Source organism: Pseudarthrobacter humi (assembly GCF_024294965.1).
GTDB lineage: Bacteria > Actinomycetota > Actinomycetes > Actinomycetales > Micrococcaceae > Arthrobacter > Arthrobacter humi.
Genome location: NZ_JANCLV010000003.1, coordinates 1 through 56,461, shown reverse-complemented (window position 1 = coordinate 56,461; position 56,461 = coordinate 1). Strand labels below are relative to the sequence as shown.

Below are 56,461 nucleotides of genomic sequence, written 5' to 3'. Positions count from 1 at the left end.
ACATCACCGTTGAAGTGCACCGGACAGAAAAAATCCCGGCCGACGCAGACATCGCCGGCTGGGACGTCCTGGCGTCGAAGGAATCGTTGAATATGTTCAGCGACTGGCTGCCGCAGTCCCAGCTGAGCGGTCCCGGTGACGAGGTACTGGGCATCATTCCAGGCGTGGTCGAAGGCAAGAACCCGCACGAGGCCGCCATGGCCATCTTCGAGTGGATGCGCGGCGAGATGACCTACATGTCCGGTTCCACCGCGGTCACCACCAACGCCGAGGAAGCGTGGGGCCAGCGGCAGGGCGTCTGCCAGGACCTCGCGCACCTTGCCATCGGCGCGCTGCGCAGCTGCGGCATTCCCGCCCGGTACGTCTCCGGATATCTGCACCCGCGGTCGACGGCGGCCATCGGCGAGACAGTCGCCGGCCAGTCACATGCGTGGCTGGAGTTCTGGGACGGCGAGTGGCGCAGCTGGGATCCCACGAACCACAAACCGGCAGGGGACTACCACGTCACAGTTGCCAGAGGCCGGGACTACCGGGACGTACCACCGCTGAAGGGCATCCTGTCCGGCGGTGGAGGCTCGGCGCTCAGCGTGAGCGTGGAAATCACCCGCCTCGCGTAGGCGCTCGGGGCGTTTCCACGTCCTGCCCAGGGTCCGGCCCAGGACTACTCCGGGGCTGCCTTGGCCGCTCCGCTGAGCTGGGTCCACCAGGTCATGGGTGCGGTGACTTTGAACCGGCGCCCGGTCACGGTTCCCGGGCTCACCCGGACAAATGTGTCTTTCTTCCCGGCCTGCCATGGGAAGAGGTAAAGGGCTGCGGAGTCCAGGATGCCTTCGGTTCCTGTGATGACCTTTGCCGGTCCCTTGACCACAACGCTCCAGGCCACGCCACTGACGGCATCCACGCCGTCAGCCTCCAACGCCACAGCGGCACCTCCCAAGGCGGCGGCCAGCTTGGTTCCGGCGCCGGTGCGGAACACTAATGTTCCGCCGTCCACCGTGTAGTTGATCGGGAAGATATCAGGCTGGCCGTCCACCACGACGGCCAGCCGGCCTACCGAAACCGTCCGCAACAGGGCCCAGCATTCGTGGTGTTCCAGGTTCTGAACCTGGGACGTTGACTCGCCGGAGTTGGACGCTCGGGACGTTGACGTGTTGGACGTTGACTCGTTGGACGCTGGGTCACCGGACCGTAGTTCACCGGACATTGGCTCGCTGCTCATGCCGCCGAGCCTACGCCCAACACCCTGTTCAGGACAGTGTCCGGCCTACCAGGGGCTGGGCTTGTAGTCCTTGAGGAAGACCCCGTACTGGTCCTCGCCGTTTTCGCCCATCACGATCGGATCGTAGACGCGGGCGGCGCCGTCCACCAGGTCCAGGGGCGCGTGGAAGCCCTCCTCCATGAGGCGGACCTTGGTGAAGTGCGGCCGTTCGTCAGTGATCCAGCCGGTGTCCACCGCGGTCATCAGGATCCCGTCGGCGTCCAGCATTTCCTGGGCGCTGGTGCGGGTCATCATGTTCAGGGCTGCCTTGGCCATGTTGGTGTGCGGATGCCCGGGGCCCTTGTAGGCGCGGGAGAACTGGCCTTCCATGGCGGAGACGTTGACGATGTACTTCCGGTGCGCCGTGGAGCGTTTCATGGCGTCCCGGAGCCTGCTGACCAGCAGGAACGGGGCCGTGACGTTGCAGAGCTGGACTTCCAGCATTTCCAGGGGGTCAACCTCGTCCACCACCTGGGTCCAGCTGTTGATGTCAGCCAGGTCCGGGACGAGCCCGCCGGCGTCGATCGCTGTTCCGGAGGCGATCCGCTCCAGCGAGGCCGAGCCGGTGGAGAGCGCCAGCGAAGTGATGGCGTCGCCGGCCAGCACCGGGTGATCCGTGACACTGCTCGCCAGGGCGAGGGGGTGTTTGTCGTGGGCGTGGCCGAAGGTCACCAGTTCCGGTCCGCCGTTGGCGGGCTCCAGCGCGGCCGGCAGCGGCTCGTCCTCGGCGTCCACCAGGGGTTTGTAGGCGTTGCCGGATCGGCGCACCGTTTGGGCGGCGTTGTTGATGATGATGTCCAGGGGGCCCGCGGCGTTGAGCGAATCTGTCAGGGCCATCACCTGTGACGGGTCGCGCAGGTCGATGCCCACGATCCGGAGCCGGTGCAGCCACTCGCTGCTGTCTTCCATGGCCGCAAAACGGCGTGCGGCGTCTTTGGGGAACCTGGTGGTGATCGTGGTGTGTGCGCCATCCCGAAGCAGGCGCAGCGCGATATACATGCCGATTTTGGCCCGCCCACCCGTGAGCAGCGCACGACGGCCTGTCAGATCGGCGCGGGCATCCCGCTTGCTGTGGCTGAAGGCGGCGCATTCCGGGCAAAGCTGATGATAAAAGGCGTCCACCTGCGTGTAGTGCTTCTTACAGATATAGCAGGGGCGGGAGCGGATCAGGTGCCCGGCCACCTTGCCCGTCGCCGAGGTCTCCAGCTTGTTGCCGCGGGTCTCGTCGTCGATCCGGTCCGGTGCCGCCGTGGCGGTCTGGGCGATGACGGCCCGGTCGGCTTCGGAGATCAGGTCCCGCTTGGTCACGCGGCGGTGACGCTTCACGGCCTTGAACATCTTCCCGGTGGCACGGCGCACCGAGACATAGTCAGGGTGTTCCTCGTCGTAGACGTGGATGGTGTTCAAAACCTTGAGGCAGGCCTGGATTTCCTCAGGCGTCAGATCGGGGGAGCTCATTGTACCGATTTTACAGCCTGGGGAAGATCCGGCCTGACCGTGCCGCGGAGTCCGCGGTCCGGCCAGGCCTTCCTGTCCTTCGCTTAGGCGCGGTGGCCGCCCTGGGCGGCCTGGGCTGCTGTTTCCGCGTGGACCGCAGCAACCTGTTCGACTGATTCGCGGAGTTCGGGGTAGTTGGCCGTGGCCGCCTTGACGGCATCCGGCACCAGGTGGAGGTTCTTGGCGGCCAGCGCACGTTCAGCGTCCCCGGGCTCCGGCACCTGCTGGCCCTTGGCGAGGACGGTGATGCCGGAGTCGGTTACCTTGAAACCGCGGGCACGGTCCAGGTCGTGGTCCAGGCCGATCGCGGCGCCGGCCGGAACCTTCACGTTTTTGTCCAGGATGGCCCGGTTAACCACGGCGCCTTCGCCGATGTTCACCTTGTCCATCAGGACCGAATCGATGACCCTGCTGCCGTTCCCCACAAAGACGTCGTTGGACAGGACGGATCCCTCCACCACGCCGCCGGAGATGACCACGCCGCTGGACACGATGGAGTCCAGGGCGGTGCCCACGGTGTCGTTTTGTCCGCGGACGAACTTGGCCGGCGGGGAGATGCTCTGGCGCGTGTAAATGGGCCATTCAGAGTTGTAGAGGTTGAACACTGGCAACGGCGAGATGAGGTCGATGTGGGCATCGTAGAACGAATCAATGGTGCCGACGTCGCGCCAGTACGTCCGGTCGCGTTCGGTGGAACCGGGGATGTCGTTGAGGGTGAAGTCGTAGACTCCGGCCTCACCCTGGCTGACGAAGTAGGGGATGATGTCCCCGCCCATGTCGTGCTTGGTGTCGAGCCGTTCGGCGTCCACGTGAAGGGCATCGACCAGCGCGTCGGCGTCGAAAACGTAGTTGCCCATGGAAGCCAGGAACTGGGTGGGATCAGCGGCCAGGCCGGGAGTTGTGGCGGGCTTTTCCACAAATGCGGCGATCTTCTGCGGGTCCTCCTGGTCCACCTCGATCACACCGAACTGGTTGGCCATGCTCAACGGCTGGCGCACGGCGGCCACAGTGGCCTTGGCGCCGCTCCGCACATGCTGCTCCACCATCTGGGCGAAGTCCATGCGGTACACGTGGTCCGCACCAACCACAACGACGATGTCCGGGTTGGCGTCATGGATCAGGTTCAGGGACTGGTAGATGGCGTTGGCGCTGCCGAGGAACCAGCTCTTGCCGACGCGCTGCTGCGCCGGCACGGACGCCACATAATTGCCCAGCTGCGTGGACATCCGCCAGGTCTCGGAAATGTGGCGGTCCAGGCTGTGGGACTTGTACTGGGTCAGGACCACGATCTGCAGGTAGCGTGAATTCACCAGGTTGGACAGCGCAAAGTCGATCAGCCGGTAACTGCCGGCAAACGGCACTGCAGGTTTCGCCCGGTCTGCCGTCAGTGGCATTAGCCTGTTTCCCTCGCCGCCCGCGAGGACAATGGCCAGGACTCTTTTATTCAACGGCATGGTAGTAGCTCCTGTACGCCTTCGTAACTCCCCAAACAGTCCGGCATGCCCGGACTCCTTCACACTAGAACAGATAGTGCGGAAGGACTACCTTGGGTAACGTGCGAATAGACATTGTGACTAAAGAGTTCCCGCCCGAGATCTACGGAGGCGCCGGAGTCCACGTGGCCGAATTGAGCAGGGTGCTTAGTAAGCATGTTGACCTGCAGGTTCGTGCCTTCGGTGCACCCCGCGACGCCGATTACCACGGTGCAGGGGTGACCTCCTATTCCGTTCCCGAAGACCTGGGCTCGGCCAACGCCGCCGTCCAGACGCTCGGGGTGGACCTGCGGATCGTGCCGGACGTGGCAGGTGCCGACCTGGTCCATTCGCACACCTGGTATGCGAACATGGCCGGCCATCTGGCGTCCCTGCTCCACGGCATCCCGCACGTACTAAGCGCCCACAGCCTGGAGCCCCTGAGGCCGTGGAAGGCCGAGCAGCTTGGCGGCGGCTACGCGTTGTCCTCCTGGGTCGAGAAAACTGCCTACGAGGCGGCGGCAGCGATCATCGCCGTTTCGGAAGGCATGCGCCAGGACATCCTCCGCAGCTACCCAAACGTTGACCCTGACAAAGTCAGGGTGGTCCACAACGGCATCGACGTCGAACTGTGGCAGCGCGACGAAAACCAGGACGCCGTCCGCGCCCTGGGCATTGATCCGGATAAGCCGAGCGTGGTGTTTGTCGGCCGCAACACGCGCCAGAAGGGCGTGCCGTACCTCCTGCGTGCCGCCGCGAAGCTTCCGGCCGATGTGCAGCTCGTGCTGTGCCTTGGGGCGGCGGATACCCCCGAGCTCGCCGCAGAAACTGCACGCCTGATCGAGGAGCTGCAGAGCCAGCGGACCGGCGTCGTCCTGATCGAACGGATGCTGCCGCGGAACGAACTCATCCAGGTCCTCAGCCACGCCACAGCGTTCGCCTGCCCGTCCATCTATGAACCGCTGGGCATCGTCAACCTCGAGGCGATGGCCTGCGGTGCTGCCGTGGTAGCCAGCGCTACGGGCGGCATTCCCGAGGTCGTCCAGCATGGCGAGACGGGCCTGTTGGTGGACCTGGAGCAGGTCACCGACGGTACCGGAACGCCCCTTGATCCCGAGAAGTTCGTGACGGAATTTGCCGCCGCCCTGACCGAGGTGGTGTCCGATCCCGACCGGGCACGTGCCATGGGCCAGGCCGGCCGCCGCCGCGCGGAGGAGCACTTCTCCTGGGACTCCATCACCGAGACCACCCTCGAGGTCTACCGCTCAGTGCTTCCTGACGGACGGCAGGAACAGCAGCACCAGTGACTAAACAGCGGACGACGGCGCCGCCCCCACCGAGGGGACCGGCGCCGTCGTTCGGCCATAACGCCTGATCCAACGCGGGGTCACAAAGTGCCCGTTCCGGGGCCTCGGAGTGACTTGAAGTGACCTCGCGTTGCTTTATCGGGAGGTAGCCGGGCGCGCCAGCAGCACTTTTTCGTCGACAGGTGAGTTGCCGCTGGCCCGCTGCGTCCTGACGTACGCACGGGCCTCGTCCTGCCGGGTCTTCTCGGCACCGGTGGCGATCGCTGCGCGCACGTGCTCGTCGCCGTACCCGAAGGCGTCCACCAGGTCCAGGGCATGGGGCCTGATCTTGACCAGGAGCCGGTTGATGTAATCACCCACCGTGCGTGCCCGCTGCATGGAGAGCCTGCCGTTCATCAGGTACCACGACAGGTTCTTTTCGATCAGCGACAGGCCGAACAGGTCGCGCAGCCACGTCAGGACCCGCTTGGTGCCGGGGTCCGTGACATCTTCCAGGGCCGCCGTGAACGCCTCCCATTGCAGGAGCTCCGCGTGGGCCTGCGCAGCATCGATCAGCTCGTTCTGGTGCTGGTTGAAGAGGGCCGCGCCCTTTTCGACGGGCAGTTTGTTGGCGCCCTTCAGGGCCGACCCGACGTCGGCCACCATGGTCTGTACCCGGTCCGTCAGGAGGGCGCGCTGGCCTTCCTCGTCCCGGAGCGCAATGGCAGCCTTCTGGACTGATCCGGTATCGGCGACAATCTGTGCCACCTGCCGCAGTCCGGTGCGATGGATCGCCACGCCCGTTGCCTGGGCCACCACGTAGCGGGCCAGGACGCCAAAATCGACATTCCTGAACTCCTTGGCGTAGTCGGCCAGGAGGCGCTTGGCCACAAGCTGGAGCAGCACCGTGTTATCGCCCTCAAACGTGGCATAGACGTCCAGGTCCGCACGGAGGGAGGCGAAGCGGTTTTCGATCAGGAAGCCGGCGCCGCCGCACGCCTCGCGGCATTCCTGCAGCGTGTCAAGGGCATGCCAGGTGCTCAGCGGCTTCAGGGCTGCGGCGAGGGTTTCCAAGTCCTGCCTGTCCTCGTCGGTATCATGGGCGCCGGAAAAGACGTCGTCGAATTTCTGCAGGAGCTGCTCGTGCGCGAAGCCCGCGGCATACGTCGTGGCCAGCCGGGTAAACAGGCGCCGCTGGTGGCGCTGGTAGTCCAGGAGGACCTCTTCGTCAGTGTGCGACGACGCGTTGAACTGGCGCCGTTCGGTGGCGTAGCGGATGGCTGCCGTCAGGGCGATCTTCGACGCCGCCACGGCCGCGCCGTCCAATGACACGCGGCCCTGGACGAGGGTTCCCAGCATGGTGAAAAAGCGGCGGCCGGGGCTGGCAATGGACGACGTGTAGGTCCCGTCAGGTGCCACATCGCCATAGCGGTTCAGCAGGTTCGTGCGGGGGATGCGGACGTTGTCGAAGTGAAGCCGGCCGTTGTCGATTCCGTTGAGGCCACCCTTGACTCCGTCGTCCTCCCCACCGATCCCGGGCATGAACTCCTTGGTCTGGGGGTCCCGGAGGTCAACGTAGAAGGCATGCACGCCATGGTTGACCCCATTTGTCACGAGCTGGGCGAAAACAACGGCGCCGAGGCCGTCGATGGCTGCATTGCCGATATAGTCCTTCCACGCAGCGCGGAACGGTGTGTGGACCACAAATTCCTGGGTTTTTACGTCGTAGGTCGCGGTGGTGGCGATGCTGGCCACATCGGAACCGTGACCGGTCTCCGTCATGGCGAAGCAGCCGGGGATCTCCAGGCTCATGATGCCTGGCAGCCAGTTCGTGTGGTGCTGCTGCGTACCCAGGTGCATCACGGCCGAGCCGAAGAGGCCCCACTGGACACCAGCCTTAATCTGCAGGGACGGGTCGGCGGTGACCAGTTCCTCGAACGCCGCGATGTTGCCGCCGTGGTCATCGGACCCGCCCAGCGCCGACGGGAAGGCCCGGTGTACGGCGCTGTTGTCCACGAGGTACTTCAACTGGCCGAAGGTTCGCGTCCGGTGTTCGGTGTGCGTCAGTCCTTCAATTTTGTGCAGCGCAGGGTCACTGGCCAGCGCGCGGGATTGGCGACGGGAGTCCGCCCACTTGCCCAGGAGTTGCTCGCCGAGGGCGGCAACGTCGACGGCGGGCTGCACAGCCGAGCTGAAGTTGGCGCTGGGGCTGGTGAGCGCTGGGCCCGCGGCAGCTGTATTTGTTACGGCCGCGTCCGGGCCGGTGGGACGGTCCACTACTTCGGTCATGTCAATGTCCTTCGTTGGTTCTGACAGGAGGGTACGAGGTTCTTAGGCGGAATCATGCAGCGCTGGCGGGGCCAAGCTCGGGGGCGATCCCCACGCATAACCAGGCCGTGATCTGGCGGGCCATTGCTTCCTGGTCCGGCTTCGCCGCCGACGCCGGCGTGCTGAGCCATTGCTCACCGGCATTTCGGACCAGGCCGATGGCCGCCGTGGGCCAATAGCCGATCACAGCTTCCTTGCCTTCGCCGAGGTGGGTCCGCATTGGCGCGGCGATCATCTCCGCGATGGAATCGAAGAAGTGGCCAAGGGCTCCCGAAATGGCCGCCGCTCCCTGGTGGCTGTCCGCATCCAGGGGCGCATAGCGCGTGACGAAACTGTAGACATTGGGGCTGGTTTCCGCCATCTGGAGATAGGCAGAAATCATGGCCAGCAGCCCTTCCCGAGGAGTCTGGGCACCCTGCGCCGCTTCGCGGATCTTGCGCTGCATCTGGCCCAGGACAACTTCCCCGACGGCGTGCTGAAGTCCTGCCTTATCGCCGAAATAGCGGTAGAAGACCGACTTTGAGGTGCCAGCGGCGGCTGCAATCTCCTCCATGGAGGCATCGCTGCCCAACGCGTGGACCGCGCGGCGTGCGGACTTGATGAGTTCCCGGCGCCGTTCCTCCCGGTGGGTCTGCCAGCGGGCCGAACGGCCGTCGGCAATTGCGCCGGCAGCCGGCGTCGGGACTTCTGTGTGGAGGTTGTTCACGATACTCAGCGTATCAGGTACGCTGGGTATCGGTAACCGTCGCAGATCAGAGGAGTCACCCATGTCCGTCAATGGACCGTCCGGCACCGGACCCCACGAATTCGCCAACCCCACGACTTCCGGCGCCGCGCGTCCAGTCCGCCGGGCCGTAATTGTGGGTGGTAACCGGATCCCGTTTGCCCGGTCCGGCGGGGCCTACACGAAGTCATCCAACCAGGACATGCTCACTGCCGCACTGGACGGTCTTATCGCCAGGTTTGGCCTCCAGGATGAGCGGATCGGCGAGGTTGCGGCAGGGGCCGTACTCAAGCACTCCCGCGACTTCAACCTCACCCGCGAGGCAGTCCTGGGTTCGGCGTTGTCGGCGGAAACCCCCGCCTACGACCTGCAGCAGGCATGCGCCACCGGCCTCGAAACGGTTCTGGGCCTGGCTAACAAGATCAAACTGGGGCAGATCGATTCCGCTATCGCCGGTGGTGTCGACTCGGCGTCGGATGCCCCCATTGCTGTCAGTGAAGGCCTCCGGGAGATACTCCTGGACCTCAACCGCGCCAAGACCCTGCCCCAGCGCCTGCAGGTACTCAGCCGCCTGCGGCCCAAGGACCTGGCCCCCGATGCCCCGAGTACGGGGGAGCCACGCACCGGCCTGTCCATGGGCGAGCACCAGGCGCTGACCACCGCGCAATGGAACATCTCGCGCGAGGCGCAGGATGAGTTGGCTTTCCACAGCCACCGCAACCTTTCCGCCGCGTATGACGCAGGATTCTTCGATGACCTCCTGACGCCATACCGAGGCCTCGCCAAGGACTCCAACCTGAGGGCGGACACCACATTGGAGAAGCTGGCTACACTCAAGCCCGTCTTCGGGAAGAGCCTCGGCGCCGAGGCCACCATGACGGCAGGAAACTCTACACCGCTGACCGACGGGGCCTCCACGGTCCTGCTCGCATCCGAAGACTGGGCTGATGCCCATGACCTGCCGAAGCTCGCCACCGTCGTGGATGGTGAAGCTGCTGCCGTGGACTTCGTCCACGGCAGGGACGGACTGCTTATGGCTCCCGCATTTGCGGTGCCCAGGCTGCTGGCCCGAAACGGACTGACGCTTGAGGACTTCGACTTCTTTGAGATCCACGAAGCCTTCGCCGGGACTGTCCTGAGCACCCTGGCCGCCTGGGAAGATGATGAGTTCTGCCGCACCCGGCTGGGACTTGAGGGTGCCTTCGGCAGCATCGACCGCACCAAGCTGAACGTCAACGGCTCCTCCCTGGCCGCGGGCCACCCGTTCGCAGCCACCGGCGGACGCATCGTGGCCTCGCTGGCCAAGATGCTGCAGGCCAAAGGCACCGTCGAGGGAAGGCCTGCGCGTGGACTTATTTCCATCTGCGCCGCCGGCGGCCAGGGCGTCGTCGCAATACTCGAAGCACTCTAGGGGCACCGGATGACGGATAAATACACCACGCTCGTCAACCAGGGCGTAGGCAAGACCATAGCCAAGCGGCTGGGCCTGCCCCAGCCTGCCGTGCTGCGCCGCTTCAAGCCGGGCCAGCCCCTGGTCACCGGCCCCGTCCTCGTCCAGGGCAACACCGCCGGTGCCGACGAACTGGCCGCCAAGCTGCTCTCCTGGGACCTGGACGTCCGGCGCCACGCGGTGCCGCGCGAAAAACTTGGCGCAATCATTCTGGTCCTGGATGAGCTGACCCGGCCCGAGGATCTTGAAAAGCCTGTGCTGTCCGCCGCGGCCTCACTACGTGATCTCGGCCCCAGCGCCCGCGTCATCACCATCTCCCGGCCGGCCGCCGAAACCGCGTCGCCTGCGCAGTCGGCTGCCCGGCAAGGCGTGGATGGCTTCCTGCGGTCGCTTGCCAAGGAACTCCGGGCCGGCGCAACAGCGAACGGCATCGTCCTGGCAGAAGGCGTCCAGAGCACCAGCCCCAGCGCCCTGGCCGCCCTGCGGTTCTTTCTGTCCGGCCGGTCGGCATTCGTGGATGGCCAGTTCCTGACTGTGGCAACTGAGCGGGGCCACCTGCCCCCGGACTTCGAGAAGCCGCTCGCCGGCAAGGTTGCCGTGGTCACCGGCGCCGCCCGCGGCATCGGTGCGGCAATTGCCCGGACCCTCCACCGGGACGGGGCCACCCTGGTCCTCGTCGACATCCCGGCAGCTGGGGACCATTTGGCCGCCGTCGCCAACGAAGTCCGCGGCACGGCCCTTCAACTGGACATCAGCAGCCCAGATGCCGGCCAGCGGATCATCGACCACGCCGTACAGCGTCACGGCCGCCTGGACATCGTCATCCACAACGCAGGAATTACCCGCGACAAGCTGCTCGCCAATATGGACCACGGCCGCTGGGCCTCCGTCCTGAACATCAACATCGCCGCCCAGCTCAGAATCAACGAAGCGCTCCTTGCTTCCGAACACTTCCGCAATTCACCACGGATTGTCTCGGTGGCATCCACCAGCGGCATCGCGGGCAACCGCGGCCAGACCAACTACGCGGCGTCCAAGGGCGGTGTCATGGGTATGGTGCGCGCTTCTGCCCCTCTTCTGGCGGTGAACGGCGGGACCATTAACGCGGTGGCGCCCGGATTCATCGAAACAGACATGACAGCACGGATCCCGTTTGCCGTCCGCGAAGTGGGACGCCGGCTGAACTCGCTGCAACAAGGTGGCCAACCGTCCGACGTCGCGGAGGCCATCGCCTTCCTGGCGAGCGACGCCGCCGGGGGCATTAACGGCGACGTGCTGCGGATCTGCGGACAGAACCTGGTGGGGGCATGAGCACTGTCCAGCCGGTCATCCTGGGGGAGATGCCGTCGCTGTCCAAGCTCTACGTCAATGCCGCTGCCCAGACCGCGAGGCGGCGCATCTTGGGCACGCACAACGGATCAAACCTTCCGGTTACTGGCCACGAAGTGCGTGGGGTAAGGGCCGACGTCGGCAACCTCACCGCCTACCAGCACCTCATCGGGCTGACTGCCCGGGACACCCTTCCGGCCGGATACCTCCACGCACTGGCATTCCCGCTGGCCATGAGTGTGATGAACCGCGACGATTTCCCGCTGCCGCTCCTGGGCATGGTCCATCTCAGTAACCATGTGGAGCAGAGGTCGCCGGTGCTCTTCACGGAATCCCTGGACATCCAGGCCAGGGTTGAGAACCTCCGGGGCCACCGGTCCGGCACGCAACTTGACGTTGTGGCAGAGATCCGTGGCGCGGCTACGCCGGACATCAAGTGGACCGGGCGCTCCTCCTACCTGGCCAAGGGTGTGTTCCTCCCCGGCATCGACAAGCCTACGCCCCACAACGGCCAGGCCGATTTCACGCCTCCGGACCCCACCGCGATTTGGCATTTGGGGGTCGACACGGGAAGGGCGTATGCCGCCGTTTCAGGAGACTTCAACCCCATCCACCTGAGCGTGCTTTCTGCCAAGGCCCTGGGCATGCGCCGCTCCATCGCACACGGGATGTACCTTGCCTCAAGGGCCCTCGCGGATGTCGGGCCGGCCAAGGGCGAAACGTTCACCTGGGACGTAACGTTCGAGGCTCCGGTGTTCCTTCCTGCCCGCGTTGCGTTGGCTATCACCGCCCTGGATATCACCACGGCACAGACGCCTGGCGAAGGCTGGCAGCGGGCCGAATTCGTGGCGTGGAACCCGCGCACCGGCCGCCGCCACTTCAGCGGCTCCGTGGCACCGCTCTAGGACGCCGGCCGCACAGCCCTGAGGATACGGTGCAGGCTCAGGAGGATGGACTCGGACGCTGTCACGGCCGAATCCTCCTGGGCCCGCTCCGCAACCGTTGCCATGCCGGCCTCCACCGCCGACTTTGCGGCAGCGAACAGCCGCCGCTGGTCTGCTTCATCCTCACCGTCGAATGAGGCGAGGAGTTCGCCGGTGGCGGTCATGGCCGCGGCCAGGGGCGCACTGTCGTTGAAAGGCACCGTAAAAGGTGCGTCGTCTGTCCAGATGACATCGGACAGGACTTCTGTCATGTCCTGGATGTGGAACGTCACCCGCTCAAGGTCGCGAAGGTTGCGGTAGTCGAGATCCATATCGCGGGGATGGAGCCGCCGGCGCGGATTGGCGCGCCGGCTCGCATCAGCCTCCTGCACGAGATGGCGGACCGTGCTGGCTGCTTCGGCCAGCTCGGTTGACCGGCGGGACCAGTCCTCATGCTCGGGAGGCCATTTTTCAGTCAGGGCCGTTCCCATGTCAGTCAGTTGCCGCCCGAGGGCCAGCCGGAGTTTGCTGAGGCTGGTGGCCGCCGCGTTGAAGTGCAGGGGAGGAAAGACCAGGAAGTTGACGGCAATGCCCACGGCGACGCCGACGCCCATCTGGATGAGGTAGCCGAAGGAAAAGTCGTCCCGGTTGCTTCCCCCCACCAGCAGGACCAGCAGCGCCGCCGTCGGAATCCAATCGCTGCCGGAACCGATGCGGGGGAGACCGCCGAGCAGCACCCCGATGCCCATAAAGACCGCGACCGTCAGCGGCGACGGATCACCGATGCTTACCAATGCGAAGGCCAGCCCGATCCCCAGGGCGAGGCCCACAAACGCCTGGAGGCCCTGCCGCACGGATCCGGCCACGTTGTGGTACATCGACACCAGCGCCCCGAGCGGCGCGTAGTACGGATACTCGGCAGCGGATCCCGGCATCAGGGGAGCAATGGCAAAAGCGAGGCCGGCGGCTATAGCTGCCTTCGCAGCAAGCTGCAGGCGCTGAACCGTGAATGCCGACGAGAGGCCGGCCACTGAATTCCTCAGGAGGCGGGTTCCAGCGGAGGGCCGGCCCTGCGGCTGCGTTTGAGTGTCACCCATCAGCCCCACACTAGGTGCACCTGTGTACTAGGACAAGGCCGACGCCGCCCGCCGGACCTCCGCAGCCAGCCGATGAGCTTTGCCCTGGGTGCGTCCGTCCTCGGCCCGCTGCGGGATATACCCGAAGCCCAGCCCGTACGCGGGATCGGCAAACCCCAGGGCAGCGTTCGCACCCTCGTGGCCGAAGGCGCGGTGGCTGCCGAAATTCCGCGACACGTGTGGCTTCATAAAGACCACGGCAAAGGCGTTGTCCAGTCCGGACAGGCGGTCCAGGCCCCACACCTGCTCCTGGGACATGGCGCTGACGGTCTCAGGGGTCAACAAGGGGTCCCCGCCGTCCACCCCGGTGATGGCCGCGGCGTAGAGCCTGGCCAGGCCCTCCGCCGTACCCACACCGCCGGCGGCACTCATCCCTGCGGCGCGGACGGCCCGTTGATTGGGAAGTTCCATGATTGTGCTGACTGCCGCGTTGCTGTTGAGCCCATCCAGGCTCAGCGGATCCAGCCATGGTTGACGGGGATCGACGTCGTAGAGGACGTCACGGTAGCGCGGTTCCAGCTCTTCGGGCAGTCCCAGGAAGAAGTCGATGCCGTAGGCCGTGCGGATGCGCTGGTCATAGAGGCTCTGCAGGCTGGTTCCCGTGACCCGCCGGCAGAGTTCCTCCATAATGATTCCGATGGTGAGGGCGTGGTATCCGAAGCAACTGCCGGGACGCCATGAGGGGCTCGCCGCTGCCAACCTTCCCGCGGCCAGGGAGGTGGTGAATTCGTCCAGGGCGATGCCTCCTTCGACTCCCATCAGGCCGGCCTGATGGGACAGGGCTTCACGCACCAGCAAGCGGTCCTTGCCATGGCTACCAAACTCGGGCCAGTAGTGCGCCACTTTCCGGTCAAGGTCCAGCAGCCCGTCCTGGACGAGCAGCGAAATCACCAGCGCCGCCACGCCCTTGGAAACTGAATACGCCCCCGTGACGGAATCGGCGGTGATGTGGGGCCCGCCGGACAGCTCCACGATCTTCACGCCGTCCCGGTAGGCCGCCAGTTGGGCGCTGTACTGCGGATCCGCGGCGAGAAGGGCGTCAAACAGATCCAAAACACCTTCATAACCGGGTGCTGCAAAACCAAGAGATTTTTGCATGGGGCTAGCCTAACCGGTTAGGAAGCGCTTTCCCGATCCTAAGCCGCTCCATGGCCGGGGGAAACATCTTCGCCGGGGCGCACCGGCCCGGCGGAGTGCCGTCGCCGAACGGCCGGCCGCCCAATGTTGCTTGATCTGGACAAAATCGATCGTGTCTCCGAAACCGGAGCCTGGAAAAGATCCCGCTTGTAGCCCCACAGGGCCGGCAGTTCGGTCAGCTTCTGCCGGTTGCACTTGAAAATCCCGTGGTAGACGGCATCGAACCTGGCCAAGGTGGTGAAGAGGCGGTGAGGCGTTCCTCGAACCAGTCGAGCGCGGCCCACAGCCTGGTGTAGGCCGCGTCGTAGGCCTCCTGGGAGCCCGCAAAGCCGCTGCGGTAGACGCCCCGTGATGCCGCTCAGGCAATCCGGGAAGCGCCGGAAACAGGCGCTCTGGATGCGCTCGATGCCAAGCACAGGGTCCACCCCGCCCGGATCGAGATCAAGAGTCCACGACCGGGCATCGTGGTGATCCGGGGCTCAATGTAATTCGTGTCCCGGTTGAACTCGGCACCGCCGGTCACATATGCGCCCAGGGTGCTGTGTTCGGTGCTGTCGGCAGCGGTGGCGTTCGTGGCCTGTGGCCTGCTCGGAGATTCCTGGCTCATGCGGACCAGACTAGGCTCCGGCGGCCAGGATTGCCGAGATGGGCTGCCAGGCGACCAGCCAGGAGCCGGCAATAACGGCGACAAAGAGCGCGATCCAGATGCCGGAGGGTATGGACGTGGCGCGGTACAGGATATATGCGTCGGAACTGGCCAGCCTGTCACGGCGCCGCAGGTGCACATTGGTGAGCTTCGCGAGATCCCGGACGGCGGCCACAAGCAGCGCCACGCCAAGCACGACTGCGACATGGCCGGTGAAGCTGCTGGGCACAACGAGGACCAGCACGCCGCCACCTGCGACGGCAAGGCCTGTGATCAGCAGCCCCGCGAAGTTCCGGATGAACACGAGCGAAACGAGGAGGATAAGGGTGCCTGTGGCCAAGGCGGCCGGACCCCAGCCGGCAAAACCGGAGGTGACCAGGGCAGCGCCCGTCAGGGCCGGAACAGGATAGCCCCAGAATCCGGACCAGACGGCGGCGGCCTTGCCCCGGCTGTAACTGGTGGTTGTGCCGGAGTGGTCCAACCGGAGCCGGATCCCGCTCAGCCTTTGGCCGCTCATGACGGCGGCGAAGGCATGGCCGAGTTCGTGCGTGGCGGTGGCCAGGAGCCCAAAGTACTTCCAGGTGGCACGGGGGATGGACAATGCAGTTGCCAGTGCCAGCACCACAGCCAGTTCGGCCACCGTGACTTGGGGGATGGCGGCACGGCTGAAGGCTTCAACGATCCGTTGCCACAATTGATCGGGAATCAAGGTCGTTTCCCGCCGGGCCGGGAGTAGTGATTGGCAGCCATAGCCCTCTACGGTACTAGAGGGATGGTTCACCACTGTCCTGCCGCCCTGCCGCCTTGGGGCGCTCAACGAATCGAGGAATGCCGTGACCACTCTGAAGGAACGCCTGCACGCTGATGTTGTGGTGCACATGAAGGAGCGGAACAAAACCGCCCTGACAACGGTGCGCAATGTCCTGGGCGAGATCGAAACACGGGAGAAGTCGGGAAAGACGCCCATTGTCCTGGACGACGCCCAGGTGACCTCCTTGTTGCAGAAAGAGGCTGCAAAGCGACGTGACACCGCAAGGATCTATATGGAAGCCGGAGAATCCAAGCGGGCCGCGGCCGAGATCGCCGAGGCCGAAATCATAGAAGCGTATTTGCCTCAGCCGCTTACAACAGCCGAAGTCGAGGCAATTGTTGACGAGACCATTGCCGGGCTGCGGAACGAAGGCGTGGAGCCTGGTATGCGTCAGCTGGGCGCCGTGATGAAGCCTGTCACGGCCAAAGTCGCCGGACGCTTCGACGGCAAGGCGGTCAGCGAGATCGTCCGCAGCCGTCTCGCCTGAGCCGTCAGCTCGAGCCTGTTAACCGGAAAGGCACGCCTACTAAACGTGGGCGTGCCTTAACTTCCTGTTGGCGGAACTCGGCCGCCACGGAAGAATATCCGGGTTTCTTGAATCAGCCTTCGCAGTCAGTGCAGTAGCTGTGTCCGTCTTTCTGCCGCGCAATCTGGGAGCGGTGCCGGACCAGGAAGCAGGAGTAGCATGTGAACTCGTCCTCAGCCTGCGGGATAACCTGCACGACCAGTTCCTCGGCCACGAATTCGCCTCCCGGAACGCCGGCGCCATCCAGCCCGTCGGCCTCATCGAGCTCGAGGACGACGCTGCGGGCGTCCGGAGCATTGGCGGACTGCAGTGCCTCAAGTGAGTTGTCCTGCGACTCCTTGACGTCGGAGCGAAGTTCGTCGTAATCGGTTGCCACTTAGGTGTATCTCTTTTCTTTGGTTCGTCTGTCGCGTATGCAACGTACAGCATCCGGCGCGTATTCCCCAATAGCCCGGCAAGAAAATTTCTCTGCGGCGCCAATATTTCCGTGTTGATACCCGCTGGGATCGGCGTCGGGTGACATTGGGCACCATGGTGCCGGGACTGAAAGTCAGCGCACGGCGGTCGATCCGCGAGACCTAGTCACGTTCCTTAGCCAGGGCCGTGGTCTGCGGCGGGGTAATCCGCCCCAGTCGGTCGTCGAGCGTCACGCGCAGCCGGGCGGCCGCCACCTGAACCCGGTGCTCGGCAGGGGTGACCTTCCTGTCCGGTGCAGAGGCGGCATTGGGGCGTGGGTGGACGTCCTTGCGTTCAGGGGACCCTGCGCTCACGGCCCGGTCACTACCGTCCCCGCCAGGCACGTACTCCCACGCCGCGTCGAACAGTTCAAGCTCCTCGGCACGGGCCAGCTCACTGCCTGCCAGGACGTTTAAGGTCGCAAGCCCCAAGGCCTTGGTTCCTTCATCCTGATCCAGGGCGCGGTCCAGGGCCCACTGGGTGCGTCGCCACCATTCCGTCCGGCTGTCCGCCTCGGTCTTCTGCCGGAGCGCCTGCTCGTCGGCTTCGCGTTTCTGGTCCAGCGCTGTCTTATCGGCTGACGTGCGCTGGGCCAGAGTGCGCCAGTTGATGTAGAAGGCCAGCAGGGCAGCGACCAGGACAGCCAAGGGGCCAAGCCCGGCAAGGATTACCCACCAGTCGGCCGGCCCGGAGTGGACGACGACTTCGAGCGGGCCAGGCGGCGGGGTTGGATTCACGGCTCCAGCTTAGGCCGTCGGCGGAGACGTGAAGCGTGAGCCCGCGGCCACGACGGCGTCGATCTGCACGCGCGCTCCGAGTGGAAGTCCGGCCACGTGGAGGGTTGTCCGCGCAGGGAATGGCTGAGGAAAGCGACGGGCATAGGCAGCGTTGATGATCTGGAAGTCGTCGTAGTCGGTCAGGTAAATGGTGGTGCGCAGGACGTGGGCCAGAGAAAGACTCACATCAGTCAGCAGCGTCTCCAGGTTGCTGAACATGGACTCGCACTGCTCTTCTATCCCCGGGCCGACAAGTCTACCGTCGTCAGGGCTCTGGCCAATGATCCCGGCTGTGTAGGCGGTGTCTCCATGGCGTACGAGATGCGAAAACGGGGCAGGCGACTGATGTAGCTTGGGGCTGAAGTGATGGGCAAGCCCGATCTCCTCAGCGTTCAGCACAGCCCACAGGGGCTCAGGGTTTTTTGAAGTCTGGCCTGTTTGCCGATCCGTTATCGGTTCGAGCTCCTGGAACAGCGTCACTTGAAGGCCTGCCGGCGCTGCAAGCCGGGAGTTCAAGGACTGCCAGGGAGTTATCCGCGGAGTCGCGATCAGTTCTGCTCCTGCCTTCATAAGGTCTGCTGTTACGGCCGCCGTATCGTCAACTTCGAAGGCTACGCGGAGTCTGGCGCTGGGCTGCCCGTCCGATTCCACCCGGTCGATGAGTTTCACCTGGGCCGGGTTGGACAGTTCAAGCGTCGCCCGCCCGGCACCAAGTATCGTCACGCGTGCGTCCCCCTCTCCCTCGTAGGCCTCTTGCTCGGGGAGGCCGAGGACATCTCGGTAGAAGGTGAGTGCCGCCTCGTAGTCCTCGGCTTCGACAACGAGGCGGAGTTGGCGGACGGGTGCCTTGGCGTTTTCCGTAGTCATGTTTGTACCGTAGTGCTTTGCTTCCCCCGGGATGCGGGCCTCGCGTGCGTGGAAACAGAAAAAACCCCTGAAATCCGTGGATTTCAGGGGTTTTCCCATTTGTGCGCGGAGGGGGACTTGAACCCCCACCCCCTTTCGAGGACTAGCACCTCAAGCTAGCGCGTCTGCCATTCCGCCACCCGCGCAGGTGGTAATTCGGAGATCGTTTCCGCCTTTCAGCGTTTCGCTTTTCTCCGAAGCAGCGAGAAAAACTCTAACACGAACTTTCCGGAAACATGGAATCGGGGCTGATGGGTAGGCTGAGGGCACACGAGAACGCAGGTTGTTTGCAGCCTTCCCACTGCCCAAGGAGTTTCTATGTCTGACATCCGTGCCGAGGATGAAGTTGTCCGGATCTGCCAGGAACTCATCCGGATAGATACCTCGAACTACGGTGACGGTTCGGGTCCGGGGGAGCGCGTGGCCGCGGAATACACCGCCGGGCTCATCGAGGAAGTAGGACTCGCAGCCGAGATCTTCGAGTCGGCGCCCGGCCGCGCAAGTGTTGTGACCCGGATGGCCGGTGAGGATCCGTCCGCCAGCGCGTTGGTGGTGCACGGGCACCTCGATGTAGTGCCCGCCCTGCGTGAACAGTGGTCGGTGGATCCCTTTGGCGCGGAGCTCAAAGACGGACTCATCTGGGGCCGCGGAGCCGTGGACATGAAGGACATGGACGCCATGATCCTTGCTGTGATGCGGGATTTGGCCAGATCCGGGCGCAAGCCCAAGCGCGACATCATCTTTGCATTCTTCGCCGACGAAGAAGCCGGCGGTGAGTACGGGGCCCGCTACGCAGTCGACAAGCGGCCCGAGCTGTTCGAAGGCGCAACCGAAGCCATCTCGGAGGTAGGCGGCTTCTCGGCAACCATCGGCGGGCAGCGCACCTACCTCCTGCAGACGGCTGAGAAGGGCATCTCCTGGCTCCGGCTGGTGGCGCACGGCCGGGCCGGCCACGGCTCCCAGATCAATACGGACAACGCCGTCACCCGGCTGGCTGCGGCGGTAACCCGGATCGGCGAATACAAGTGGCCGATTGAGCTGACGCCCACTACGCGGCAGTTCCTGGACGGCGTGACCGAACTCACGGGTGTGGAATTCGATCCGGACAATCCGGACCGCCTGCTCGACCAGCTCGGCACCGTGGCGCGCTTTGTGGGGGCAACCCTGCAGAACACCACCAATCCCACACTGCTCAAGGGCGGCTACAAGCACAACGTCATCCCCGAATCGGCTGAGGCCCTGGTGGACTGCCGGACGCTTCCGGGCCAGCAGGACCACGTGCTGGAGATCGTGCGCGAGCTTGCCGGTTCCGGTGTCGAGGTCAGCTACGTTCATAGCGACGTCTCGCTTGAGGTCCCGTTCGCCGGAAACCTGGTGGATTCCATGATCGACGCCCTGCACACCGAGGATCCGGGGGCGAAAGTGCTTCCCTATACGCTCTCCGGCGGCACGGACAACAAGTCATTGAGCCGGCTCGGTATCACCGGCTACGGCTTTGCGCCCCTCCAGCTGCCCGACGATCTCGATTTCACCGGGATGTTCCACGGTGTGGACGAGCGGGTTCCGGTGGACTCGCTGAAGTTCGGCGCTCGGGTGCTCAACACGCTCCTCACCAATTACTGAGCCGGCCCGGACATGACTCCCGAGGATGTCCTGCCGGAGCCCCTGCTCGAGGCCATCCGCGGCCGCGCTGCGGGCTATGACCGAGACAACTCCTTCTTCATCGAAGACCTCGAGGAGCTGACCACCGCCGGCTACCTCAGGCTGTTTGTGCCGGCGTCCGACGGCGGCCTGGGACTTGGGCTCGAGGCGGCAGCGCAGTGCCAGCGGCGGCTGGCAACGGCCGCCCCGGCCACCGCCCTGGCCATCAACATGCACCTGGTCTGGACCGGCGTCGCCCATGTCCTGGCCGCACGGGGTGACAATTCCCTGGACTTCGTCCTGCAGGAGGCCGCCCACGACGAAATCTTCGCCTTCGGCAATTCCGAAGCCGGCAACGATTCGGTACTTTTTGATTCCAGAACGGCAGCCGTTCCCCTGCCGGGCGGAGGGTACAGCTTCACGGGTACCAAGATCTTCACGAGTCTTTCGCCAGCCTGGACCCGGCTGGGAATCTTCGGCAAGGACGCCCAGGCCAGGGAAGGCGAAGGGGAGCTGGTGCACGGGTTCATCACCCGGGAAGCCGCGGGCTACGCCATCCTGGAGGACTGGAACACACTGGGCATGCGGGCCAGCCAGTCAAACACCACCGTTCTGGACGGCGTCGAGGTCCCGCCGGAGAGGATCTTCCGCAAACTTCCGGTGGGACCCAACGCCGATCCGCTGATTTTCGCCATCTTCGCGTGCTTCGAGACTTTGCTGGCTGCCGTGTACACCGGCATTGGCGAACGTGCCCTGAACCTGGGTGTTGAGGCCGTCAGGCGCCGCACGTCCTTCAAGAATGCCGGCCGCAGCTATGCGCAGGATCCGGATGTCCGCTGGAAGATCGCGGAGGCCGCCATGGCCATGGATAACCTCTACCCCCAGCTGCTGGCCGTTAGCCGCGATGTGGATGCGCTCGTTGAGCACGGGCCGCAATGGTTTCCCAAACTTGTGGGGCTGAAGGTCAATGCGACTGAAACGGCCCGCCGCGTTGTGGACCAGGCCATCAGAGTGAGTGGCGGTTCCAGCTACTTTCGTGGGTCGGAGCTTGAACGCCTGTACCGCGACGTGCTGGCTGGGATGTTCCACCCATCAGATGATGAGTCGGCGCACAACACCGTAGCGAACGCGTGGCTGGGTCCGTTGGAGGACTGAAACAGGCCACTGGCCTGTTAACCCCTGCACGGTCAGCTGGCCGGACAATTCCTACACGGTCCGCTGGACCTGCATCACCCGGCGGCGGAGCCAGAAGCGCCTGCCGCCGCCCAAATACAGCTTGCTGCGTTCCAGCTCCCACTTGCCGTACTCGGAATGCTCCACGAGCCGGCGCCTGGCGTCAGGCAGCGAATCGTCACGGCTAACCGTCAGAACGAGGTACTCGTACTGCCTCAGAATGTCCCGTTCGCGCTGGACCGAGCTGGTGAGAAAATGTTCCTTCATTGCTCTCCATTTTCGTCCTTTTCCGGCTAACGTGAAGGCATGAGCATCGATCCGCGTGTCGCGCTTCAGTCCTTGACAACCGCCTTGGAAGAACACCTTATAGCAGCATCCAACCGGCGTGGAGATGGTGATCCCGCGGTGGAAGCGGCTTTTTTTGCGGTCTCGGATGCTTTCGAGGTTTATGAAGACGCACTCTACGAGGCTTACAGCGAAGTTACACCCCTTCAGGTCTTCGATGATGAAGAAGATGAAGACGATGAAGCCGGCATCGATGACGACGAGGACCTGGAAATTCTCGAGGAATGAGAACTCCGCGCCGCCATCGCGGGCAATGACCTAACGCTGCGGTCCTGAACGGCGTGTCAGCCGGGCAGGGAAACTCAGCCGGGCAGGGAAACGTCCTCGAGCGCGCGGGCAATTTCGGGTGGCAGCCTGGTCAGTTGGGCCGCCATGATTTCTTTCGCCTGCACGGGAGTCCTGGGCCCCACGATGGCCGTGGCCACGCCATGCTGGGACAACAGCCAGCTCAGCGAGACATCCAGCGGTGTCCGGCCCAGGCCCTTGGCCGCCATGGCCACGGCTTCCACCACGCTGGACGGCTGCGCCTCCAGATAGGGCTCTACGTAGGGTGCGGAGTCTGTTCTTGCCGCCCTGGAACCGGCAGGAATGGCGCCGCGGTACTTGCCGGTCAGGACGCCGCGTCCCAGCGGAGCCCAGGCCATCAGTCCCAGGCCGGCATCTTCGACGGCGGGAACCAGTTCCGCTTCCGCCTTTCGCTGCAGGAGTGAATATTCAGCCTGCGCGGCTACGAGCGGAAATCCGGCTACCGCCGCGGCCTTGGCGCTTTGCCACCCGTTGAAGTTCGAGATCCCCGCATACCGGGCGCGGCCGCTCCGGAGTGCGAATTCAAGCGCGGACAGGGTCTCGTCCAGCGGAACGTTGCCGTCCCATGCCTGGGCAAACCAGATATCCACGTAGTCAGTCCCCAGCCTGGCCAGGCTTGCGTCCAGGCCGGTGAGCATCGCGTTACGTGACGTGTCCACCGTGCGCCGGCCGTCCGACGTCGTCATCCCCGCTTTGGTGGAAATGCAGACTTCGGTGCGGGAGACGACGTCACCCAGGAGTGAGCCGACCATCGCCTCGGCACGGCCGTCGGCGTAGGACGCCGCGGTATCTATGAGCTTTCCGCCACCATCGATAAATGTGCGCAATATCTCCGAGGCGTCCTGTTCGTCGGTATCGCCGGACCAGGACATGGTGCCGAGGGAAAGGGCCGAGACTCGCAATCCACTGTTGCCGACGTAACGCTGCTGCATAGCTGCAAGCTTACGGGGAATCAACAGGGTCCATGACGTAGGGTCTTAGCGTGAACTGGTTTGAGGCGGCCCTGCTGGGCCTAGTGCAGGGACTGACCGAATTTCTACCGATTTCATCGAGCGCCCACCTGCGGATTGTGGGGCAGTTCCTGCCCAATGCATCCGATCCCGGAGCCGCGTTTACCGCCATCACGCAGCTTGGTACCGAGACGGCGGTGGTGATCTACTTCTGGCGCGACATCGTGCGGATCGTCAAGGCTTGGGCAGGATCGCTGACCGGAAAAGTCTCCCGGCAGGACCCGGATGCCCGCATGGGCTGGCTGGTGATCCTGGGCAGCCTCCCCATCATCGTGCTGGGCCTGCTGTTCCAGGACCAGATCGAGTCGGTGTTGCGGAGCCTGTGGCTCGTCGCCACCATGCTGATTGTCTTCGGGCTCTTTCTGGCCGTGGCCGACGCGATCGGAAAGCAGGATCGGGACCTCACGCAGCTCACGTACAAACACGGCATTATGTACGGCTTCGCCCAGGCGCTGGCTCTTATTCCCGGTGTGTCGCGATCCGGCGGCACCATCACGGCAGGTCTCCTGATGGGCTACACACGCGAAGCCGCCGCGCGGTATTCGTTCCTCCTGGCTATCCCGGCGGTGTTCGGCAGCGGCCTTTACCAGCTGTACAAAGTGGTCTCCAAGGAAGGCATCACCGGCCCCTACGGCCTCCCGGAGACGGCGCTGGCCACCGTCATCGCCCTGGTGGTGGGCTACGTGATCATCGGCTGGTTCCTCAAGTTCATTTCCACCCGAAGCTACCGGCTCTTCGTCTGGTACCGGATCTTCCTGGGCCTGGCCCTGTATCTTTTGCTCGGTTTCAATGTCATCAGCGCCTAGCCGTAGGCTTAGGCTGTGAAATCCTGGACCTCCCGCCCTGTCCCTGCGCTGCCCGGCGCCATGCCTGCCATCCGGTTGTTCGACACCGCAAAGGGGAGTGAGGTCACGCTCCGGGCCGGGGGAGAGCAATCCATGTACGTCTGCGGGATCACACCCTACGACGCAACCCACATGGGCCATGCGGCCAGCTACGTGGCCTTCGATCTGCTGAACAGGGCCTGGCGTGACGCCGGCCAGCAGGTTTCCTACGTCCAGAACGTCACCGACGTTGACGACCCCCTGCTGGAGCGCGCCACTGCCACCGGCGTGAACTGGCGGGACCTGGCCGCGAGCCAGATTGAACTCTTCCAGACCGACATGGAGGCCCTCAACGTCCTCTCGCCGGACCACTATGTGGGTGCCGTTGAATCAGTTGACATCATCGTTCCGGCCATCGAGCGGCTGGTCCGGCTGGGGCTGGCCTACCGCGTCCCTGGTACGGCAGGGGAGCCCGACGGCGACGTCTACTACGACGTCGAAGCTGCCGGCAAGCAGTCGGTTGCCCCGCATGCCTGGACCCTGGGCTCGATCTCCCGCCTTGGTGAAGCCGAAATGCTGGAACTGTTCGCCGAACGCGGCGGCGACCCGGGCCGGGCCGGCAAGCGGCAGGCCCTGGACCCCCTGCTCTGGCGGGTTGCCCGTGACGGCGAGCCCAGCTGGCCGGGCGGCGAGTTGGGCCAGGGCAGGCCTGGCTGGCATATCGAATGCACGGTCATCGCCCAGCGGTACCTGCCGGCTCCCTTCACTGTCCAGGGCGGCGGCTCTGACCTCATTTTCCCGCACCACGAGATGGGCGCCGGTCACGCCTATTCCCTCGCCCAAGTGCCGCTGGCCCATCACTATGCCCACGCCGGCATGGTGGGCCTGGACGGCGAAAAGATGAGCAAGTCCAAGGGCAACCTGGTCCTGGTGTCCAAACTTCGGGCCGAGGGAGAAGACCCGGCTGCCATCCGCCTGGCCATCCTGGCCCACCATTACCGTTCAGACTGGTCCTGGACCGCTGAAGGGTTTGAAGCCGCAAAGGACCGCCTGGCTGCGTGGCGCAGTGCCGTCGCCACGGCGCCGGAAGGATCGGCCGCCGGCCTGATCGCTGAAATGCGGTCCGCCCTTGCATCTGACCTGAACGCACCGGCCGCCCTGGAAGCTGTCGACCGCTGGGCTGCCGCGGCGGACTCCGCCGCGGCAGCGGGCAGCCGGCATGATCAGGCCCTGGTCAGGGACGCCCTGGACGCCTTGCTCGGCGTCGTACTCTAGGGGGCGTCGTACTTTAGGGCTTGTCCCGGCCCCGACGCTTGAGATAACGCTCAAACTCCCGCGCGATGGATTCACCGCTCGCCTCCGGAAGATCGGCCGTATCTTTTGCCTCTTCCAGCTGCCGGACGTACGCGGCGATCTCCGGATCCTCGGTAGCCAACTCATCGACGCCGCGCTCCCACGCAGCTGCCTCTTCCGCCAGTTCGTGTGTGTCCAGCGGGACCTGGATCAGTTCCTCGACCCGGTGCAGGAGAGCCAGCTGCGCCTTGGGTGACGGGGCCTGGGCCACGTAATGGGGGACGGCTGCCCAGAGGGAAACCGTAGGAAGGCCCGCCAGCAGGGACACTTCGGACAGTACTCCGACGATGCCGACAGGACCTTCATACTGGGATGCTTCAAGGTTGAGGCGTTCCCGCAACACAGCGTCGTCAGAGGAGGTGCTGACGGGAATCGGCCTGCTGTGCGGAACGTCTGCCAGAAGGGCCCCCACCAGGACCACGTAGTCAACCTTCAGCGCTTCGGCGTGGACCAGCAGTTCCGCGGTATAGGCCCGCCACTTGTAGGACGGCTCAATGCCCTGGACGAAAATGACGTCCACGTTCGAATCCGGCGCACTGGCCTTGTAGATCCGAGTGGATGGCCACTTGATCTTGCGTTCCCCCGAGGCGTTCCTGCGAACCGTAGGACGCGTGAACTGGAAATCGTAGTATTCGTCGGCGTCAATGGACGCGACCTTCTTGCCGCCCCAGACCCTGTTCAGGTAGCGCAAGGAATCACTGGCGGCCTCGCCGGCATCGTTCCAGCCTTCGAATGCGGCCAGCATCACAGTAATGCGCTCCCCGTCCGCCACTGGCAGCAGGAACTGCTCCGGTTCAGGTGCGGCACCCGGTTCCGCGGTGTCTCCGTCGAAGCTATTCATCTCATCACCCTACGTCCAAGAACCGGCGCGACGCATTGAATGAAGGGCCAAAAAATGCGCCGGGGCGCGTGCGGGCGCAAAGGCAATGCTGATATTCGCCGAGGGCGTATCCACCGGCTGGCGTTCAGGTGCGCCCCGTAGACTGGGATCATGCGATCCCTACCCTCCGTTTCCCCGCTCAGAGCCGTACTTTGGGATATGGACGGCACCATTGTGGACACTGAACGCTACTGGATTGCCGCGGAGCACGCCCTTGTGGAAGCGCACGGCGGCACCTGGTCCCACGGGCAGGCCATGCAGCTCGTGGGTCAGTCGCTGACGTATTCGGCCGGAATCCTGCAGGCCGCCGGTGTCCGGCTGGAGCGCCGGGAGATCATCGACACCCTGACCTCTGAGGTCATCAGGAGCGTCCGGCACTCTGTTCCCTGGCGTCCTGGGGCGCGGGAACTGCTCGATGGCCTGCACGTCGCCGGAATACGATGCGCGCTGGTAACCATGTCGGAGGAGCCGTTGGCCCGCGAAATTGTCGCGAGCCTGCCCAAGCCTTACTTCGAATTCCTGGTCACGGGGGACACCGTCACCCAGGGCAAGCCGCACCCGGAAGCATACTTGAAGGCAGTGGAGATGCTTCAGGAGGCAGACCCGGACCTGACCGTGGATCACTGCGTCGCCCTGGAGGACTCCGCGCCGGGAGTGGCTGCTGCTGTGGCCTCGGGCGTCGCCACCGTCGCCATTCCGCACATTGTCCCCATCGCCGACGATCCGAGGCACACCGTCTGGGAATCCCTGGCCGGCCGCACCGTTTCCGAACTGGAGGCCATAGCAGCGCTCAGTCTGGCCGCCGCGGCTGCTGGACCTGGCGTGCCCGCGACGGGGAGCCCGTCATGAGTTCCGCACCCGCCCCAGCCCGCCGCGAAGGAATACCGCTCGGCAGGATCGCCGGAATCCCGGTCATTCTGGCGTACTCGTGGTTTGTGATCGCCGCCTTTACCGTCATTGTCTACGGGCCCCTGCTGTTGGAGCAGAATCCGGTGCTGGGCGTCTCCGCCTACTACATGGCGTTCGCGTACGCTCTGCTGCTGCTGATCTCCGTCCTGGTCCACGAACTGGCGCACGCCCTCACGGCCAAGATCTACGGCTGGCCCACGCAGAAGATCGTGCTGAATCTCTGGGGCGGCCACACCCAGTTTGAGAATTTCACGGCGACGCCGGCGCGCTCGGTCATCGTGGCGCTGGCAGGGCCGGCAGCCAACCTGGTCCTCGCCGGCGGTGCCTGGGTGGTCGTCTCCACCACCAGCATGGGCACCGTGGCCGAGATCCTCACGAACATCTTTATGTGGGCCAACTTCGTCATCGGCATCTTCAACGTCTTGCCCGGACTCCCGCTGGACGGCGGCCGGATTGTTGAGTCGGCCGTCTGGAAGGCAACCGGGAGCCAAGCCAAAGGCACCGTCGCCGCCGGCTGGGCCGGCCGCTTCATCGTGGTGGCACTGGGCTTCTGGTTCATTGCCCGGCCGCTGCTGGCCGGTGATACGCCAGATATTAGCCTTCTGATGATCACCGTCCTCGTCGGCGGCTTCCTCTGGATGGGAGCCAGCGCCGCAATCCAGCAGGGCACCCTGCGCGGAAGGATGCATCTGGTCAGCGCCGCTGCCCTGGCGGCTCCCGCCGTCGGAATTCCAGCCACCGCGATGGTGACCGACATCCGCAGGCTGTCACCGGACGGCTCACGCGCCGTTGTGGTCTGCGGGCCCGAGGGGCGCCCGCAGGGTGTTGTGGATCCCGGTGCCCTCGCCGCGGTTCCTGACTATGCGGCCGGCTCCACGCCCGCCACGGCAGTGTCCTATGCCCTCGCGGCGGGAGCCTACGTACCTGAGTCGTCCCAGGGGCAGGAACTGATCCAGTACCTTTCCCAGCTGGACGGTCACGAATATGCCGTGGTGGACCATCACGGAACCGTCACCGGCCTGCTGGCGCAGAACGTGGTGGTGGCCGCCATCACCGGCAAGGCTGACCCGTCAAATAGGCATCCCCAGGGTCAAAGCCGGTAGAGTTACGTGCCGGCCGTGCATTGCCGCCGCGTGGCGGCCCGGAGGCCTGCGCCACACCCGGCGGACCTATTCCGATGCGTGGCCCCACAGTTTTACAGGAGCGAGGAAAATCCATGAGCAGCGAAACTGCCGCCGAAGCCGCAGCACCAACCACCACAGCGCCGTCCACCACAGGTGGGGCTGCCAATGGCATCCAGCCGGTGGGAGCTGCCCGCCGCCGCGGGCCTTTCCGTGAAGGCGAACGGGTCCAGCTGACCGACGAGCGCGGCCGCATGAACACGATCTCTCTCGAAAGCGGCGGCGCCTTCCACACACACCGCGGCTTCCTGAACCACGACGAGATCATCGGAAAAGCTGATGGCTCAGTCGTCGTGAACAACGTCGGCCAGCAGTACCAGACGCTGCGCCCCCTTCTTTCGGACTTTGTCCTTTCCATGCCGCGTGGCGCCGCAGTGGTCTACCCGAAGGATGCCGGCCAGATCGTCACCATGGCCGATATCTTCCCCGGCGCCAGGGTTGTTGAAGCCGGCGTTGGCTCCGGAGCGCTGTCCATTTCGCTGCTCCGGGCCGTTGGCGACAACGGCTACCTCCATTCCTTCGAGCGCCGCGAGGAATTTGCGGACATTGCCCGCGGGAATGTGGAAACCATCTTTGGCGGCCCGCACCCGGCGTGGAGGATCTCCCTTGGCGACTTCCAGGAGGAAGTAGTCCGCAGCGAGGCACCCGGATCCGTTGACCGTGTCGTGCTGGACATGCTGGCACCTTGGGAATGCCTTGACGCCGTCGCCACTGTCCTCGCGCCCGGCGGCGTCTGGATCAACTACGTTGCCACGGTCACCCAGCTCTCCCGGACCGCGGAGGCCATCAGGGCCGATGGCCGCTTCACCGAACCCGATGCCTGGGAGTCCATGGTCCGCGGTTGGCACCTTGAGGGCTTGGCCGTCCGTCCGGACCACCGCATGGTGGCGCACACCGGCTTCCTGCTGGTCACCCGCCGGCTTGCCGACGGCGTCACCGGCATCTCCGTCAAGCGCCGTCCCTCCAAGACTGGCTTCAACGAAGAAGACGTCAACGCCTGGACACCCGGTGCCGTCGGCGAACGCCTCGTCTCAGACAAGAAGCTGCGCCGGGCCGCGCGCGATGCCATTGCCGGAACCAACGTCAAGGACGAACCGGAGATCACGAACTAGTCCACATTTCGGGAGTCTCCAGCAGTACCTGCCAACTTGGGGCTAAGGTCTTAAGAAGAAGAGCAGGAAGGGGCTGATGCACCATGGAGACGCCGAATCAGGACTCCGGACGTACACCGGCGGAGCAGTCGGCCGCCAACGACCTGACGGCTGCGGAGCGGCAGGCCAATGTCCTCCGCGACAAGCTCAGGCACATTGACCGCCAGCTTGCGGCCGCCACGCAGAACAACGCGAAGCTGGTCAGCATGCTGGAAGCGGCCAAGGCCGAGATTCTGCGGCTGAAAAATGCCCTGGACCAGGAGGGCCAGCCCCCGTACAGCTTCGGCACCGTCCTGCAGCTCAATCCCAGGCGGCTGCCGTCAGCGGGCAATAGCGGCCAGGCTGCCACCGAGGAATCGGTGGACATTTTCAACGCCGGCCGGAAGATGCGCGTGGGCATCAGCCCCCTGGTCAACATCAGTCAGCTGGCGGTCGGCCAGGAGGTCCTCCTCAACGAGGCACTGCTGGTTGTTGCCGGCCTCGGCTATGAACGCGCCGGTGAACTCGCCACCCTCAAGGAAATGCTCGGAACGGACCGCGCACTGGTGGTGGGGCGTGCGGATGAGGAGCGTGTCATCAGGCTCTCCGGAGCCCTGCTCACCGAAAAGCTCAGGGTGGGGGACGCACTGTCCATCGACTCGCGCACCGGTTACGCCCTCGAAAAAGTGCCCCGCTCCGAAGTGGAGAACCTGGTCCTCGAAGAAGTCCCCGACATCACGTACGAGGACATCGGCGGCCTCGGTCCGCAGATCGAGCAGATCCGGGACGCGGTGGAACTGCCGTTCCTGCACCCGGACCTCTACCGCGAGCATGGGCTGAAAGCCCCGAAGGGCATCCTGCTGTACGGTCCGCCAGGGTGCGGCAAGACCCTGATTGCGAAGGCTGTTGCCAACTCCCTCGCCGCTCGCGCCGCGGAACGGTCCGGCAACGTGGACCTGAAGAGCTATTTCCTCAACATCAAGGGTCCGGAGCTTCTGGACAAGTATGTGGGCGAGACAGAGCGCCACATCCGCCTGATTTTCTCCCGGGCCCGCGAGAAGGCCTCCGACGGCAGCCCCGTAGTGGTCTTCTTTGACGAAATGGATTCGCTGTTCCGTACACGTGGAACCGGGATCTCCTCCGATGTCGAGACCACCATCGTCCCGCAGCTGCTGAGTGAGATCGACGGAGTGGAGCGGCTGGACAACGTCATTGTGATCGGTGCATCCAACCGCGAGGACATGATCGACCCCGCCATCCTCCGCCCCGGCCGCCTGGACGTAAAAGTCAAAATCCAGCGCCCCGACGCAGAGGCCGCTGCCGATATCTTCAACAAATACATCACCACGGACCTGCCGTTCCACGAGTCCGACCTCGCCGAACACAACGGCGACGTCCAGGCGACAGTGGACGCTATGGTCCAGCGGACGGTGGAAGCCATGTACTCCACGGAGAAGTCCAACGAGTACCTGGAAGTCACCTACGCCAACGGCGATACGGAAATGCTCTATTTCAAGGACTTCAATTCAGGCGCCGTAGTCCAGAACGTCGTGGACCGGGCCAAGAAGTATGCCATCAAGGATCTCCTGACACTGCACCAAAAAGGTCTTCGGATCGAACACCTGCTGCGTGCCGTCGTGGATGAATTCCGCGAGCACGAGGACATGCCCAACACCACCAACCCTGACGACTGGGCGAGGATCTCAGGTAAGAAGGGCGAACGGATCACTTACATCCGCACCATCGTGCAGGGTAAGGCAGGCCAGGAGCCCGGCAAGTCCATCGAAACGATGCCGAACACGGGACAGTACCTGTGACGGCAGCCCCTCAACGCGCCGGCGGGGAAGGGCTCCCGGTCGGCGGGGCCATGCGTGTCATGGGGGCGGAAACGGAATACGGCATCCACGCCCCGTCCGCTCCCGGAGCAAACGCCACGATGATGTCCGCCCGCGTTGTCCAGGCTTATGCCCAGGTGACGCGGCAAAGGGCGGCCGGAGGGGCAGAGACCCGGTGGGATTACACGGACGAGGAGCCCCTCCACGACGCCCGTGGCTGGACTTTGGAAAGGGCCTCGGCCCACCCCAGCCAGCTGACAGACCAGCCGCCGGTACTTGACGCCGAAGCGGTGGCACTTGCTTACGGCCGTGAGGAATTGGAACTGGATGGTGAGGAGGAGTCCGGCAGCCTCCTGATGAACATGGTCCTGGGCAACGGAGCCCGCTTGTACGTGGATCATGCCCACCCGGAGTACTCCAGTGCCGAGGTGACCAACCCCCGCGATGCCGTGATCTGGGATGCAGCCGGGGACCTCGTCGCGCTGGCGGCTGTCCGCCGCCTGGCCGCGGATCCCGAGCTCCCTCCGGTCAACCTGTACAAAAACAATACGGACAACAAATCCGTCTCCTACGGCTCCCATGAGAACTACCTCATGCCACGCTCGGTACCCTTCGGGGACATCGTGCGGGGGCTGACGCCGTTCTTCGTCACGCGGCAGATCATCTGCGGCGCCGGGCGGGTGGGCCTGGGGCAGGACAGCTCTACTCCCGGGTACCAGATCAGCCAGCGCGCAGACTTCTTCGAGGCGGAGGTGGGCCTGGAAACCACCATCCGGCGTCCCATCATCAACACCCGGGATGAGCCGCACGCCACCGCGGACAAGTACCGGCGCCTGCATGTGATCATCGGTGACGCCAACCTGAGCCAATCCTCGAACTACCTCAAGTTCGGCACCACTGCCATGGTCCTGAGCCTGATCGAGGCCGGGCTGGCGCCCAAAGTGGAGGTGCACGAACCCGTCGCAGCCCTCCAGGCAGTCAGCCACGACACGTCGCTTACAGCCAAACTCAGGTTGCTGGACGGGCGCCGCGTGACGGCCCTGGACCTGCAATGGATCTACCACGAGGCGGCGGCCAAGCTGGCGCAGGACACCGGCGTTGCCGATGCCGTGGACGGGGACGGTCATACGCATCAGGTGCTGGAGCGGTGGGCTGCCACGCTGACCCAGCTCGATTCCGACAGGAATGCGGCGGCCACTTCCGTGGAGTGGTTGGCCAAGCTCTCCCTCCTCGAGGGCTACCGGAACCGCGACAACCTTGCCTGGGGTGACGCGAGGCTCGGCCTCGTGGACCTCCAGTGGGCAGACATCAGGCCGGAGAAGGGACTGTACTACCGGTTCCTGGCACGGAACCGCATGCAGCGGATCGTCGACGACGGAGCCATCGCCGCAGCGATGACCGAACCGCCTCCGGACACGCGTGCCTTCTTCCGCGGACGGTGCATCAGCAGCTTCGGCAAAGACGTGGTGGGGGCCAGCTGGGACTCGGTCATCTTCGACGTTCCGGGCTACGGCCGGCTTCAGCGCGTGCCAACCCGCGAACCCCTGCGCGGCACCAAGGCCCTCACGGGAGGGCTCTTTGCCCGCCACCGGACGGCCGGTCCGTTCCTCGCCGAACTTTTGGGGCATAACACCGCTCCGCCTGCGGCGTAAACCGCGCCGTCGGGCGGACAGCGTGGCAATATGGGCGTATCAGCAGATCCGCCCGGATCCGAGGATTTAGAGGAGAGATCACCATGGCAGGCCAGGAGCAGCAGAAGCCACAATCACACGACAGCCAGGTCGAGGACGAGATCCCGGAGGCGCCTCCGGCAGCCCCGGAAGCCCAGGCATCGGCCGCCACCCAGGGCGTCGACGACCTCCTGGATGAAATCGACGGCGTCCTGGAATCCAACGCCGAGGAGTTCGTCCGCGCCTTCGTCCAAAAGGGCGGCCAGTAACCCGGATCGGGATGCGGAAGCCGCGTCCGGCCGGAATCTGTACCGACGTTGAAGGACCACGTACAAGGAGTGCATCAGTGCAGGAAACAACCGCCAACCAGGTAGCCGGCAACGCGACATCCTCATTCACCGAGCATCTGCAGCGCGACCGGCCGGACCTGCTTCCATACAACCGCGCCATGCCTGCTGCAGCAGCGGCGACCCCGCTGCAGGTGCCTCATGCCACGACGATCGTGGCAATGAGTTATGGCGGCGGTGTCCTGATGGCCGGTGACCGGCGGGCCACTATGGGCAACGTCATTGCCAGCCGGCACATCGAAAAGGTGTTCCCGGCCGACAGGTATTCGGTGCTGGGAATCGCCGGCACGGCCGGCATCGCGATTGACCTGACGCGGCTTTTCCAGGTGGAACTGGAGCACTACGAAAAGATCGAGGGCACGCTGCTGAGCCTCGACGGCAAAGCCAACCGACTGGGGGCCATGATCCGCGGGAACCTGCCGATGGCCCTGCAGGGACTTGCCGTCGTGCCGCTGTTCGCCGGCTTCGACACAACTGCCGGCGTGGGCCGGCTCTTCTCCTACGACGTCACCGGCGGCAGGTACGAGGAACGCGAGCACCACACGGTCGGCTCCGGTTCCGTTTTTGCCCGCGGCGCGCTGAAGAAGCTCTGGCGGCCCAACCTGGCCGAAGCCGAGGCCGTCTCCGTGGCGGTCGAATCCCTCTATGACGCGGCCGACGACGACTCCGCCACAGGTGGTCCGGATCCCGTCCGTCAATTGTGGCCGGTGGTGTACACCGTGAACAGGGATGGCGCGCGGCGGATCCCCGAATCCGAGCTCGCGGCTGTTGCCGGCAGGATTATCGAAGCCCGGTCCGCCGAGCGGCGGGAGGCCTAAAATGACGCAGCAGTTCTATGTCTCGCCTGAACAACTGATGAAGGACCGTGCGGACTTCGCACGGAAAGGCATCGCCCGCGGCAGGTCGGTGGTGGTCATCAGCTGCCAGGACGGTATTGCCCTGGTCGCTGAGAACCCCTCACCCTCATTGCACAAAATCGGCGAGATCTACGACAAAATCGCGTTTGCCGCCGTCGGCAAGTACAACGAATTCGAAAGCCTGCGCCAGGCCGGGGTGCGGTACGCCGATGTCCGTGGCTACTCCTACGACCGTGAGGACGTCACAGCACGCGGGCTCGCGAGTGTCTACGCGCAAAGCCTCGGTGCCGTCTTCACCGCAGAACAGAAACCCTTCGAAGTGGAACTGGCCGTCGCCGAAGTCGGCCCGACACCGGAACTGGACCACCTCTACCGGCTCACCTTCGACGGGTCCATCGCCGACGAGCACGGCTTCATCGTGATGGGCGGCCAGGCGGAGCGTGTCTCGGCGGTCATCGCCGAGGGCTGGCGACCGTCGCTGCGTTTCGCAGGCGCTGTCCGCCTGGCTACCCGCGGCCTGGCCAGCGGTCCAGACCCGGCCGCTGAACAGGGCGAAGCGGGAGGAACCCTTCCCGCCAAGGCCGTGGAGGTTGCCGTGCTGGACAGGCAGTCGGAGACCTCCCGGGGATTCCGCAGAGCCTTCCGGCGGCTCAACGATTCTGATATCACGGCGCTGCTTGCTGAGGAGGACTGAGATGGACAAGAGAATCTTCGGGATCGAGACCGAGTTCGGAATCTCGTATTCGAGCCCCGATTCGAGGCCGTTGGCCCCGGAAGAAGTGGCCCGGTACCTGTTCCGCAAGGTGGTCAGCTGGGGACGGTCATCCAACGTGTTCCTGACCAACGGTTCCCGGTTGTACCTGGACGTCGGTTCACACCCTGAGTACGCCACGGCCGAATGTGACGACCTGGCCCAGCTCATTGCGCACGACCGTGCGGGTGAGCTGATCCTGGACGACCTCGTTGACGAGGCACAGGCAAGGCTGGCCGCCGAAGGATTCAACGGCACCGTCTACCTGTTCAAGAACAACACCGATTCGGCCGGCAACTCCTACGGCAGCCATGAAAACTACCTCATCCCGCGCCGCGGCGAATTCTCCCGGCTCGCGGAGATCCTGATCCCGTTCCTGGTAACACGCCAGCTGATCGCCGGCGCGGGGAAAATCCTGAAGACTCCGCACGGGGCCACGTACGCGTTTTCCCAGCGGGCAGACCACATCTGGGAGGGCGTCTCCTCGGCAACCACCCGGTCACGGCCTATCATCAACACCCGCGATGAACCGCACGCCGACGCCGAATTCTTCCGCCGGCTCCACGTCATTGTGGGCGACTCCAACATGTCCGAAACCACTGCCCTGCTCAAGGTCGGCACCGTGGACCTCATCCTGCGCATGATTGAGGCGGGAGTTATCATGCGGGACATGAGGATGGAAAACCCCATCCGCAGCATCCGCGAGATTTCCCACGACCTCAGCGGAAGGGCGCTGGTCCGTCTGGCCAACGGCCGCCAGCTCACGGCCCTGGAGATCCAGCAGGAGTACCTCACTAAGGTCACGGCCTTTGTTCAGGAGCAAGGGGCCCACAATCCCCACGTACCGTTCATCCTCGACCTTTGGCAACGGACCCTGAACGCCATCGAGAGCGGTGACACCAGCACCATCGACACTGAAATCGACTGGGCCATCAAGAAAAAACTGATGGACAACTACCGGAAGCGGCACGGCCTGGGCCTGGACGCGCCCAGGATTGCGCAGCTGGATCTTACGTACCATGACATTTCGCGGAGCCGCGGGCTGTACTACATCCTGCAGTCCCGGGGTGCGGTCCGGCGGGTTGTGGACGATACCGTGATCAAAGACGCCGTGGACGTGCCGCCGCAATCCACGCGGGCCAAGCTGAGGGGCGATTTCGTCCGTCGTGCCCAGGAACTGGGTAGGGATTACACGGTTGATTGGGTGCACCTGAAGCTGAACGACCGAGCGCACCAGACCATCCTGTGCAAGGATCCCTTCCGAAGTGTCGATGAGCGGGTGGATGCCCTGCTGGGCTCTATGGGCTGACGTTCAGGTTCACGGGCTATCCTTGATGGGGCCGTTCCTTGGCCTTGCAGCGGTGCCGGGCGCCTGATTCCGGTTCCGCGTCCACCCTGCCCCGACGAAAGTTCTCTTACGTGCGCCGACTCCTAGCAATCCTGATCCCCGGCCTGCTGCTGCTTACCGCTTGTGGCGGTTCGCCCGCAGCACCGGAACCCACCAGCCAGTCTGCCGGTGACACTGCCAAGTTCGACTCCCTGAAACTGACGGACAACGGGGACAAGAAGGCTCCCGGTGTCGAGTTCTCCAAGCCCCTCGAAGTCACCGAACCCACCATCAAGGTGGTCGCCGAAGGCGACGGTGACCGGGTCAAAGAGAACCAGATCGCAAACATCTCCATCCTCGCGCTCAGCGGTGCGGACGGATCCACACTGGAGGACACCTTCCCCGGCGAGCCCGAACCCCTCCAGCTGAACGAGGAACTGAAGACCGGAAGCCCGGTTATCTACAGCGCGTTTGTTGGCTCCAAGGTCGGCTCAAGCCTTGCCCTGGCCATCCCGGGCCAGGCCGCAACCGCTGAAGGCGCCACCGCCCAGCCCACCCAGCTTCTCCTGATCAAGGTGCTCTCCACCAAGGACGCACCGCAGACTGTTGCTCCGCTCTCAAAGCCCGAAGGCGAGACTGTCACCCCGCCGGCCGGCCTGCCGACCGTGAAGGACAACGACCAGGGCGTGCCGGAGATCTCCGTTGACGGAATCGCCGCGCCCACAGCGCTCGTGTCCCAGGACCTGATCAAGGGCACCGGCGCGGAGGTTAAGGAAACCGACACGTTGACCGTCAACTATGTTGGCGTGAACCTCGTGGGCGGCACTAAATTTGATTCAAGCTTTGACCGCGGCGAGCCGGCCAGCTTCCCGTTGACCGGCGTCATTCCGGGCTGGACCCAGGGACTGGCGGGAAAGACTGTGGGCTCCCGGGTCCTCCTGGTGGTCCCCAAGGACCTCGCGTACGGTGATGCCGGCCAGGGCGAAGCCAAGGGTGACCTCGTCTTCGTTGTGGACATCCTCGGCGTTAAGTAAACAGCAACACATCACCCACCCAAATAATCAAAGGAGCAACCATGTCATTTGGTCAGCGCGATTTCGACCGCCAGAAGCCGGAAATTGACTTCCCGCAAGGCGATGTCCCCACCGAACTGGTTATCACCGACCTCATCGAGGGTGACGGTGCCGAGGCCAAAAAGGGCGACACCGTCTCCACCCACTACGTCGGTGTGGCCTGGTCCACCGGCGAAGAGTTTGACGCTTCCTGGGGCCGCGGCGCCCCGCTGGACTTCCGCGTGGGCGTGGGCCAGGTCATCCAGGGCTGGGACCAGGGCTTGCTGGGCATGAAGGTGGGCGGCCGCCGACGCCTGGAGATTCCTTCCGAACTGGCGTACGGCTCCCGCGGGGCCGGCGGAGCCATTGGCCCCAACGAAGCGCTGATCTTCGTGGTGGACCTCGTGGGCGTCCGCTGACCGGAGCACCGTAACGCCTGAAGGCGCGGTAACAATCAGGGTTTTGTTTTCCTGTTGGTTGCCGCGCTTTCTGCTTTCCGCGGAGGAGTTTAGTAACGTAGCGAGCGTGTCCGTCTCCCGTACTGAACGCCTGCTGAACCTCCTGATAGCCCTGCTGAACACCAAATACGGCCTGCGCCGGGCAGAGTTGCGGGCGAAGGTCTACCATGACACGTCCGGCAACGACGTGGCCTTCGGCAGGATGTTTGAGCGGGACAAGAACGACCTCCGGCAGTTCGGCTTCGATGTGGAAACCGTCACGGACCTCGGCTGGAGCGAAGATGATCCGGCCACGACCCGCTACCGCATCGGCAAGGAATCGAACCGCCTGCCTGATGTCCAGCTCAGCCCGGGGGAGTGGACCGTCCTCTTCCTGGCGTCCCAGTTGTGGGAGCGTGCCGCCCTGGGAACGGCCGCTGCCAGCGCCCTCCGCAAGCTCCAGGCCTCCGGCACCGTGTCCGACGTCGAACTTCCGGTTGGTGTCCAGCCGCGGATCCGGCCGGCGGGCCAGGCCTTTGATGATGTGGTGGCTGCCATGCACGCACAGCACCCCGTCAGCTTTCCCTACCTGGCAGGCACCACTGGCAAGGAAGAGCAACGGACGGTGGAGCCGTGGGGCCTCGGGAGCCGCTTCGGCCAGTGGTATCTGACCGGCTACGACCGCTCGCGCAAGGCACCGCGCCACTTCCGGCTCTCCCGGTTCACGGGCCCCGTCACGGTGCTGGAGAAGGAAAACTACCCGGCTCCGCCGAACTTCAATGTCCGCGCAGAACTGGACCGGCTTCCGGAGCTCCCGCTCCGGACCGCCGTCGTGGACGTCCGGGAGGGCCGCCTCCTTGGCCTGCGCCGGCGCGCCACGCCGGTTGCCGACGGGAGTGCCGGAATGCCCGACGCCGGCTACGAACGGCTGCAGGTCAACTTCAGGGACGCTGAGGTGTTGGCCGAGGAGCTCGCATCCTATGGCCCGGACGCTGTGGCACATGCTCCCGGCGAGCTGGTGGCAGCTGTGCGGCACCGGCTGCGCAACGCTGCCGCCTTCTGCGCCGCTCCCAGCCCTGACTATCTGTTTGCGGACGCGCCGCGGGGCCGCGCCGTCCGCAAGCGCACGTCTGAGGACCAGCTCAAGCGCATGCTGCAGCTGGTGCCGTTCCTGGTCCACAACCAGGGCCTGCATATCCAGGACGTCGCAGCCCGCTTCGGTGTCACGCCCGCGGAGCTGGAAAGCGACCTGCGGATCCTCATCTGCTCCGGCCTTCCCGAGGGATACCCTGACGACCTCCTGGACATCCACTGGGAGGAAGGCCACGTTTACATCACCCAGGACCTGGATCTCAAGAGGCCGGTCCGGTTTACGGTGGACGAGGCCTGCGCGCTGCTGACCGGGCTCGAGACGCTCAACGGGCTTCCCGAACTTGCCGAAGGAGGTGCCCTGGAGTCTGTGACCCTCAAGCTGATGGCAGCGGCCGGCGAAGAAGGGCTGCGGGCCGGTTCGCTTGCCGGTCCGGAGGTGGGCCCCTCGGATTCGGCCGTCCTTGACGTTGTCCGTGGTGCCATCCGGGAGCGGTCGCAGCTACGGCTCGTGTACTTCTCCGCCCAGCGCGATCAGGTCTCCGAACGGGACGTGGATCCGCTCCGCCTGTATTCCCTGGACAACACCTGGTACTTCGAGGCCTACTGCCATTCGGCCCAGGGGCTGCGGAACTTCAGGCTGGACCGGGTGCAGGAGGTCCACCCGAACGGAAATCCCGCCTCCACGCAGGTCCGGGCCGGAGAAAGCTTTCCGGCCAAGCTGTTCACGCCCAACGACGACGACACCACGGTCCTCGTGCAGCTCACCAGGCAGGGCGCCGGCTTGGCGGACGATTATTACGCCGAACGTGTGGCACCCCTTCCCGACGGCGGCCTCGTCGCCGAGATCCGGTTCGGCAGCACTGCCTGGCTTCCCATGTTCGTGGCCCAGCACGGCGGGGCCGCCAGAATCCTCGAACCTGCCGAGCTGGGCGCTGCCGCGCTGGACTGGATCGAGGCGGCCCTGGCCGGCTACGGCGGCTAGACTCGTCAGCATGCCTTGGTGGTCCTGGATCCTGATCTGGATTGCGCTTATTGCGCTCTCCCTGCTCTTTTATGTCCTCCTGGGCATCCGGCTGTACCGCCAGTTCATGGCGGTCATGAAGGACCTGGGCGCCGCGGGAGCCAAAGTGGGGCACCTGGTGCCGGCAACGGCTGTCCATGATGACGGCCCGCAGCCTACGGGATCAGTTGAACCCGGTGCGGCTGTTTTTGCCTCACCGGCCCGGATGCGTCATGATTACGACGCATCCAAGTCATCCCGCCGGGAGGGCCGCCGCCAGAGGCGCGTCCAGCGTAAGCACGACCGGGGCCAGCCCCAGTCACTTCGCGATCTCAATCTCAGTTAGACGTAGGATGTTGTTAGAGGAAAGGATTTCCCGTGGGAAGACTCTTTGATGGCCCGTGGCCAATTGTCATTATCATCGTCGTTGCGCTGCTGCTTTTCGCCGCGCCCAAACTCCCTGCCATGGCCCGCAGCCTTGGCCAGTCCATGCGGATCATCAAGTCCGAGGTCAAGGAAATGAAGAACGACGGCAAGACCGACTCCACCGACTCGGCTTCCAGCCCGGTGGAAGGCAAGGTCGTAAACCACCCCCCGGCGAAGCCCGGTGAACCGACCGACGGCACCGACGTTCCGCCGTCGACCCGCGCTTAACCCGAAGTGGCACTGACGCGGGGCCGTAAGTCCAACCCTGAGGGGCGGATGGCTCTTTGGGACCACCTCAAGGAGCTCAAGAACCGGCTGATCAAATCGGCAATTGCAGTTCTCCTTGCGGGCGTGGGCGGCTGGTTCCTTTACGATCCGGTCGTGGCAAGCCTGTCGGACCCGCTGATTTCCATTGCCCGGGATACGGGACGCACCGCGGTCCTGAACTTCGCGACCATCGCGGATCCTTTTGCGTTCAAGATCCAGATTGCCATCCAGATAGGGCTGGTTATCTCCAGCCCTGTCTGGATCTATCAGGTGTGGGCTTTTATCACCCCGGGTCTGACCAAGAAGGAACGCGGCTACACGCTCGGCTTTATGGCGGCCGCTGTGCCGCTGTTCCTGGCCGGTGTGTTTGTAGCCTGGCTTGTGTTCCCCACCGTGGTCAGGGCGCTGCTGCAGTTCACACCCGCCACCGGCGCCAACAACATCTCGGCCACCGATTACCTGACGTTTGCCACGCAGATGTTGCTTATCCTCGGGATCTCTTTCCTGGTCCCCGTGATCCTGGTCGGCATCAACATGGCCGGTGTGGTCAGGGGCCGGACCATCCTCAAAGCCTGGCGGATTATCGTCTTCCTGGTCTTTGTCCTGGCGGCACTGGCCGCACCAGGCACGGACGCTCTGTCCATGTTCCTGCTTGCTGCGCCGCTGCTTATTCTGTTCTTCGCGGCGATCGGGCTATGTATCTTCAACGACAAGCGCCGCGACAAGCGCTTGGCGAAACAGGCTGCTGAGACGGACGCGACAGCCGACATCGCGACGCCCGGCAACGAACTGAAGAACCTGTAGCGCGCGGCGCACTAGGCTTGAGGCATGTCCTCTATTTCCGGGCCACTCTCGCCCTCTGAAAGCTACCGGGCCAGCGCGGAACGCACGGCCGAAGCGGGCACCTACCTCGGCGGGTTTGTCCGCACCCTTGATTTTGAACTTGACGAATTCCAGCGCCTCGCCTGCCGGTCGCTCCAGGACGGCAAGGGAGTGCTGGTGGCTGCCCCCACTGGTGCCGGTAAGACCATCGTGGGCGAGTTTGCCATTTATCTCGCGTTGGAACGAAACCTCAAGGCCTTCTACACGACCCCAATCAAGGCTCTGAGCAACCAAAAATTCACGGAACTCTCCGAAAAGTACGGTGCGGAAAACGTCGGTCTGCTGACCGGGGACACCAGCATCAATGGCGACGCCCCCGTGGTGGTCATGACCACGGAAGTCCTCCGGAACATGCTCTACGCGGACTCGGACACGCTGGATGACCTCGGCTTTGTGGTCATGGACGAAGTCCATTACCTCGCGGACCGCTTCCGTGGTGCCGTCTGGGAGGAAGTCATCATCCACCTCCCCAGCGAAGTCCAGGTAGTTTCCCTCAGCGCCACAGTGTCCAACGCAGAAGAATTCGGCGCCTGGCTGGATACCGTGCGCGGCGACACCGACATCATCGTCTCCGAGCACCGCCCGGTTCCCCTGTGGCAGCACGTTATGGTGGGCCGGGACATCGTGGACCTGTTCGCCGGAGAAACCACCTTCGACGAAATCGCCCCGCCCGCGGATGCCGAGACAGGAGCTCCACTACCGGTCCAGAAGGGGCTCACCGCGGCCACCAACGACGCGGACGGGCCGGGGTTCGAGGTCAATCCGGACCTGCTCAAGATGGCCCGCAGCGAAGGCCAGCAAAGTTTCGCCGGACGCTTTGGCCACGGCGGACGAAGCCAGCGCCGGCAGCACCGGCAACGGACAGAGGACCGTCCCCGGCAGGGAGCCCAGCCCGGGGCCGCCCGGAAGGCCAGCCGGCCCCAAGTGATTGCCAGCCTGGACCGGCAGGACCTGCTGCCCGCCATCACCTTCATCTTCTCGCGGGCAGGCTGCGATGCCGCCGTTGCCCAATGTGTCTCTTCCGGACTCTGGCTGACCACGGAGAAGGAGCAGCAGATCATCGCGCAGCGCGTTGACGAGGCAGGGCAGGACATCCCGTCAGAGGATCTGGACGTCCTCGGCTTCTGGACGTGGCGGGACGGCCTGCTGCGTGGCTTCGCGGCCCACCATGCCGGCATGCTTCCCACCTTCAAGGAAGTAGTGGAGAAACTCTTCGTCGAGGGCCTGGTCAAGGCTGTGTTCGCCACCGAAACGCTGGCCCTGGGCGTCAACATGCCGGCCCGCTCCGTGGTCCTGGAAAAGCTCGACAAGTTCAATGGCGAAGCCCACGTGGACATCACTGCGGGGGAGTACACGCAGCTGACCGGCCGCGCGGGCCGCCGCGGCATCGACATCGAAGGCCATGCCGTTGTCCTGTGGCAGCCGGGCACGGACCCCACTGCTGTTGCCGGCCTCGCCTCGAGGCGTACGTATCCGCTGAACTCAAGCTTCCGGCCGACGTACAACATGAGCATCAACCTGTTGGCGCAGTTCGGCCGCGCACGTGCGCGGGAAATCCTCGAATCCTCCTTCGCGCAGTTCCAGGCTGACCGGTCCGTTGTCGGACTTGCCAGGCAGGTGCGCAGCCGCGAAGAGTCCCTCGCGGGATACGCAAAATCCATGACCTGCCACCTCGGAGACTTCACCGAGTATGCCCGGTTGCGCCGTGAACTGTCCGACGCCGAGAATGTCACCTCCCGCAGCAAGTCCCGGGCTCATAAGTCGCTGAACGAAGACTCCCTGGCGCGGCTGATGCCCGGCGACGTGGTGGACGTCCCGGCCGGGCGGGCGCCCGGACCGGCGATTGTGCTCAGCTCGGACCACAGCGGCAGGGAGCCCCGGCCCGCCATCCTGACGCTCGACAACCAGCTCAGGCGAATCGGCACCGAGGACCTTGAGGGCCCTATTGCGCCGCTGACACGGATCCGGATTCCGAAGTCGTTCAATGCAAAGGTCCCGAAATCCCGGCGTGACCTCGCATCGTCGGCCAGGAATGCGCTGCGTGAGAACCGCCCGCCTGCCCCCGGCCGCAGCACCGATTTTGGCATGGGGTCCGTTTTGCCCCATCAGGAGAAACGCATCGCGGAGCTTCGCCGGGCGCTCCGGGCCCACCCCTGCCACGGCTGCAGCGAGCGTGAAGACCACGCCCGCTGGTCGGAGCGTTGGTGGAAGCTGCGCCGGGAGACGGATGCCCTGGTCCGGCAGATCCAGGGCCGGACCAACACCATTGCCAAGACCTTCGATCGCGTCTGCGATGTCCTTTCCGCCTACGGCTACCTGGAAGCAGGAGCTGACGGGCGCCAGGCCATCAGCCCGGACGGCCAGCGGCTCCGCCGGATCTACGGCGAGAAGGACCTGCTGATTTCGCAAGCACTGCGGCTGGGTGCACTCGACGACTTGGACGCTGCCGAAGTAGCGGCCCTGGCCAGCGTCCTGGTCTACCAGGCCAAACGCGAGGACAGGGGCCTCCGCCCCCGGATGCCCAGCGTCTCGCTTGAATCGTCCGTGGATGTGGTGATCCGGGAATGGTCAGCCCTGGAGGACGTGGAAGAGGCCAACAAACTTCCGCTGACTGCCGAACCCGAACTCGGCCTTGTCTGGCCGATGTACAAATGGGCCAAGGGACGGCACCTCCAGGAAGTACTCAACGGCACGGACCTGGCGGCGGGCGACTTCGTCCGCTGGGTCAAACAAGTCATCGACCTCCTGGACCAGCTCGCCAAGATTCCCGGCCTGGATCCGCGCGTGTCCAGGCTTTGCGCAGAAGCAATATCACTCATCCGCCGCGGCGTCGTGGCCTACTCTTCCGTACTTTGATGTCCCGGCTCTGATGCACTAACAGCCTGCCTTCTTCCCCCTAGCCCCAGGAGCTTCGCCCGCATGACCACTGAACGTTCCACCACGCCCGCGCCGCACGAGCGGAAGGTGGTCCTGTACCGCAACGGCTCGGTCTACACAGCAGCAGACCCCTTTGCCACGGCCATGCTCATTGACGGCGACACCGTGGCCTGGGTCGGCTCCGAGCAGGCGGCATCCTCCATCGCCGACAGCTCCATGGAGATCATCGACCTCCATGGCGCCCTCGTAGCGCCAGGGTTTGTGGACTCCCACGTCCACCTCACGGAAACCGGCATCGCACTGGGTTCCCTCCAGCTGGGCGGGATCCGTTCGGCCCGGCAATTACTCGATGCCGTCGCCGCAGCCAAAGGCGACGGCCCCCTGCTGGGTCATGGCTGGGATGAATCCATGTGGGAGAACCCGGCCCTGCCGGCGGCCGAGGAGCTTGAGCAGGCCGCCGGCGGCAGGCCGGTGTTCCTCGCCAGGGTGGATGCGCATTCGGCGTTGGTCTCCTCCTCCTTGGCTGCCGCCGCCGGGCTTGGCGGGCTGGACGGCTACAGCGCGGGTTCACATGTGAAGCGGGCCGCCCATACGGCGGCCCGCCAGGAAGCACGACGGCTCCCGGAAGCCAGCCTCCTGGCCTACCAGCGGCGCGCCCTGACCGAAGCGGCCGAAAACGGTTATGTGGCACTGGCGGAGATGGCCGCGCCGCATATCGGCGGAGTTTCCGACCTTCGCCTTGCCGCCGCGTGGAACACGGGGGCCGGAGAGGCCATGCCGGAAATCCTGCCGTACTGGGGCGAACTGGCAACCTCCGCGGAGCAGGCCCGGGCACTGCTGGACGAACTGGGCGTAGCCGTGCGCGGCCTGGCAGGCGACCTGAACATTGACGGTTCCCTCGGCTCCAGGACAGCGGCACTGAGGGCCGGCTACAGTGACGCGGAGGGGGAGCGGGGCAGCCTCTACCTCTCGGCAGAGCAGGCCGGCGCCCACCTGGCGGCCTGCTCGCTGCTGGGCATCCAGGGCGGCTTCCACGTCATCGGCGACGCGGGACTTGATGCCGCGCTGGAGGCCCTGGAACTCGCGGCCGCCGAAGTGGGCGAGCAACGGATCCGTGCCGCCGGCCACCGCTTCGAACATGTGGAAGTCGCGGACCCCAAATCGGTGCAACAGCTGGCCCACTACTCCGTCACCGTCAGCGCCCAGCCACGCTTCGACGCTGACTGGGGGAACGAAGGCGGCATGTATGAGCAGCGTCTGGGGAGCCGGAGCCGCTCCATGAACCCGTTTGCCTCGTTCTATGCTGCCGGTGTTCCTATCTGCTTCGGCAGCGACAGCCCGGTGACACCGCTGCGCCCGTGGTCCAGCGTGCGTGCCTGCCTGGAACACCACAACCACGCTGAACGAATCTCGGCCCGCGCAGCGTTCCTCGGCCACACCCGCGCGGGGTGGCGGGCAGCAAAGCACCGCAACCCGATGGCCGGGCAACTGGTTCCCGGCGCACCGGCCAGTTTCGCTGTTTGGGATGCTGAGGAGCTTATGGTCCAGGTGGCGGACGGCCGCGTCCAGTCCTGGAGCACGGATCCGCGCGCCCGCACGCCCCTTCTCCCGGCACTTGATACCGGCGTGGACCCGGTGTGCCTGCAGACCGTGAAGGACGGCGTGGAGCTGCATTCAAGTCCGGCACTGCGCTCCTGACCGGACACACCGGCCAGCGCCCCCATAAAGCGCCCTATAATAGGTAGTTGCGCCTGACCGCCAGCTACTCCGCTGCGGTTCAGCCGCTCCGACCGCTCCCGTCCAGGAAGGCCCTTTGTGCGCGTCCTCACCATCATTCCTACTTACAACGAGCTGGAATCGCTGCCCAAGACTCTCCAACGCCTCCGCGCAGCCGTACCGGCCTCGGACGTACTGGTAGTGGACGACAACAGCCCGGACGGCACCGGCCAGCTTGCGGACGGCTTTGCCGCCGAGGATGCACAGGTTCACGTCCTGCACCGCAAAGGCAAGGCAGGCCTGGGAGCCGCCTACATTGCCGGGTTCAAATGGGGACTCGAGGCTGGCTACGACGTCCTGGTGGAAATGGATGCGGACGGCTCCCACCAGCCCGAACAGCTTCCCCAGCTGCTGGAAGCCGTTGAACAGGGCGCGGACCTTGCCATGGGTTCCCGCTGGGTTCCCGGTGGCAGCGTGGTCAACTGGCCGCTGTACCGGCAGGCGATTTCACGCACCGGCAGCACGTACGCCCGGCTGATGCTGGGCCTGAAGATCAAGGACGTCACCGGCGGCTACCGCGCCTTCCGGCGGACCACGCTGGAAAAACTGAACCTCGACCTTGTCGATTCAGTGGGCTACGGCTTCCAGGTTGACCTGGCGTGGCGTGTAGCCAAGCTGGGCCTCAGGATCGAGGAACGCCCCATTACGTTCGTGGAGCGCGAGCTCGGAGCGTCAAAGATGAGCGGCAACATTGTTATTGAAGCCATGATCAACGTCACCAGGTGGGGCCTGCAGGCACGCTGGAACAAGCTCACAGGCAAGAAGGATCCGGCACAGGGCTGACCTGCAACGCCGTTAGGACAAAGATAAGGGCCGGCCCGGCAACGTGATCACGTTGCCGGGCCGGCCCTTTCTTAATCCTTCAGATCGCGTCAATCCTTGACGCTATGACCTCGGTGGGAGGCCGTGACCGCCGCTGGGGTCAGGCGCTGCGCCGTTCGCCACGGCGTTCGCGCAGGATGGTCAGCCGGTCCTCGAGGATCTGCTCCAGCTCGGGAAGGGAACGGCGCTCGAGAAGCATGTCCCAGTGCGTACGGACAGCCTTTTCGTTGCTGGTGTCCGGACGTTCGCCATCAACGAGGAGCGCTTCCTTGCCGGTCTTGGAAACCCACACAGGAGGAATTTCAGCCTCTGAAGAGAACGTCACGAAGACCTGCTCGCCGTCCTCGCACCGATATTCGACGCGCTGGCGCGGAGCCGGCTCAACGCCGGACTCGGTCTCCATGCTCTGCGCGCCAAGGCGCATACCCCGCAGGCTGCGATCGCTCATGTTTTCTCCCTCTGGTCGGTTCGCGGAGCAGGACTCCACGCAAGCCGGAACGGCATAACCGCCCCGGACTACTGTGTGCACTGTGCTGCATCATAAGATTCAACGCATTGCGAAGCTTTCTTGTTCCAGCGGATCTGGTCCGACCGGACAAATACTCAATCATACCGGCGTGAGGCCTAGCCGCAAAACGGGAGGGGACCCGCGACCAGACGCGAATCCCCTCCCGCCCCGCATGGGCAAATCCGTGTCAGGACCCAGGCTGTCGAGCGGGTTCCTCGTCGAACAGCCCGCCGCCGCCCGCGGTCGGACCAGGATTGGTACCGCCGAGCGCCTGGCCGATGCCCTTGAGTGCCTCGCCAATCTCGCTGGGAACGATCCACAGCTTGTTTGATGATCCCTCTGCGATTTTCGGAAGTGTCTGAAGGTACTGGTAGGCCAGGAGCTTCTGGTCTGGGTTGCCCTTGTGGATGGCGTCAAAGACTTTCTGGATCGCCTGTGCCTCACCGTCTGCGCGGAGGATGGCCGCCTTGGCGTCGCCCTCAGCCGCAAGGATCGAGGCTTGCCGTTGGCCCTCGGCCGTGAGGATGGCGGACTGCTTGGTGCCTTCAGCCGTGAGGATGGCAGCGCGGCGGTCCCGCTCGGCCCGCATCTGCTTCTCCATCGAGTCCTGGATCGAGTGGGGCGGGTCAATGGCCTTGAGCTCCACGCGCGAGACCCGGATGCCCCAGCGGCCGGTTGCCTCGTCCAAGACACCGCGCAACTGGCCGTTGATCTGGTCGCGGGATGTGAGCGCCTCTTCCAGGTTCAGGCCGCCCACAACGTTACGCAGGGTGGTAGTGGTGAGCTGCTCCACGGCCTGGATGTAATTGGCAATCTCATACGTGGCTGCGCGCGGATCAGTGACCTGGAAGTACACCACAGTGTCGATGGACACCACCAGGTTGTCTTCGGTGATGACCGGCTGCGGTGGAAAGGACACCACCTGTTCCCTCAGGTCAAGGAGCGGCAGGAGCCGGTCCACAAACGGGATCAGGATGGTGAGTCCCGGGTTTAGGGTCCGCTGGTACTTGCCGAGCCGTTCAACGACGCCGGCCCGCGCCTGCGGGATAATCCGCACCGAGCGGACCAAGACAATGATCACGAACACGATCAGGACCACCAGCACAATGGCCAGGGCGGCTCCTCCTGCGTTATCCATACGACTCCTATTCCCCAATTGTTAGGCTGTACTTAGGACTGAGTGGCCTGCTCCGGCTGGGCGGAAACAACAGCCGTGGCCCCGTCGATGGCCGAGACCACTGCCTTCTGGCCGGCAGGCAGGACGCCACCGGAGGACCGGGCGCTCCAGACATCGCCCCCGATCTTGACGAGGCCGCCGGTGGAGCTGACTGCTTCCATCACGAGGGCCTGCTCGCCGATGAGCCGGTCAATGTTGGTGCGCTGGTCGGCGGGTCCCTTTTTCAGGTGGCTGAGTGCCACCGGGCGGACAAAGGCGATCATCAGCAGTGAGACGACGCAGAACACCACAATCTGCAGCCACAGGTCAGCGCCGGCAAAATCTGCGACGAGCGCGGCAAGTGTTCCGCCGCCGAGCATGATGAAGAACAGGTCAAGGGTGATCATTTCGATCACTGCGAACGCGAGGAAAGCGGTGAGCCACAGGGCCCACCAGTTTTCGCCGAGCCATTCAAACATTCCGTCCCCCTTGACCATTCGGTAGCTGTCTATTTATCCTAGTCCGCCCGAAAGCAGGACGGCAGGTTGCGTGTAGGGCAGCGGTTGAACGTGGCCAAGTCGTTACGGTGCGGACCGTGCCGGACGGAAGACCGTGATCCGGAATCGTGCCTCCACCTGGGTCGAGACCCCGCCGCTCCCGATTTTGGCCGCAATGGCCGTGCGGTCCAGGTGGTGCCCGGCCGGACCCATGAAGGCCAGGTCAGCCAGCTCGCTGGGCGTTAGCGTCATCAGGATATCCAGGTCCCGGGTGGACTCGGCGGCGAAGTGCGGCGAGAGTGATTCTGCCAGCCGCGCGTCTTTGTCGTCCTCGATGGACAGCATCCCTGCCTGGGCGGCGACGGCGGCAAGGTGGCCGGCGCGCGGCGTCACCACTACTAGCCTGCCGCCGGGCCGGAGGACCCGGGCGAATTCGGCGGCGTTGCGGGGAGCGAAGATCACCGTGATGGCGTCGACGGCGGCATCCGTCACCGGGAGCGGCTGCCACACATCGCAGGCCAGGCTGATGGCCTCCGGATTGAGGCGTGCGGCTCGCCGCAGCGCGAACTTGGAGATGTCGAGCGCGACGGCGGCGCAGCTGCCTGTAGTCCGCCGCACCTCATCCAGCACCACCCTGAGATAGTGGCCGGTCCCCGTACCCGAATCGAGGACTGTGAATGGTTCGCCCGGGGTTATCCCGGGCACGACGGCGGCCGCGACGGCGTCTGCCAGGGGGCGGTAATGCCCGCCGTCCAGGAAAGCGAACCGGGCCGCCACCATCTCTGCGGTGTCGGCTTCAAAGACTGTCCCCTTGCCCACCAGCAGGTTGAAATAGCCCTGTTTCGCCGCGTCGAAGCCGTGCCCGGATCCGCAGACCAAGGCCTTGCGGGCCGCGTCACCCGGCCCGACCCGGACATTCAGTGCGGCGCCGCACACGGGGCAGCGCAGCGGAGGACGAGGGCTTGATGGCATACGGACCATCTTAGGGCGGGGAACGGGCCGGCGCGGCGCCCGCACGAGTGTTCTGGCCGCATGTTCGCGTGGGGGAAAGCTGCACGTTAGGCTCACGTGGGTGAAGCCAGAACACCTCCCGCTGCTCAATTCGGTCTCCGCGCCGGCCGTTCACCCGGACGGCAGCCGTGCTGTTGTGTCGGTGACCAGGCCGGATTTCACTGCTGATTCCTACGTGGGCCAGCTGTGGAGCATCCCGTTGAACCAGAAGCAGCTGCCGCGGCGAATCACCAGGGGTTTCCGGGACACCGGCCCTGCCTTCTCTCCTGATGGACTGGTCCTCGCCTTCCTCCGGACGGCCGGACCATCGTCGAAAGCGCAGCTCGTCGTGGTGGAGGCCGGCGGCGGTGAACCCCAGGTCATTAGCGACAGGCTGCTCGGCGTGGAATCCTTTGCCTGGTCTCCTGATTCGCGCCGGATCGTCTTCAGCTCCCGCGAGCCCGAGGCCGGACGGTACGGCAGCAGCGAAGCCATCACCGCGGAGGCGGAGGCCCCACGGCTGATCTCCTCCTACCAGTACAGGCTGAACAGTGTTGGCTACACGCGCGACAAGCCGCAGCAGCTGTTCATCGTGGACGTCCCGGAACTCGGCGGCGAACCGCTGGCACCGCCTGCGGCTCCGTCACTGCCGGACGCCCGGCAGCTGACGTCGCTCGCCACGGACGCCAGCTCCGGAGTTTTCAGTGCAGACGGATCAGCCGTCTACTTTGTAGCAGCACCTCCGGAGAACGACGACGGCTTGGCCACCGTGATCTACCGGGTGCCGGTCACCGGCGGCGACCCCCTCCCGGTGGATCAGGGAGTAGCCGCACCTCAAACCGTCTCGGACGTCCGGCAGTCCCGGGACGGCAAATGGCTGTTCTACATTGCCCGGGACCTGGGCGGCTCGGGCCGGGACTTTGTGGCACGGAACGCCGTGTTGTACTGCGTAGCGGCCGAAGGCGGCATGCCCGTTGCACTGACCGACCCAGAGTTGATGGACGTTGCGGCACCGGGTGCCCGGATTGAGCTCCGCGGCCCGGACCACGCCCTGGTCCTGAACAACGCGCAAGGGTCGGTTGAGCTCCTTGAGCTGGGGGCGGCGGGCGGGCATGCCCTGCTGGTGCACGGCGACAAGGTGGTGACGGGCGCTGCCTGGGCGGGTGGTTCGCTGCTCGTCGTATTCGGCGATCCGTCTACTCACGGGGACGTCGGAGTGCTCGACGACGGGCAGCTGCGGCTGCTGACAGACTTTTCGGCCGTTCTGCGGACACAGACGGACATTGTGGTTCCACACGAGCTGACGTTTGAGGCGCCCGATGGCTATCCCGTCCATGGCTGGCTCGTCAGGCCTGCGGGCAAGGGTCCGCACCCGGTCCTGTTGAACATCCATGGCGGGCCGTTTGCCCAGTTCACCGTTGCCCTGTTCGACGAAGCCCAGGTGTACGCGGCCGCTGGCTATGCCGTGCTGATGTGCAATCCGCGCGGCTCCGCCGGCTACGGCCGGGAACACGGGCTGGCCATCAAGGGCCGCCTTGGCACCGACGACATGGAGGATGTCCTCGCGTTCCTGGACGGGGCACTGGCCAAATTTCCAGCGCTCGACGCGGGCCGGCTGGGCATCATGGGAGGCTCGTACGGCGGATACCTGACCGCCTGGACCATCGCGCACCACCACAGGTTCCAGGGTGCCATTGTGGAGCGTGGATTCCTGGACCCGGTCAGCTTCGAGGGCTCGGCCGACATTGGCTGGTACTTCGGCAACGAATATCTCGGCAGCTCAACGGTGGAAGTCGCTGCGCAAAGCCCGTTCGAGCACGCGGGCAACGTGCAGACCCCGACGCTGGTCATCCACAGCGAAAACGATCTCCGGTGTCCGCTGGAGCAGGGCCAGCGGTATTTCACGGCCCTGAAGCGGCGGGGTGTGGAAGCCCGGCTGCTGGTGTTCCCGGGCGAGGACCATGAACTTTCCCGGTCCGGCAGGCCGCAGCACCGGCGCCAAAGATTCGAGCACATCCTGCGCTGGTGGGCCCGGTTCCTCCCGACCGACGCAAATCCGGCAGACGCACCGCCGGAGTGACGCGGAGGCGTGCAGGCGCGTCAGGGGTTCCCGGGCAGGAAGCCCAGTGCCGCACGCGCCTTTCCGATCCCCGGCTCGGCCCAGTTGGCGGCGTACTCGGCGTTGGAGCTCAAGGACCTCAACTCGGCACGGTCAACGTAGAGGGTGCCATGGAGGTGATCGGTTTCGTGCTGCACAATTCTCGCCTGCCAGCCCTCGAATTCCCGTTCCGACGCCAGGCCTCCAGGGGTGTCGAACCGGAGCAGCACCCGTTCAGGCCGTACGACCACTGCCTGCAGGCCGGTCAGGGAGAGGCACCCCTCGAAGAACGCCGCAGTTTCCGTTCCGACGGGCGTGTAGTGCGGGTTAATGATGGTGAGGAACTCCAGCGGGCTACGGTGCCGCAGTGCAGCGGCCTCGGGGTCGACGTCGTACTGGTCCTCAAGGACTGCCAGCTGCAGCGGGATTCCGAGTTGCGGGGCGGCCAGCCCCACACCAGGGGCTTCGTGCATTACCTCGCGCATGAGGACAATCAACTGGTCCAGCTCGCCGGCGCTGATCTGGCCGGTGAAGGACGCGGCCCGCTGGCGGAGTACGGGATTCCCGGCCTGGACGATGGGCGGCAGCGATCCCGCAGACAGGATTTCCTGCACCCGTTCCCTCAGGCGCGCAGGAGTGAATGAAGTGGGCGGTGATACAGGGGTCATGCGGAAAGCCTAGCGGCGGACGCCGCAGGGCGTCGGCTAATGTCGATGCCATGGCTGAACTGATGTTGTCCGAACCCAACGCACTGGAACTTGTCCTGGACTTTATCCGGACCCTGGAATCCGGCGGTGACGGCGGGGCCGTCGGCCGTTTCCTGGCCGCGGACTTCGTGCTGGTCGAGGCACCGCATCTGCTCGCGGCTGAAGGCTCCACGCGGACGCGGGACCAGGCGATGGCTGGCCTCGATCAAAGCGGCGAAGTAGTGGGGGACCAGAAGTTCGAGATCCGCCGCACCACCTGCGAAGGCGGTCGGGTTGTGGTGGAGGCCGACTGGTCGGCGAGGACCCTGATGGACCTGCGGTACTGGGATGCCGGGGAGACCATCCGCGCACGGACGTCGTCGGTCTTTGAAGTCCGGGACGGCCTGATCATCAGCCAGGACAGTTACGACTGCTACTTCGTGAACTCCTGACCCGGAGCCTTTCAGCGCGGGGGTTGCTGCATGGTGAACCGGCGGGCCACCAGCCTGTTGGCCGCCGGAAAGCCGGACACGGCGCTGACTGCCCGGTTCCTTAAGGCCAGGAACGGCCGCCCCAGCGGGCGCCCCAGCGTCATATTCACCTCGGACTGCCATCGGGCTGCCGAGGCGGCCTTACGACGCCGGGCGGAATAGGCGTTCAAGCGCTGGCTAACCGGTTTCCCCTCCAGGGCATCACAGATGATCGGAGCGAGTTCCGCCGCGTCCAGCCAGCCAAGGTTCATGCCCTGGCCGCCGATGGGGCTTATTTCATGGGCAGCATCACCGATCAGGACCGCCCGCCCCTCGACTGATCGGCACGCCACCGTGGAGCGCGGGCTGAAGCTACTGAGCATGGTGTTGGTGGCCGGGTCCGGCCGGATCCCTGTGCGGCGGTGGACCATCCGTGCCAGTTCGACGGCGTCCGGGACCGGTTCGGGCCGGGGAATCCTCACTACCCAGCGGCGGAGACCGCCCGGCAGCGGAAAGGATTCCACTATCCCTTCGGCTTCGAGGTACAGGACGGCTTCGTTCAGGTTTCCGCCGGTACCTTCGAAATCACCCATCACATAATGGTCGGGATAGGTCCGGGACGTGGCCGGGATGCCCAGCAGGCTGCGCATCAGGGACCGCGAGCCGTCGGCGGCGACCAAAAGCCGTGAGGTGATCCGTGTGCCGCCCCCGCCCGTCTTGGTGGCCGTAGCTCGGACGGTGACGAGTCCGCCGTCGTCCGCTATTCCTGTCACCCGGGTGCCCCTGACCAACGCGGCCCCATCCAGTTCGTGTACCCGCTGCTCGAGCAGGGATTCGGTTGCGACCTGGGGGAGGGACAGCACAAACGGGAAGCGCTCCGAGACCGATGCGAAAGACATTGACCCCACGGTCTTCCCCCCGCTGACCGCGATGCCGCCACGGATCTGCACGCCGGCATCAACCATGGCGCTGGCCACGCCTGCCGTGTCCAGCACCGCGAGGGCGGGGGGATGGATGCCGATGGCCCGCGAGTGGTGTTCCCGGTGGAGCCGCTGTTCAAGGACCTGGACCACAACGCCTTCCTGAAGCAGCAGGGCGGCGAGATACAGACCCACGGGTCCGCCGCCGACGATCACCACGTCAGCCATCGGGATGGTCCGGGCGGTGCAGGAGGACCTGATGGAACGGGGAGTGGCGCTCCACCTGCCAGCCCGGGGGAGCGGCGGCGGTGAGTTCTGCAGGGGTGTAGCTGCGCCTGATTGAGGTCAGGCCGTCCGCACGGATGAACGAGCCGCGGAACGGAAGGGCCGCCAGGGAAAAAAGTGCGTAGGCTGCGATGTTCCGGCGGAGGTCGTTGTGCAGGGAAATCCGGCGCGCCAGGGCTTGCGAATCTGCCAGGAGCTGAGCCAGGTCTGCTGGTTGAAGGTGGTGGATTACGTGGTTCGAGATGACGACGTCAAACCGGCGGCCTTCGCGGACCAGGTCGGCACTGTCCGCCTGGCGGAACCGGACTGAGACGTGGTGGGGTCGGCGTGACGAGTAGCTGTATGCCCTGGCGTCCGGGTCAATGCCGGTGACCTCGAGCAGCAGTTTGTCCCGGGCGGACCAGAGGGCGAGCTGGCGTGCCAGGTCCCCACCGCCGCATCCTATGTCAAGGAGCGTGGTTTCAGTGTCGTGGGAGAGCAGAGGGCGAAGCTTTCGGCGGTACAGCTGCCGCCAGCCGGAGAAGAGCCGGTTCACCAGCTCGAATTGCCCGTACGTGAGCTCCAGTTTGGTGGGATCACAGTCCGGCAGGTCCATCATTTCCACGGCGTCCGCAGCCCTTTGCCGCATCAGGGACACAGGTCAGACCAGTGACGAGGCCGCCTCAGGCTGCACCGCCTGTTTCCCGGTGGCTGCCTGGCGGAGTTTCGTGAAGAGCCCGGTCTCCACCGTGAGTCCGGGGCCGAACGCCATGGAGCAGATGCGTGCCTCACCCTCCACCAGCGGCTGCTCCAGGATGTGCCTGAGGACAAACAGCACGGTGGCGCTGCTCATGTTGCCGTAGTCCCGCAAAGTATCCCGTGCCGGAACGAGTTGCTCGTCGGTGAGTTCAAGTCGAGTCTGGACCTTGTCCAGGATACTCCGGCCGCCGGGATGGATGGCCCAATGGCGGATGTCCCGGTAGGGGAGTCCGCGCAGCGAGGGATCCCGGGCCAGCAGCGGCGCGAGGGCGCCGATGATGTGATCGTCGATGATGTGGGGGACGTAGTTGCCCAGCACCATTTCGAAGCCATGGTCGCCGATGTTCCAGGCCATGGATTCCTCGCCCACCGGCGTAAGGACGGTTTCGAAGTGGTCCAGTTGCATCAGCGCAGGTGCATCCGGATCGTTCCGGGCCGTAATGATGGCTGCCGCCGCGCCGTCGGCGAACAGCGCCGAACCCATGATGGTGTCGGGATCGTTCGAGGTCCGCACGTGCAGGGAGCACAGCTCGGCACAGACCACTAGGACAACAGCCTGCGGATCTGCTTCGCAGAACGATTTGGCGGCCCGCAGCGCCGGAAAGGCGGCATAGCAGCCCATGAATCCGAGGTGATAACGCTGGACGGCCGGGTCCAGCCCCAACGCGCGAACGACCTTATAGTCAGGACCGGGGTTGAAGAAGCCTGTGCAGGAGACGGTAACGACGTGGGTTATGTCAAGCAAGGACAGATCCGGGCAGGCGTCCACGGCAGCCCGGGCGGACTCAATGAAAAGTTTGGTGACTTCCCGGGCAAAGATCTCGTTGCGCACCTTGGTGGTGGGGTTCAGGAGCAGGCCCGTGGCGGGATCAAAGAACTGTGGAGAATCCGAACGGAACGCCATGGTCATTTCTTCGACCGCGGTATGGCGCGTATCGATGGCGGCCGAATCGAAGCAAGTACTCACCAGCCGCGTGCCCAGCCTGGTCAGGCCTGGCTGAGCTGCAAAAACGTCCCGGGCTTCGGTTTGGACCAGCACGGTGGGCGGAACAGCAGTTTCGAGTGAACGCACGTAGACCGTCATTGGTTCATTCTTGGCGAGCACGCCGGATTAGACAATGGCGCAACATCAGCGGAAGCCCCGGAGTCGCCGGCTAAATGTCCTGTCTCAAAGAAGTTGAGGCAGAGGGTGCCGGATTAGAGCGGTTGCCCCAACTTGAATGAGACGGGTTTGGGTGGTTCGTCTCATCCAAGTTGGGGTAGATCGAAGAATGTCTGATCG

53 protein-coding genes, 1 tRNA gene and 1 pseudogene (1 of these 55 cut by a window edge) are annotated in these 56,461 nt (G+C 64.8%); 31 read left to right on the top strand and 24 right to left on the bottom strand.

What is annotated here, in order from left to right; translation table 11 throughout:
* Positions 1-617, top strand: the 3' portion of a protein-coding gene (locus NFC73_RS05575; RefSeq protein WP_254748350.1) for a transglutaminase family protein. Its footprint begins 235 nt before the window's first position; only the last 617 of its 852 coding nucleotides appear in the window; its start codon lies beyond the left edge, outside the window; it ends in the stop codon at positions 615-617.
* A 44-nt stretch (positions 618-661) separates the two neighbouring features.
* On the opposite strand, the gene NFC73_RS05570 is transcribed toward NFC73_RS05575, so the two are convergent.
* The 3 genes from NFC73_RS05570 to glgC all read right to left on the bottom strand — a co-directional run bounded on the left by NFC73_RS05570 (position 662) and on the right by glgC (position 4,209).
* Positions 662-1,204 (bottom strand): pyridoxamine 5'-phosphate oxidase family protein, encoded by a 543-nt coding sequence (locus NFC73_RS05570; RefSeq protein ID WP_372494591.1) that lies wholly within the window; start codon positions 1,202-1,204, stop codon positions 662-664.
* A 60-nt stretch (positions 1,205-1,264) separates the two neighbouring features.
* On the bottom strand, positions 1,265-2,716 hold the full coding sequence (locus NFC73_RS05565; RefSeq protein WP_254748349.1) for an SDR family NAD(P)-dependent oxidoreductase: 1,452 nt from the start codon (positions 2,714-2,716) through the stop codon (positions 1,265-1,267).
* 83 nt (positions 2,717-2,799) lie between these two features.
* Complete coding sequence (gene glgC / locus NFC73_RS05560) at positions 2,800-4,209, bottom strand: glucose-1-phosphate adenylyltransferase (RefSeq protein ID WP_254748348.1); 1,410 nt, start codon at positions 4,207-4,209, stop codon at positions 2,800-2,802.
* A gap of 101 nt (positions 4,210-4,310) precedes the next feature.
* Between glgC and glgA the strand changes: the two genes are divergently transcribed.
* Positions 4,311-5,534: a glycogen synthase gene (gene glgA / locus NFC73_RS05555; RefSeq protein WP_254748347.1), complete on the top strand. Its 1,224-nt coding sequence runs from the start codon at positions 4,311-4,313 to the stop codon at positions 5,532-5,534.
* A gap of 135 nt (positions 5,535-5,669) precedes the next feature.
* On the opposite strand, the gene NFC73_RS05550 is transcribed toward glgA, so the two are convergent.
* Positions 5,670-7,802: an acyl-CoA dehydrogenase family protein gene (locus NFC73_RS05550; RefSeq protein ID WP_254748346.1), complete on the bottom strand. Its 2,133-nt coding sequence runs from the start codon at positions 7,800-7,802 to the stop codon at positions 5,670-5,672.
* Positions 7,803-7,854: 52 nt separating this feature from the next.
* Positions 7,855-8,610 (bottom strand): TetR/AcrR family transcriptional regulator, encoded by a 756-nt coding sequence (locus NFC73_RS05545; RefSeq protein WP_254748345.1) that lies wholly within the window; start codon positions 8,608-8,610, stop codon positions 7,855-7,857.
* On the opposite strand from NFC73_RS05545, the gene NFC73_RS05540 reads away from it, so the two are divergent.
* From NFC73_RS05540 to NFC73_RS05530, 3 genes are read left to right on the top strand one after another with little or no spacing between them, the layout of a single operon-like run.
* Positions 8,609-9,976: an acetyl-CoA C-acetyltransferase gene (locus NFC73_RS05540; protein WP_254748343.1), complete on the top strand. Its 1,368-nt coding sequence runs from the start codon at positions 8,609-8,611 to the stop codon at positions 9,974-9,976. The two genes, NFC73_RS05545 and NFC73_RS05540, sit on opposite strands and share 2 nt — an antisense overlap.
* 9 nt (positions 9,977-9,985) lie before the next feature.
* Entirely contained in the window at positions 9,986-11,326 is a 1,341-nt protein-coding gene (locus NFC73_RS05535; protein WP_254748340.1) for a 3-oxoacyl-ACP reductase, read from the top strand.
* Positions 11,323-12,249 carry a MaoC family dehydratase gene (locus NFC73_RS05530; protein WP_254748338.1) on the top strand — a complete coding sequence of 309 codons (927 nt, stop codon included), beginning with the start codon at positions 11,323-11,325 and terminating at the stop codon, positions 12,247-12,249. Before NFC73_RS05535 ends, NFC73_RS05530 begins: the two co-directional genes overlap by 4 nt.
* Here the strand turns inward: NFC73_RS05530 and NFC73_RS05525 are convergent.
* The 4 genes and pseudogenes from NFC73_RS05525 to NFC73_RS05510 all read right to left on the bottom strand — a co-directional run bounded on the left by NFC73_RS05525 (position 12,246) and on the right by NFC73_RS05510 (position 15,895).
* Positions 12,246-13,298, bottom strand: a complete 1,053-nt coding sequence (locus tag NFC73_RS05525) for an FUSC family protein (RefSeq protein WP_254748855.1) — start codon at positions 13,296-13,298, stop codon at positions 12,246-12,248. The genes NFC73_RS05530 and NFC73_RS05525 overlap by 4 nt on opposite strands.
* 93 nt (positions 13,299-13,391) lie before the next feature.
* On the bottom strand, positions 13,392-14,501 hold the full coding sequence (locus NFC73_RS05520) for a serine hydrolase domain-containing protein (protein ID WP_254748336.1): 1,110 nt from the start codon (positions 14,499-14,501) through the stop codon (positions 13,392-13,394).
* Between the two features lie 38 nt (positions 14,502-14,539).
* A pseudogene (locus NFC73_RS05515) lies at positions 14,540-15,147 on the bottom strand (hypothetical protein).
* 10 nt (positions 15,148-15,157) lie between these two features.
* Positions 15,158-15,895, bottom strand: a complete 738-nt coding sequence (locus NFC73_RS05510; RefSeq protein ID WP_256548662.1) for a M50 family metallopeptidase — start codon at positions 15,893-15,895, stop codon at positions 15,158-15,160.
* A gap of 124 nt (positions 15,896-16,019) precedes the next feature.
* On the opposite strand from NFC73_RS05510, the gene NFC73_RS05505 reads away from it, so the two are divergent.
* Positions 16,020-16,484, top strand: a complete 465-nt coding sequence (locus NFC73_RS05505; protein WP_254748334.1) for a GatB/YqeY domain-containing protein — start codon at positions 16,020-16,022, stop codon at positions 16,482-16,484.
* 112 nt (positions 16,485-16,596) lie between these two features.
* Here NFC73_RS05505 and NFC73_RS05500 read toward each other — a convergent pair whose 3' ends face one another.
* The 4 genes from NFC73_RS05500 to NFC73_RS05485 all read right to left on the bottom strand — a co-directional run bounded on the left by NFC73_RS05500 (position 16,597) and on the right by NFC73_RS05485 (position 18,807).
* Positions 16,597-16,899, bottom strand: coding sequence for a DUF4193 domain-containing protein (locus NFC73_RS05500; protein WP_056339942.1), 303 nt, complete (start codon positions 16,897-16,899; stop codon positions 16,597-16,599).
* Positions 16,900-17,101: 202 nt separating this feature from the next.
* Positions 17,102-17,716, bottom strand: coding sequence for a hypothetical protein (locus NFC73_RS05495; RefSeq protein ID WP_254748332.1), 615 nt, complete (start codon positions 17,714-17,716; stop codon positions 17,102-17,104).
* Positions 17,717-17,725: 9 nt separating this feature from the next.
* A complete protein-coding gene (locus tag NFC73_RS05490) occupies positions 17,726-18,622 on the bottom strand; it encodes a Rid family hydrolase (RefSeq protein WP_254748330.1) in 897 nt (298 codons plus the stop codon).
* Between the two features lie 102 nt (positions 18,623-18,724).
* A tRNA-Leu gene (locus NFC73_RS05485) sits at positions 18,725-18,807 on the bottom strand.
* A gap of 172 nt (positions 18,808-18,979) precedes the next feature.
* Here NFC73_RS05485 and NFC73_RS05480 point away from each other — a divergent pair.
* Together NFC73_RS05480 and NFC73_RS05475 are read left to right on the top strand one after the other, a co-directional pair.
* A complete protein-coding gene (locus NFC73_RS05480; protein WP_254748328.1) occupies positions 18,980-20,284 on the top strand; it encodes a M20/M25/M40 family metallo-hydrolase in 1,305 nt (434 codons plus the stop codon).
* Positions 20,285-20,296: 12 nt separating this feature from the next.
* Positions 20,297-21,457 carry an acyl-CoA dehydrogenase family protein gene (locus tag NFC73_RS05475; RefSeq protein WP_254748326.1) on the top strand — a complete coding sequence of 387 codons (1,161 nt, stop codon included), beginning with the start codon at positions 20,297-20,299 and terminating at the stop codon, positions 21,455-21,457.
* A 51-nt stretch (positions 21,458-21,508) separates the two neighbouring features.
* On the opposite strand, the gene NFC73_RS05470 is transcribed toward NFC73_RS05475, so the two are convergent.
* Complete coding sequence (locus NFC73_RS05470; RefSeq protein ID WP_254748324.1) at positions 21,509-21,742, bottom strand: DUF5703 family protein; 234 nt, start codon at positions 21,740-21,742, stop codon at positions 21,509-21,511.
* A gap of 39 nt (positions 21,743-21,781) precedes the next feature.
* Between NFC73_RS05470 and NFC73_RS05465 the strand changes: the two genes are divergently transcribed.
* Positions 21,782-22,048 carry a hypothetical protein gene (locus NFC73_RS05465; protein WP_254748322.1) on the top strand — a complete coding sequence of 89 codons (267 nt, stop codon included), beginning with the start codon at positions 21,782-21,784 and terminating at the stop codon, positions 22,046-22,048.
* Between the two features lie 74 nt (positions 22,049-22,122).
* On the opposite strand, the gene NFC73_RS05460 is transcribed toward NFC73_RS05465, so the two are convergent.
* Positions 22,123-23,058 (bottom strand): aldo/keto reductase, encoded by a 936-nt coding sequence (locus NFC73_RS05460; RefSeq protein WP_254748320.1) that lies wholly within the window; start codon positions 23,056-23,058, stop codon positions 22,123-22,125.
* A gap of 50 nt (positions 23,059-23,108) precedes the next feature.
* On the opposite strand from NFC73_RS05460, the gene NFC73_RS05455 reads away from it, so the two are divergent.
* A complete protein-coding gene (locus NFC73_RS05455) occupies positions 23,109-23,942 on the top strand; it encodes an undecaprenyl-diphosphate phosphatase (RefSeq protein WP_254748318.1) in 834 nt (277 codons plus the stop codon).
* A 15-nt stretch (positions 23,943-23,957) separates the two neighbouring features.
* A complete protein-coding gene (gene mshC, locus NFC73_RS05450; protein ID WP_254748316.1) occupies positions 23,958-25,235 on the top strand; it encodes a cysteine--1-D-myo-inosityl 2-amino-2-deoxy-alpha-D-glucopyranoside ligase in 1,278 nt (425 codons plus the stop codon).
* Between the two features lie 13 nt (positions 25,236-25,248).
* On the opposite strand, the gene NFC73_RS05445 is transcribed toward mshC, so the two are convergent.
* On the bottom strand, positions 25,249-26,154 hold the full coding sequence (locus NFC73_RS05445; RefSeq protein ID WP_056339966.1) for a PAC2 family protein: 906 nt from the start codon (positions 26,152-26,154) through the stop codon (positions 25,249-25,251).
* A 150-nt stretch (positions 26,155-26,304) separates the two neighbouring features.
* Here NFC73_RS05445 and NFC73_RS05440 point away from each other — a divergent pair, with 150 nt between their 5' ends.
* From NFC73_RS05440 to NFC73_RS05355, 18 genes are all read left to right on the top strand, one after another.
* On the top strand, positions 26,305-27,042 hold the full coding sequence (locus NFC73_RS05440; protein WP_256548661.1) for an HAD family hydrolase: 738 nt from the start codon (positions 26,305-26,307) through the stop codon (positions 27,040-27,042).
* Positions 27,039-28,205, top strand: a complete 1,167-nt coding sequence (locus tag NFC73_RS05435) for a site-2 protease family protein (protein WP_254748314.1) — start codon at positions 27,039-27,041, stop codon at positions 28,203-28,205. The genes NFC73_RS05440 and NFC73_RS05435 overlap by 4 nt, the downstream gene beginning before the upstream one ends.
* A gap of 113 nt (positions 28,206-28,318) precedes the next feature.
* Positions 28,319-29,395, top strand: coding sequence for a tRNA (adenine-N1)-methyltransferase (locus tag NFC73_RS05430; RefSeq protein WP_254748313.1), 1,077 nt, complete (start codon positions 28,319-28,321; stop codon positions 29,393-29,395).
* Positions 29,396-29,478: 83 nt separating this feature from the next.
* Complete coding sequence (gene arc / locus NFC73_RS05425) at positions 29,479-31,230, top strand: proteasome ATPase (protein ID WP_254748312.1); 1,752 nt, start codon at positions 29,479-29,481, stop codon at positions 31,228-31,230.
* A gap of 50 nt (positions 31,231-31,280) precedes the next feature.
* Complete coding sequence (gene dop / locus NFC73_RS05420) at positions 31,281-32,900, top strand: depupylase/deamidase Dop (protein WP_256548685.1); 1,620 nt, start codon at positions 31,281-31,283, stop codon at positions 32,898-32,900.
* 83 nt (positions 32,901-32,983) lie between these two features.
* Complete coding sequence (locus NFC73_RS05415) at positions 32,984-33,187, top strand: ubiquitin-like protein Pup (RefSeq protein ID WP_056339984.1); 204 nt, start codon at positions 32,984-32,986, stop codon at positions 33,185-33,187.
* A 77-nt stretch (positions 33,188-33,264) separates the two neighbouring features.
* On the top strand, positions 33,265-34,083 hold the full coding sequence (prcB, locus tag NFC73_RS05410) for a proteasome subunit beta (RefSeq protein ID WP_254748310.1): 819 nt from the start codon (positions 33,265-33,267) through the stop codon (positions 34,081-34,083).
* Position 34,084: 1 nt separating this feature from the next.
* Positions 34,085-34,816, top strand: a complete 732-nt coding sequence (gene prcA / locus NFC73_RS05405) for a proteasome subunit alpha (protein WP_248760570.1) — start codon at positions 34,085-34,087, stop codon at positions 34,814-34,816.
* Between the two features lies 1 nt (position 34,817).
* Entirely contained in the window at positions 34,818-36,182 is a 1,365-nt protein-coding gene (gene pafA, locus NFC73_RS05400; protein ID WP_254748309.1) for a Pup--protein ligase, read from the top strand.
* 110 nt (positions 36,183-36,292) lie between these two features.
* Complete coding sequence (locus NFC73_RS05395) at positions 36,293-37,234, top strand: FKBP-type peptidyl-prolyl cis-trans isomerase (RefSeq protein WP_254748308.1); 942 nt, start codon at positions 36,293-36,295, stop codon at positions 37,232-37,234.
* A gap of 41 nt (positions 37,235-37,275) precedes the next feature.
* Positions 37,276-37,671 carry an FKBP-type peptidyl-prolyl cis-trans isomerase gene (locus NFC73_RS05390; RefSeq protein WP_056340002.1) on the top strand — a complete coding sequence of 132 codons (396 nt, stop codon included), beginning with the start codon at positions 37,276-37,278 and terminating at the stop codon, positions 37,669-37,671.
* Positions 37,672-37,777: 106 nt separating this feature from the next.
* Positions 37,778-39,763 (top strand): helix-turn-helix transcriptional regulator, encoded by a 1,986-nt coding sequence (locus NFC73_RS05385; RefSeq protein ID WP_254748307.1) that lies wholly within the window; start codon positions 37,778-37,780, stop codon positions 39,761-39,763.
* 10 nt (positions 39,764-39,773) lie between these two features.
* Complete coding sequence (locus NFC73_RS05380) at positions 39,774-40,127, top strand: hypothetical protein (protein WP_254748306.1); 354 nt, start codon at positions 39,774-39,776, stop codon at positions 40,125-40,127.
* A 32-nt stretch (positions 40,128-40,159) separates the two neighbouring features.
* Positions 40,160-40,435 (top strand): Sec-independent protein translocase subunit TatA, encoded by a 276-nt coding sequence (tatA, locus tag NFC73_RS05375; RefSeq protein WP_254748305.1) that lies wholly within the window; start codon positions 40,160-40,162, stop codon positions 40,433-40,435.
* A 48-nt stretch (positions 40,436-40,483) separates the two neighbouring features.
* Entirely contained in the window at positions 40,484-41,278 is a 795-nt protein-coding gene (gene tatC / locus NFC73_RS05370; RefSeq protein ID WP_254748302.1) for a twin-arginine translocase subunit TatC, read from the top strand.
* Positions 41,279-41,302: 24 nt separating this feature from the next.
* Positions 41,303-44,212 carry a DEAD/DEAH box helicase gene (locus NFC73_RS05365; RefSeq protein ID WP_254748299.1) on the top strand — a complete coding sequence of 970 codons (2,910 nt, stop codon included), beginning with the start codon at positions 41,303-41,305 and terminating at the stop codon, positions 44,210-44,212.
* A 63-nt stretch (positions 44,213-44,275) separates the two neighbouring features.
* Positions 44,276-45,931 carry an amidohydrolase gene (locus NFC73_RS05360; protein WP_254748296.1) on the top strand — a complete coding sequence of 552 codons (1,656 nt, stop codon included), beginning with the start codon at positions 44,276-44,278 and terminating at the stop codon, positions 45,929-45,931.
* 117 nt (positions 45,932-46,048) lie between these two features.
* Positions 46,049-46,792, top strand: a complete 744-nt coding sequence (locus NFC73_RS05355; RefSeq protein ID WP_254748294.1) for a polyprenol monophosphomannose synthase — start codon at positions 46,049-46,051, stop codon at positions 46,790-46,792.
* A gap of 139 nt (positions 46,793-46,931) precedes the next feature.
* On the opposite strand, the gene NFC73_RS05350 is transcribed toward NFC73_RS05355, so the two are convergent.
* The 4 genes from NFC73_RS05350 to NFC73_RS05335 form a co-directional block, all read right to left on the bottom strand.
* Positions 46,932-47,279 carry an RNA polymerase-binding protein RbpA gene (locus tag NFC73_RS05350; RefSeq protein WP_003802221.1) on the bottom strand — a complete coding sequence of 116 codons (348 nt, stop codon included), beginning with the start codon at positions 47,277-47,279 and terminating at the stop codon, positions 46,932-46,934.
* A 247-nt stretch (positions 47,280-47,526) separates the two neighbouring features.
* The gene (locus NFC73_RS05345; protein ID WP_254748292.1) at positions 47,527-48,477 is read right to left on the bottom strand and encodes an SPFH domain-containing protein; all 951 of its coding nucleotides are present in this window, start codon (positions 48,475-48,477) and stop codon (positions 47,527-47,529) included.
* A gap of 32 nt (positions 48,478-48,509) precedes the next feature.
* On the bottom strand, positions 48,510-48,974 hold the full coding sequence (locus NFC73_RS05340) for an NfeD family protein (protein WP_104060872.1): 465 nt from the start codon (positions 48,972-48,974) through the stop codon (positions 48,510-48,512).
* 102 nt (positions 48,975-49,076) lie between these two features.
* Positions 49,077-49,964: a methyltransferase domain-containing protein gene (locus NFC73_RS05335; protein WP_254748290.1), complete on the bottom strand. Its 888-nt coding sequence runs from the start codon at positions 49,962-49,964 to the stop codon at positions 49,077-49,079.
* A gap of 100 nt (positions 49,965-50,064) precedes the next feature.
* Between NFC73_RS05335 and NFC73_RS05330 the strand changes: the two genes are divergently transcribed.
* The gene (locus NFC73_RS05330) at positions 50,065-52,062 is read left to right on the top strand and encodes a S9 family peptidase (RefSeq protein WP_254748288.1); all 1,998 of its coding nucleotides are present in this window, start codon (positions 50,065-50,067) and stop codon (positions 52,060-52,062) included.
* Between the two features lie 20 nt (positions 52,063-52,082).
* On the opposite strand, the gene NFC73_RS05325 is transcribed toward NFC73_RS05330, so the two are convergent.
* On the bottom strand, positions 52,083-52,748 hold the full coding sequence (locus NFC73_RS05325; RefSeq protein WP_254748286.1) for a peptide deformylase: 666 nt from the start codon (positions 52,746-52,748) through the stop codon (positions 52,083-52,085).
* 50 nt (positions 52,749-52,798) lie between these two features.
* Here NFC73_RS05325 and NFC73_RS05320 point away from each other — a divergent pair, with 50 nt between their 5' ends.
* On the top strand, positions 52,799-53,218 hold the full coding sequence (locus tag NFC73_RS05320) for a nuclear transport factor 2 family protein (RefSeq protein ID WP_254748284.1): 420 nt from the start codon (positions 52,799-52,801) through the stop codon (positions 53,216-53,218).
* An 11-nt stretch (positions 53,219-53,229) separates the two neighbouring features.
* On the opposite strand, the gene NFC73_RS05315 is transcribed toward NFC73_RS05320, so the two are convergent.
* Genes NFC73_RS05315 through NFC73_RS05305 form a run of 3 tightly spaced genes read right to left on the bottom strand, consistent with a single transcriptional unit; the run spans position 53,230 to position 56,263 of the window.
* Positions 53,230-54,384 (bottom strand): FAD-dependent oxidoreductase, encoded by a 1,155-nt coding sequence (locus NFC73_RS05315; RefSeq protein WP_254748282.1) that lies wholly within the window; start codon positions 54,382-54,384, stop codon positions 53,230-53,232.
* Entirely contained in the window at positions 54,377-55,069 is a 693-nt protein-coding gene (locus NFC73_RS05310) for a class I SAM-dependent methyltransferase (protein ID WP_254748280.1), read from the bottom strand. Before NFC73_RS05310 ends, NFC73_RS05315 begins: the two co-directional genes overlap by 8 nt.
* 12 nt (positions 55,070-55,081) lie before the next feature.
* Positions 55,082-56,263, bottom strand: coding sequence for a type III polyketide synthase (locus NFC73_RS05305; RefSeq protein WP_254748278.1), 1,182 nt, complete (start codon positions 56,261-56,263; stop codon positions 55,082-55,084).
* Positions 56,264-56,461 lie beyond the last annotated feature (198 nt).

Coding starts and splice junctions, on each gene's coding strand:
- NFC73_RS05535 (WP_254748340.1), top strand. CDS start 9,986: ATGACGGATAAATACACCACGCTCGTCAACCAGGGCGTAGGCAAGACC.
- glgC (WP_254748348.1), bottom strand. CDS start 4,209: ATGCCGTTGAATAAAAGAGTCCTGGCCATTGTCCTCGCGGGCGGCGAG.
- NFC73_RS05345 (WP_254748292.1), bottom strand. CDS start 48,477: ATGGATAACGCAGGAGGAGCCGCCCTGGCCATTGTGCTGGTGGTCCTG.
- pafA (WP_254748309.1), top strand. CDS start 34,818: ATGGACAAGAGAATCTTCGGGATCGAGACCGAGTTCGGAATCTCGTAT.
- NFC73_RS05430 (WP_254748313.1), top strand. CDS start 28,319: ATGAGCAGCGAAACTGCCGCCGAAGCCGCAGCACCAACCACCACAGCG.
- NFC73_RS05340 (WP_104060872.1), bottom strand. CDS start 48,974: ATGTTTGAATGGCTCGGCGAAAACTGGTGGGCCCTGTGGCTCACCGCT.
- NFC73_RS05565 (WP_254748349.1), bottom strand. CDS start 2,716: ATGAGCTCCCCCGATCTGACGCCTGAGGAAATCCAGGCCTGCCTCAAG.
- NFC73_RS05530 (WP_254748338.1), top strand. CDS start 11,323: ATGAGCACTGTCCAGCCGGTCATCCTGGGGGAGATGCCGTCGCTGTCC.
- NFC73_RS05365 (WP_254748299.1), top strand. CDS start 41,303: ATGTCCTCTATTTCCGGGCCACTCTCGCCCTCTGAAAGCTACCGGGCC.
- NFC73_RS05325 (WP_254748286.1), bottom strand. CDS start 52,748: ATGACCCCTGTATCACCGCCCACTTCATTCACTCCTGCGCGCCTGAGG.
- NFC73_RS05520 (WP_254748336.1), bottom strand. CDS start 14,501: ATGCAAAAATCTCTTGGTTTTGCAGCACCCGGTTATGAAGGTGTTTTG.
- NFC73_RS05445 (WP_056339966.1), bottom strand. CDS start 26,154: ATGAATAGCTTCGACGGAGACACCGCGGAACCGGGTGCCGCACCTGAA.
- dop (WP_256548685.1), top strand. CDS start 31,281: ATGCGTGTCATGGGGGCGGAAACGGAATACGGCATCCACGCCCCGTCC.
- arc (WP_254748312.1), top strand. CDS start 29,479: ATGGAGACGCCGAATCAGGACTCCGGACGTACACCGGCGGAGCAGTCG.
- NFC73_RS05380 (WP_254748306.1), top strand. CDS start 39,774: ATGCCTTGGTGGTCCTGGATCCTGATCTGGATTGCGCTTATTGCGCTC.
- NFC73_RS05415 (WP_056339984.1), top strand. CDS start 32,984: ATGGCAGGCCAGGAGCAGCAGAAGCCACAATCACACGACAGCCAGGTC.
- NFC73_RS05480 (WP_254748328.1), top strand. CDS start 18,980: ATGTCTGACATCCGTGCCGAGGATGAAGTTGTCCGGATCTGCCAGGAA.
- NFC73_RS05540 (WP_254748343.1), top strand. CDS start 8,609: ATGTCCGTCAATGGACCGTCCGGCACCGGACCCCACGAATTCGCCAAC.
- NFC73_RS05350 (WP_003802221.1), bottom strand. CDS start 47,279: ATGAGCGATCGCAGCCTGCGGGGTATGCGCCTTGGCGCGCAGAGCATG.
- NFC73_RS05390 (WP_056340002.1), top strand. CDS start 37,276: ATGTCATTTGGTCAGCGCGATTTCGACCGCCAGAAGCCGGAAATTGAC.
- NFC73_RS05360 (WP_254748296.1), top strand. CDS start 44,276: ATGACCACTGAACGTTCCACCACGCCCGCGCCGCACGAGCGGAAGGTG.
- NFC73_RS05440 (WP_256548661.1), top strand. CDS start 26,305: ATGCGATCCCTACCCTCCGTTTCCCCGCTCAGAGCCGTACTTTGGGAT.
- prcA (WP_248760570.1), top strand. CDS start 34,085: ATGACGCAGCAGTTCTATGTCTCGCCTGAACAACTGATGAAGGACCGT.
- NFC73_RS05435 (WP_254748314.1), top strand. CDS start 27,039: ATGAGTTCCGCACCCGCCCCAGCCCGCCGCGAAGGAATACCGCTCGGC.
- NFC73_RS05460 (WP_254748320.1), bottom strand. CDS start 23,058: ATGCAGCAGCGTTACGTCGGCAACAGTGGATTGCGAGTCTCGGCCCTT.
- NFC73_RS05310 (WP_254748280.1), bottom strand. CDS start 55,069: ATGCGGCAAAGGGCTGCGGACGCCGTGGAAATGATGGACCTGCCGGAC.
- NFC73_RS05305 (WP_254748278.1), bottom strand. CDS start 56,263: ATGACGGTCTACGTGCGTTCACTCGAAACTGCTGTTCCGCCCACCGTG.
- NFC73_RS05545 (WP_254748345.1), bottom strand. CDS start 8,610: ATGGGTGACTCCTCTGATCTGCGACGGTTACCGATACCCAGCGTACCT.
- NFC73_RS05315 (WP_254748282.1), bottom strand. CDS start 54,384: ATGGCTGACGTGGTGATCGTCGGCGGCGGACCCGTGGGTCTGTATCTC.
- NFC73_RS05470 (WP_254748324.1), bottom strand. CDS start 21,742: ATGAAGGAACATTTTCTCACCAGCTCGGTCCAGCGCGAACGGGACATT.
- NFC73_RS05320 (WP_254748284.1), top strand. CDS start 52,799: ATGGCTGAACTGATGTTGTCCGAACCCAACGCACTGGAACTTGTCCTG.
- NFC73_RS05570 (WP_372494591.1), bottom strand. CDS start 1,204: ATGTCCGGTGAACTACGGTCCGGTGACCCAGCGTCCAACGAGTCAACG.
- NFC73_RS05490 (WP_254748330.1), bottom strand. CDS start 18,622: ATGACTACGGAAAACGCCAAGGCACCCGTCCGCCAACTCCGCCTCGTT.
- NFC73_RS05550 (WP_254748346.1), bottom strand. CDS start 7,802: ATGACCGAAGTAGTGGACCGTCCCACCGGCCCGGACGCGGCCGTAACA.
- NFC73_RS05335 (WP_254748290.1), bottom strand. CDS start 49,964: ATGCCATCAAGCCCTCGTCCTCCGCTGCGCTGCCCCGTGTGCGGCGCC.
- tatC (WP_254748302.1), top strand. CDS start 40,484: ATGGCTCTTTGGGACCACCTCAAGGAGCTCAAGAACCGGCTGATCAAA.
- NFC73_RS05465 (WP_254748322.1), top strand. CDS start 21,782: ATGAGCATCGATCCGCGTGTCGCGCTTCAGTCCTTGACAACCGCCTTG.
- NFC73_RS05475 (WP_254748326.1), top strand. CDS start 20,297: ATGACTCCCGAGGATGTCCTGCCGGAGCCCCTGCTCGAGGCCATCCGC.